51 protein-coding genes and 1 riboswitch (1 of these 52 running past the window's edge) are annotated in these 56,010 nt (G+C 71.8%); of the genes, 29 read left to right on the top strand and 22 right to left on the bottom strand.

What is annotated here, in order from left to right:
* Window positions 1-116 precede the first annotated feature (116 nt).
* From CP982_RS26140 to CP982_RS26115, 6 genes are all read left to right on the top strand, one after another.
* On the top strand, window positions 117-695 hold the full coding sequence (locus tag CP982_RS26140; RefSeq protein ID WP_150515708.1) for a 2-oxo-4-hydroxy-4-carboxy-5-ureidoimidazoline decarboxylase: 579 nt from the start codon (window positions 117-119) through the stop codon (window positions 693-695).
* Window positions 696-843: 148 nt separating this feature from the next.
* Window positions 844-1,224 carry a succinate dehydrogenase, cytochrome b556 subunit gene (sdhC, locus tag CP982_RS26135; RefSeq protein WP_138961444.1) on the top strand — a complete coding sequence of 127 codons (381 nt, stop codon included), beginning with the start codon at window positions 844-846 and terminating at the stop codon, window positions 1,222-1,224.
* Window positions 1,225-1,232: 8 nt separating this feature from the next.
* Complete coding sequence (locus CP982_RS26130) at window positions 1,233-1,715, top strand: succinate dehydrogenase hydrophobic membrane anchor subunit (protein ID WP_030668720.1); 483 nt, start codon at window positions 1,233-1,235, stop codon at window positions 1,713-1,715.
* A 16-nt stretch (window positions 1,716-1,731) separates the two neighbouring features.
* Window positions 1,732-3,486, top strand: coding sequence for a succinate dehydrogenase flavoprotein subunit (gene sdhA / locus CP982_RS26125; protein WP_150512718.1), 1,755 nt, complete (start codon window positions 1,732-1,734; stop codon window positions 3,484-3,486).
* Window positions 3,486-4,247, top strand: a complete 762-nt coding sequence (locus CP982_RS26120; protein ID WP_150512717.1) for a succinate dehydrogenase iron-sulfur subunit — start codon at window positions 3,486-3,488, stop codon at window positions 4,245-4,247. Before sdhA ends, CP982_RS26120 begins: the two co-directional genes overlap by 1 nt.
* A gap of 164 nt (window positions 4,248-4,411) precedes the next feature.
* Entirely contained in the window at window positions 4,412-4,975 is a 564-nt protein-coding gene (locus tag CP982_RS26115; RefSeq protein WP_229878535.1) for a Uma2 family endonuclease, read from the top strand.
* Window positions 4,976-4,980: 5 nt separating this feature from the next.
* Here CP982_RS26115 and narI read toward each other — a convergent pair whose 3' ends face one another.
* The 4 genes from narI to CP982_RS26095 are packed head-to-tail and all read right to left on the bottom strand — an operon-like array spanning window position 4,981 to window position 11,541.
* On the bottom strand, window positions 4,981-5,706 hold the full coding sequence (gene narI, locus CP982_RS26110; protein ID WP_150512715.1) for a respiratory nitrate reductase subunit gamma: 726 nt from the start codon (window positions 5,704-5,706) through the stop codon (window positions 4,981-4,983).
* Complete coding sequence (gene narJ / locus CP982_RS26105; RefSeq protein WP_150512714.1) at window positions 5,706-6,254, bottom strand: nitrate reductase molybdenum cofactor assembly chaperone; 549 nt, start codon at window positions 6,252-6,254, stop codon at window positions 5,706-5,708. Before narJ ends, narI begins: the two co-directional genes overlap by 1 nt.
* The gene (narH, locus tag CP982_RS26100) at window positions 6,251-7,858 is read right to left on the bottom strand and encodes a nitrate reductase subunit beta (protein ID WP_150512713.1); all 1,608 of its coding nucleotides are present in this window, start codon (window positions 7,856-7,858) and stop codon (window positions 6,251-6,253) included. Before narH ends, narJ begins: the two co-directional genes overlap by 4 nt.
* Window positions 7,855-11,541: a nitrate reductase subunit alpha gene (locus tag CP982_RS26095; protein ID WP_150512712.1), complete on the bottom strand. Its 3,687-nt coding sequence runs from the start codon at window positions 11,539-11,541 to the stop codon at window positions 7,855-7,857. The genes narH and CP982_RS26095 overlap by 4 nt, the downstream gene beginning before the upstream one ends.
* A 78-nt stretch (window positions 11,542-11,619) precedes the next feature.
* Between CP982_RS26095 and CP982_RS26090 the strand changes: the two genes are divergently transcribed.
* Entirely contained in the window at window positions 11,620-12,588 is a 969-nt protein-coding gene (locus CP982_RS26090; protein ID WP_150512711.1) for a tellurite resistance/C4-dicarboxylate transporter family protein, read from the top strand.
* 57 nt (window positions 12,589-12,645) lie between these two features.
* A complete protein-coding gene (locus tag CP982_RS26085; protein WP_150512710.1) occupies window positions 12,646-13,053 on the top strand; it encodes a VOC family protein in 408 nt (135 codons plus the stop codon).
* Between the two features lie 16 nt (window positions 13,054-13,069).
* On the opposite strand, the gene CP982_RS26080 is transcribed toward CP982_RS26085, so the two are convergent.
* Complete coding sequence (locus CP982_RS26080) at window positions 13,070-15,736, bottom strand: MMPL family transporter (protein WP_229878578.1); 2,667 nt, start codon at window positions 15,734-15,736, stop codon at window positions 13,070-13,072.
* A gap of 262 nt (window positions 15,737-15,998) precedes the next feature.
* Between CP982_RS26080 and CP982_RS26075 the strand changes: the two genes are divergently transcribed.
* Together CP982_RS26075 and CP982_RS26070 are read left to right on the top strand one after the other, a co-directional pair.
* The gene (locus tag CP982_RS26075; protein WP_229878580.1) at window positions 15,999-16,664 is read left to right on the top strand and encodes a response regulator transcription factor; all 666 of its coding nucleotides are present in this window, start codon (window positions 15,999-16,001) and stop codon (window positions 16,662-16,664) included.
* On the top strand, window positions 16,661-18,220 hold the full coding sequence (locus CP982_RS26070; RefSeq protein ID WP_150512708.1) for a sensor histidine kinase: 1,560 nt from the start codon (window positions 16,661-16,663) through the stop codon (window positions 18,218-18,220). The genes CP982_RS26075 and CP982_RS26070 overlap by 4 nt, the downstream gene beginning before the upstream one ends.
* Here the strand turns inward: CP982_RS26070 and CP982_RS26065 are convergent.
* Both CP982_RS26065 and CP982_RS42625 read right to left on the bottom strand, forming a co-directional pair.
* Window positions 18,186-19,418: a metallophosphoesterase gene (locus CP982_RS26065; RefSeq protein ID WP_150512707.1), complete on the bottom strand. Its 1,233-nt coding sequence runs from the start codon at window positions 19,416-19,418 to the stop codon at window positions 18,186-18,188. The genes CP982_RS26070 and CP982_RS26065 overlap by 35 nt on opposite strands.
* A 2-nt stretch (window positions 19,419-19,420) precedes the next feature.
* Window positions 19,421-19,660, bottom strand: a complete 240-nt coding sequence (locus CP982_RS42625) for an SCO4848 family membrane protein (protein ID WP_030668762.1) — start codon at window positions 19,658-19,660, stop codon at window positions 19,421-19,423.
* A 109-nt stretch (window positions 19,661-19,769) separates the two neighbouring features.
* Here CP982_RS42625 and CP982_RS26055 point away from each other — a divergent pair, with 109 nt between their 5' ends.
* Complete coding sequence (locus CP982_RS26055; RefSeq protein WP_342355632.1) at window positions 19,770-21,002, top strand: D-alanyl-D-alanine carboxypeptidase family protein; 1,233 nt, start codon at window positions 19,770-19,772, stop codon at window positions 21,000-21,002.
* Here the strand turns inward: CP982_RS26055 and CP982_RS26050 are convergent.
* From CP982_RS26050 to CP982_RS26035, 4 genes are read right to left on the bottom strand one after another with little or no spacing between them, the layout of a single operon-like run.
* A complete protein-coding gene (locus CP982_RS26050) occupies window positions 20,971-21,903 on the bottom strand; it encodes a YihY/virulence factor BrkB family protein (protein ID WP_150512705.1) in 933 nt (310 codons plus the stop codon). The two genes, CP982_RS26055 and CP982_RS26050, sit on opposite strands and share 32 nt — an antisense overlap.
* Window positions 21,891-22,406, bottom strand: a complete 516-nt coding sequence (locus tag CP982_RS26045) for a GtrA family protein (RefSeq protein ID WP_170316493.1) — start codon at window positions 22,404-22,406, stop codon at window positions 21,891-21,893. Before CP982_RS26045 ends, CP982_RS26050 begins: the two co-directional genes overlap by 13 nt.
* Window positions 22,403-23,350: a decaprenyl-phosphate phosphoribosyltransferase gene (locus CP982_RS26040; RefSeq protein WP_150512703.1), complete on the bottom strand. Its 948-nt coding sequence runs from the start codon at window positions 23,348-23,350 to the stop codon at window positions 22,403-22,405. Before CP982_RS26040 ends, CP982_RS26045 begins: the two co-directional genes overlap by 4 nt.
* Window positions 23,343-23,879 (bottom strand): phosphatase PAP2 family protein, encoded by a 537-nt coding sequence (locus tag CP982_RS26035; RefSeq protein ID WP_150512702.1) that lies wholly within the window; start codon window positions 23,877-23,879, stop codon window positions 23,343-23,345. Before CP982_RS26035 ends, CP982_RS26040 begins: the two co-directional genes overlap by 8 nt.
* Before the next feature lie 143 nt (window positions 23,880-24,022).
* Between CP982_RS26035 and dprE1 the strand changes: the two genes are divergently transcribed.
* A complete protein-coding gene (gene dprE1 / locus CP982_RS26030; protein WP_150512701.1) occupies window positions 24,023-25,393 on the top strand; it encodes a decaprenylphosphoryl-beta-D-ribose oxidase in 1,371 nt (456 codons plus the stop codon).
* Window positions 25,394-25,492: 99 nt separating this feature from the next.
* Window positions 25,493-26,248, top strand: a complete 756-nt coding sequence (dprE2, locus tag CP982_RS26025; RefSeq protein WP_150512700.1) for a decaprenylphospho-beta-D-erythro-pentofuranosid-2-ulose 2-reductase — start codon at window positions 25,493-25,495, stop codon at window positions 26,246-26,248.
* Between the two features lie 22 nt (window positions 26,249-26,270).
* Here the strand turns inward: dprE2 and CP982_RS26020 are convergent, their stop codons facing one another.
* Window positions 26,271-26,843, bottom strand: a complete 573-nt coding sequence (locus CP982_RS26020) for a 2'-5' RNA ligase family protein (protein WP_150512699.1) — start codon at window positions 26,841-26,843, stop codon at window positions 26,271-26,273.
* A 90-nt stretch (window positions 26,844-26,933) separates the two neighbouring features.
* Window positions 26,934-27,980 (bottom strand): tryptophan--tRNA ligase, encoded by a 1,047-nt coding sequence (gene trpS, locus CP982_RS26015; RefSeq protein WP_150512698.1) that lies wholly within the window; start codon window positions 27,978-27,980, stop codon window positions 26,934-26,936.
* 130 nt (window positions 27,981-28,110) lie between these two features.
* On the opposite strand from trpS, the gene CP982_RS26010 reads away from it, so the two are divergent.
* Genes CP982_RS26010 through CP982_RS26000 form a run of 3 tightly spaced genes read left to right on the top strand, consistent with a single transcriptional unit; the run spans window position 28,111 to window position 30,297 of the window.
* A complete protein-coding gene (locus CP982_RS26010) occupies window positions 28,111-28,767 on the top strand; it encodes an RNA polymerase sigma factor (RefSeq protein ID WP_229878537.1) in 657 nt (218 codons plus the stop codon).
* Entirely contained in the window at window positions 28,760-29,695 is a 936-nt protein-coding gene (locus CP982_RS26005) for a hypothetical protein (RefSeq protein WP_229878539.1), read from the top strand. Before CP982_RS26010 ends, CP982_RS26005 begins: the two co-directional genes overlap by 8 nt.
* The gene (locus CP982_RS26000) at window positions 29,662-30,297 is read left to right on the top strand and encodes a hypothetical protein (protein ID WP_150512696.1); all 636 of its coding nucleotides are present in this window, start codon (window positions 29,662-29,664) and stop codon (window positions 30,295-30,297) included. The genes CP982_RS26005 and CP982_RS26000 overlap by 34 nt, the downstream gene beginning before the upstream one ends.
* Window positions 30,298-30,423: 126 nt before the next feature.
* Here the strand turns inward: CP982_RS26000 and CP982_RS25995 are convergent, their stop codons facing one another.
* Window positions 30,424-31,719, bottom strand: coding sequence for a serine hydroxymethyltransferase (locus CP982_RS25995; protein ID WP_150515707.1), 1,296 nt, complete (start codon window positions 31,717-31,719; stop codon window positions 30,424-30,426).
* Between the two features lie 42 nt (window positions 31,720-31,761).
* Window positions 31,762-31,852: riboswitch (ZMP/ZTP riboswitch) on the bottom strand.
* Window positions 31,853-32,023: 171 nt separating this feature from the next.
* Here CP982_RS25995 and rocD point away from each other — a divergent pair.
* Complete coding sequence (gene rocD, locus CP982_RS25990) at window positions 32,024-33,226, top strand: ornithine--oxo-acid transaminase (RefSeq protein WP_150512695.1); 1,203 nt, start codon at window positions 32,024-32,026, stop codon at window positions 33,224-33,226.
* On the opposite strand, the gene CP982_RS25985 is transcribed toward rocD, so the two are convergent.
* Complete coding sequence (locus CP982_RS25985) at window positions 33,223-36,516, bottom strand: AfsR/SARP family transcriptional regulator (RefSeq protein WP_150512694.1); 3,294 nt, start codon at window positions 36,514-36,516, stop codon at window positions 33,223-33,225. The genes rocD and CP982_RS25985 overlap by 4 nt on opposite strands.
* 367 nt (window positions 36,517-36,883) lie before the next feature.
* Between CP982_RS25985 and CP982_RS25980 the strand changes: the two genes are divergently transcribed.
* Genes CP982_RS25980 through CP982_RS25970 form a run of 3 tightly spaced genes read left to right on the top strand, consistent with a single transcriptional unit; the run spans window position 36,884 to window position 39,532 of the window.
* The gene (locus CP982_RS25980; protein WP_150512693.1) at window positions 36,884-37,903 is read left to right on the top strand and encodes an NADP-dependent oxidoreductase; all 1,020 of its coding nucleotides are present in this window, start codon (window positions 36,884-36,886) and stop codon (window positions 37,901-37,903) included.
* On the top strand, window positions 37,903-38,574 hold the full coding sequence (locus tag CP982_RS25975; protein WP_150512692.1) for an NAD(P)H oxidoreductase: 672 nt from the start codon (window positions 37,903-37,905) through the stop codon (window positions 38,572-38,574). Before CP982_RS25980 ends, CP982_RS25975 begins: the two co-directional genes overlap by 1 nt.
* Window positions 38,575-38,584: 10 nt before the next feature.
* Window positions 38,585-39,532, top strand: coding sequence for a polysaccharide deacetylase family protein (locus CP982_RS25970; RefSeq protein ID WP_229878541.1), 948 nt, complete (start codon window positions 38,585-38,587; stop codon window positions 39,530-39,532).
* 82 nt (window positions 39,533-39,614) lie between these two features.
* Here the strand turns inward: CP982_RS25970 and CP982_RS25965 are convergent, their stop codons facing one another.
* Window positions 39,615-39,962, bottom strand: a complete 348-nt coding sequence (locus CP982_RS25965) for a hypothetical protein (protein ID WP_150512691.1) — start codon at window positions 39,960-39,962, stop codon at window positions 39,615-39,617.
* A 218-nt stretch (window positions 39,963-40,180) separates the two neighbouring features.
* On the opposite strand from CP982_RS25965, the gene CP982_RS25960 reads away from it, so the two are divergent.
* Window positions 40,181-40,528 carry a hypothetical protein gene (locus CP982_RS25960; RefSeq protein ID WP_150512690.1) on the top strand — a complete coding sequence of 116 codons (348 nt, stop codon included), beginning with the start codon at window positions 40,181-40,183 and terminating at the stop codon, window positions 40,526-40,528.
* Between the two features lie 197 nt (window positions 40,529-40,725).
* The gene (locus CP982_RS25955) at window positions 40,726-43,710 is read left to right on the top strand and encodes a tetratricopeptide repeat protein (protein WP_150512689.1); all 2,985 of its coding nucleotides are present in this window, start codon (window positions 40,726-40,728) and stop codon (window positions 43,708-43,710) included.
* Between the two features lie 11 nt (window positions 43,711-43,721).
* Here CP982_RS25955 and CP982_RS25950 read toward each other — a convergent pair whose 3' ends face one another.
* The 6 genes from CP982_RS25950 to tgmA form a co-directional block, all read right to left on the bottom strand.
* On the bottom strand, window positions 43,722-44,351 hold the full coding sequence (locus CP982_RS25950) for a hypothetical protein (protein ID WP_170316492.1): 630 nt from the start codon (window positions 44,349-44,351) through the stop codon (window positions 43,722-43,724).
* A 178-nt stretch (window positions 44,352-44,529) separates the two neighbouring features.
* Window positions 44,530-45,054 (bottom strand): DUF6879 family protein, encoded by a 525-nt coding sequence (locus CP982_RS25945; RefSeq protein ID WP_150512687.1) that lies wholly within the window; start codon window positions 45,052-45,054, stop codon window positions 44,530-44,532.
* A 415-nt stretch (window positions 45,055-45,469) separates the two neighbouring features.
* Window positions 45,470-46,591 (bottom strand): ATP-grasp peptide maturase system methyltransferase, encoded by a 1,122-nt coding sequence (gene tgmC / locus CP982_RS25935; protein ID WP_150512686.1) that lies wholly within the window; start codon window positions 46,589-46,591, stop codon window positions 45,470-45,472.
* Window positions 46,592-46,731: 140 nt separating this feature from the next.
* A complete protein-coding gene (gene ltrA, locus CP982_RS25930; RefSeq protein ID WP_150512685.1) occupies window positions 46,732-48,501 on the bottom strand; it encodes a group II intron reverse transcriptase/maturase in 1,770 nt (589 codons plus the stop codon).
* A gap of 610 nt (window positions 48,502-49,111) precedes the next feature.
* On the bottom strand, window positions 49,112-50,071 hold the full coding sequence (gene tgmB / locus CP982_RS25925; protein WP_150512684.1) for an ATP-grasp ribosomal peptide maturase: 960 nt from the start codon (window positions 50,069-50,071) through the stop codon (window positions 49,112-49,114).
* 11 nt (window positions 50,072-50,082) lie between these two features.
* Window positions 50,083-50,358, bottom strand: a complete 276-nt coding sequence (gene tgmA, locus CP982_RS25920) for a putative ATP-grasp-modified RiPP (protein ID WP_229879819.1) — start codon at window positions 50,356-50,358, stop codon at window positions 50,083-50,085.
* A gap of 174 nt (window positions 50,359-50,532) precedes the next feature.
* Here tgmA and CP982_RS25915 point away from each other — a divergent pair, with 174 nt between their 5' ends.
* From CP982_RS25915 to CP982_RS25885, 7 genes are all read left to right on the top strand, one after another.
* Window positions 50,533-51,369: a helix-turn-helix domain-containing protein gene (locus CP982_RS25915; protein ID WP_150515704.1), complete on the top strand. Its 837-nt coding sequence runs from the start codon at window positions 50,533-50,535 to the stop codon at window positions 51,367-51,369.
* Window positions 51,366-51,593, top strand: coding sequence for a DUF397 domain-containing protein (locus tag CP982_RS25910; RefSeq protein WP_150512683.1), 228 nt, complete (start codon window positions 51,366-51,368; stop codon window positions 51,591-51,593). Before CP982_RS25915 ends, CP982_RS25910 begins: the two co-directional genes overlap by 4 nt.
* Window positions 51,594-51,943: 350 nt before the next feature.
* Window positions 51,944-52,450 carry a hypothetical protein gene (locus CP982_RS25905; RefSeq protein ID WP_150512682.1) on the top strand — a complete coding sequence of 169 codons (507 nt, stop codon included), beginning with the start codon at window positions 51,944-51,946 and terminating at the stop codon, window positions 52,448-52,450.
* A gap of 250 nt (window positions 52,451-52,700) precedes the next feature.
* Window positions 52,701-53,048 (top strand): hypothetical protein, encoded by a 348-nt coding sequence (locus CP982_RS25900; RefSeq protein WP_150512681.1) that lies wholly within the window; start codon window positions 52,701-52,703, stop codon window positions 53,046-53,048.
* Between the two features lie 276 nt (window positions 53,049-53,324).
* Window positions 53,325-53,669, top strand: a complete 345-nt coding sequence (locus tag CP982_RS25895; protein ID WP_150512680.1) for a hypothetical protein — start codon at window positions 53,325-53,327, stop codon at window positions 53,667-53,669.
* A 213-nt stretch (window positions 53,670-53,882) separates the two neighbouring features.
* Complete coding sequence (locus CP982_RS25890; RefSeq protein WP_184926475.1) at window positions 53,883-54,776, top strand: hypothetical protein; 894 nt, start codon at window positions 53,883-53,885, stop codon at window positions 54,774-54,776.
* 69 nt (window positions 54,777-54,845) lie between these two features.
* A protein-coding gene (locus CP982_RS25885) for an alpha/beta hydrolase (protein WP_150512679.1) crosses the window boundary here: on the top strand, window positions 54,846-56,010 show its 5' portion. Its footprint extends 386 nt past the window's final position; only the first 1,165 of its 1,551 coding nucleotides appear in the window; it begins with the start codon at window positions 54,846-54,848; its stop codon lies off the right edge, out of view.

The raw sequence follows: 56,010 nt of genomic DNA, 5'->3' as shown, positions 1-56,010 counted from the left end.
CCGCGCCGATTCCGGAGAGCGGACGGACACCTCTCCCGTCACCCCGATAGCGTGGCGCCCCGTCACTCACCCGTCTGCACCTCCGCCGAGGAGCCCCCCTGCCGTCGCACCGCGCCATACCGGACCCCGCGGGACCTCCGGCATCTTCGGGACCGCTGGAGCCCCTGAACACCGCGCCCGCCGACGAGGCCCAGCGCACCCTTCTGACCTGCTGCGGAAGCAGCCACTGGGCCCGCAAGCTGACCGCCCACCGGCCCTACCCCGACCTCGACGCGCTGCTCGCCGCCGCCGACGAGGCCGCGTACGATCTGACGCCCGCCGACCTCACCGAGGCCCTGGCCGCCGAGCCGCTCGAACCGGCCCTGCCGCCTGGCAGCGCCTACACCGCCGCGGCCACCGCCCTGCGCGCCGCCCACGCCGCGTACGAGAGCCGCTTCGGTCACGCCTTCGTGATCTGCCTGGACGCCACCGCCCCCAGCGAGGCCCTCGACCACCTCCTCGCGTCCCTGCGCGACCGGCTGGGCAACGACCCGGAGGAGGAGCTGGCGGTCGCCGCGGACGAGCTGCGCCGTGCGGCCCGTGCCCGACTTACCCGACTCGTCCACAACTGGCCGGGAATCGCCGTTCCGTCACAGGGCCGGACGGCGGAACCGCCCCGCGCGGCGCGCAGCGATAGCCCGTACGTACCAGTTTGATTGCCTGTTTGATCACACCCGAGGCCCCCGGGCAAGCCCACCGACAACTCGTCGATACGATGACGAGCGGCCGGTGGACCGTACCCGGCCGGGCTCGTCCGACAGAGAAGCCGGCCGGCCCCAATCCCCGCTCCCGGAGGGTTCTTCCGTGCCGGCTGGAACGCTGTACCGCGGCCGGGAAGGAATGTGGTCCTGGGTGGCTCATCGAGTCACCGGCGTCCTCATCTTCTTCTTCCTGTTCGTACATGTCCTGGACACCGCTCTCGTCCGCGTATCGCCCGAGGCGTACGACGAGGTCGTGGCCACCTACAAGACGCCGATCGTCGCGCTCCTCGAGTACGGCCTGGTCGCCGCCATCCTCTTCCACGCTCTCAACGGCCTGCGCGTCATCGCCGTCGACTTCTGGTCGAAGGGCCCGCGCTACCAGAAGCAGATGCTCTGGACCGTCGTGGGCATCTGGGTCGTCCTGATGGTGGGCGCGCTGTACCCGGTCCTCGGCCACGCCGTCCGTGAACTGTTCGGGAGCTGAGGCCAGACATGTCCGACACCACGCTTGAGAAGTCCGGAGTGGGCCCCGTGGAGGGTGACTCCCTCTACGACGTCGACAACCCCGCCCCCGTCATCGAGGCCCCCCGCAAGCGCACGTCGAAGACGCCGCGCGCCACCCGCGGGAACTTCGAGATGGCCGCGTGGCTGTTCATGCGCCTGTCCGGCGTCGTCCTCGTCGTCCTCGTCATCACGCACCTGCTGATCCAGCTGGTGCTCGACGGCGGTGTCTCGAAGATCGGCTTCGCCTTCGTCGCGGGCCGCTGGGCGTCCCCGTTCTGGCAGGTCTGGGACCTGCTGATGCTGTGGCTCGCCATGCTGCACGGCGCGAACGGCCTGCGCACGGTCATCAACGACTACGCGGAGCGCCCGAACACGCGCCTGTGGCTCAAGGGCCTGCTGTACACCGCCACGGTGTTCACCATCCTCCTGGGCACGCTGGTGATCTTCACCTTCGACCCGAACATCCGCTAAAGCCGAGGCGACCCCAGTGAAGATTCACAAGTACGACACCGTCATCGTCGGCGCGGGCGGCGCCGGCATGCGCGCCGCCATCGAGGCGACGAAGCGCAGCCGCACCGCCGTGCTCACCAAGCTCTACCCCACCCGTTCCCACACCGGTGCGGCGCAGGGCGGCATGGCCGCGGCGCTCGCCAACGTGGAGGAGGACAACTGGGAGTGGCACACCTTCGACACGATCAAGGGCGGTGACTACCTGGTCGACCAGGACGCCGCCGAGATCCTCGCGAAGGAGGCCATCGACGCGGTCCTCGACCTGGAGAAGATGGGCCTGCCGTTCGGCCGCACGCCCGAGGGCCAGATCGACCAGCGCCGGTTCGGCGGTCACTCCCGCAACCACGGCGAGGCCCCGGTCCGCCGGTCCTGCTACTCGGGCGACCGCACCGGCCACATGATCCTCCAGACCCTCTACCAGAACTGCATCAAGGAGGGTGTGGAGTTCTTCAACGAGTTCTACGTCCTGGACCAGCTCCTGGTCGAGGAGGACGGCGTCAAGAAGTCCGCGGGTGTGGTCGCGTACGAGCTGGCCACCGGCGAGATCCACGTCTTCCAGGCGAAGGCCGTCATCTACGCCTCGGGCGGCACCGGCAAGTTCTTCAAGGTGACCTCGAACGCGCACACCCTGACCGGTGACGGCCAGGCGGCCTGCTACCGGCGCGGTCTGCCCCTGGAGGACATGGAGTTCTTCCAGTTCCACCCGACCGGCATCTGGCGCATGGGCATCCTCCTCACGGAGGGCGCCCGCGGTGAGGGCGGCATCCTCCGCAACAAGGACGGCGAGCGCTTCATGGAGAAGTACGCGCCGGTCATGAAGGACCTCGCGTCCCGTGACGTCGTCTCGCGCTCCATCTACACGGAGATCCGCGAGGGCCGCGGCTGCGGCCCCGAGGGCGACCACGTCTACCTGGACCTCACGCACCTCCCGCCGGAGCAGCTGGACGCCAAGCTCCCGGACATCACCGAGTTCGCGCGCACCTACCTCGGCATCGAGCCCTACACGGACCCGATCCCGATCCAGCCCACCGCGCACTACGCCATGGGCGGCATCCCGACGAACGTCGAGGGTGAGGTCCTGTCCGACAACACCACCGTCGTCCCGGGCCTGTACGCGGCCGGCGAGGTCGCCTGCGTCTCCGTCCACGGCGCCAACCGCCTGGGCACCAACTCGCTGCTCGACATCAACGTCTTCGGCCGCCGCGCGGGCATCGCCGCCGCGGAGTACGCCGCGAAGGCCGACTTCGTGGAGCTGCCGGAGAACCCGGCGGAGCTCGTGTCCGACCTGGTCGAGCAGCTCCGCGACTCCCAGGGCACCGAGCGGGTCGCGGAGATCCGCAAGGAGCTCCAGGAGACGATGGACGCCAACGTGATGGTGTTCCGCACGGAGCAGACCATCAAGACGGCCGTCGAGAAGATCGCCGAGCTGCGCGAGCGCTACAAGAACGTCTCGGTCCAGGACAAGGGCAAGCGCTTCAACACCGACCTCCTGGAGGCCGTCGAGCTGGGCAACCTGCTCGACCTCGCCGAGGTCATGGCGGTCTCCGCCCTCGCCCGCAAGGAGTCCCGCGGCGGTCACTACCGCGAGGACTACCCCAACCGCGACGACGTCAACTTCATGCGCCACACCATGGCGTACCGCGAGGTCGCCGACGACGGCAAGGACTCGATCCGCCTCGACTACAAGCCGGTCGTCCAGACCCGCTACCAGCCGATGGAGCGTAAGTACTGATGGCAACCCCGACGATGGACAAGGTCGAGGCGGAAGCCGCGGCCTCGGACCACCTCATCACCGTCACCTTCCGGATCCGCCGCTTCAACCCGGAGATCTCGGCCGAGGCGACCTGGGAAGACTTCCAGCTGGAGATCGACCCCAAGGAGCGCGTCCTCGACGGTCTCCACAAGATCAAGTGGGACCTGGACGGCACGCTGACATTCCGCCGTTCCTGCGCGCACGGCATCTGCGGCTCGGACGCCATGCGGATCAACGGCAAGAACCGCCTTGCCTGCAAGACCCTGATCAAGGACATCAACCCGGCCAAGCCGATCACGGTCGAGCCCATCAAGGGCCTGACGGTCCTCAAGGACCTCGTCGTGGACATGGAGCCGTTCTTCCAGGCCTACCGCGACGTGATGCCCTTCCTGGTCACCACGGGCAACGAGCCGACGCGCGAGCGCCTCCAGTCCCCCGAGGACCGCGAGCGCTTCGACGACACCACGAAGTGCATCCTGTGCGCCGCGTGCACGTCGTCCTGCCCGGTCTTCTGGAACGACGGCCAGTACTTCGGCCCGGCCGCGATCGTGAACGCGCACCGCTTCATCTTCGACAGCCGTGACGAGGCGGGCGAGCAGCGCCTGGAGATCCTGAACGACAAGGACGGCGTGTGGCGCTGCCGCACCACGTTCAACTGCACGGACGCCTGCCCGCGTGGCATCGAGGTCACCAAGGCGATCCAGGAAGTGAAGCGCGCCCTGATCACGCGCCGCTTCTAGCCTCCGGCCCGGCCCGCAGCGAGGGCCCCGCTCCCCGGTTCCGCACCGGGGGGCGGGGCCCTCACTCGTTCGCGTGAACGGATCCGGCGTGAGGCATTCGGGCGAAGCCGGACCTCCGAGGATGCTCTCGACACCAGTGCGTGGGAGGTCCAGGGATGTCACCGATGACGTTGCTCGACGAGGCCGAGTTCATCATGAATCGGTTACCCGGCTGCCGCGTCGAAGTCATCGGGGGCGTCATCACCGTGACCATGCTGCCGGACCTCGCCCATGCCTCGACGCTGACTCACCTCACGCGCACGTTCTTCGCGGCGGGACTGCACGAGGGGGAGACCGAGGTGCTCCAACGCGTCGGCCTGTGGCTGCCCGGCGGGCCGGAGGACTATGCCGTCCCCGACCTCTCCATCATCGACGCGGACAGCGACGACCGCGTGATCGAGTACAACTGCTACGACCCCGCTGTCTTCCGCATGGTGCTCGAAGTCACTTCGAACACCTACCAGAACGACCTGCGTGTCAAAGTCGCCGCCTACGCCATCGCCAAGATCCCTGTGTACGTCATCGTCGATCGCAAGCACCAGCGCCTGCATGTGCTCAGCGCCCCCGCAGGAGGCGAGTACGCGAACCACCAGGTCCACGCCCCCGGCCGGATGGTCGCCCTCCCCGACTCGATCGGTGCCAAGGTCTCGCTGGACGTGACGGCCATCCTCACAGCGGGCAAGCACTAGTCGCGCTACGAATCCACCTTCTCCCACCCCCGCCGTTCCTTCCGCGTGCCCACCGCGTCCGTGGCGCGGCTGCGGTAGACCACGTACGGCCGGAACAGGTACTGCACCGGTGCGCTGAACATATGGACCAGGCGGGTGAAGGGGACCAGGGCGATCAGGGTCATGCCGATCACCGCGTGGAGCTGGAAGGTCAGGGGGACGCCCGCCATCGCGTCGACGTCCGGGCGGAGGGTGAAGAGGCTGCGGGCCCAAGGGGCGATCGACTCGCGGTAGTCGTAGCCCGAGCTCACCGAGGAGTTCGTGAGCTTGGCCCACATGCCCATGACCAGGGCCGCGAGCAGCACCGCGTACATGAGCTTGTCGTTGCGGGTCGTCGCCCGGAAGACGGGCGCGTTCGTACGCCTGCGGTAGAGGAGCAGGGCGATCCCGGCCACCGCGAGGACCCCCGCCGCCGTGCCGCCGAACAGCGAGAGCAGATGGTACGCGTGCTCCTTCAGGCCGACCGCGTCCGTCCAGGACTCCGGGACGAACAGGCCCATGAGGTGGCCCACGAGGACGAAGAGGATGCCGTAGTGGAAGGCGGGGGACGCGACGTTGAGGAGCCGGGACTCGTGGATCTGGGACGAGCGGGTGGTCCAGCCGAACTTGTCGTAGCGGTAGCGCCAGACCGTGCCCGCGACAAGCAGGACGAAGGCCACGTACGGCAGGACCCCCCAGAGGAACGTGCGCATCAGGAGACTCCGACGGTTTCGTGGGGCGGGCCGGTGCGGGCCAGGGCGCGGGCCGCCGCCTCGTCCCGGGGGGTGGGTCCCGGCAGGGTCGCGCACACGGCGTCGAGGACGCCCGCGTACGGCGTGCCGTGCTCCGTCAGGGAAAGGCGCAGGAGCTCCAGGCCCGCGCGGTGGGCGAGGAGCAGGTCCCGCGTGCCCGTGCGGGCCGTGAACTCCAGGACCGTCGGCAGAAAGTCCGGCAGTTCCGTGCCGGTGAGCTCCAGGCCGTGGGCCCGGTAGGCCTGCTTGAAGGCCACCAGGGACGCGCCGCGGCGGCGCGTGTCGCCGTCGAGCCACCAGCTCAGGTACAGGCTGTGGCGGTTCTTGAAGTCGAAGACCTGGACGTAGTGTTCGGCGAGCGGACGCGGGCCCGACTTCTCCGCGTGGTCCAGGAAGTCGCTCAACTCCGGTGCGGCCACGCGTAGTTCGCGCGCGTGGCGCCAGAAGACGTCGTCCGGGTAGGTGAGGCAGTGGGCCGCCGCCTGGTACAGGAGCGCGTGGCCGGTCACGGGGTGGTCTCCTCGGGGTCGTCGGCGGTCTGGCGGCGGCGCGCCGCGTGGAAGTTCTCGATGGTGACCAGGGGCAGCCCCTGGTGCGTCCCGGAGTCGTCGCCGAAGGGGCCGGGCGCCGCGTGCATGCCGGGACCGCCGGGCCCGTCCAGGCCGCATCCGTCGGGCACCGCCGACTCCTCCAGGCGCCGGGCGTCGCCGACGGCCGCCGTCGGGATGACGTACCGCTCCTCGTACTTGGCGATCGCGAGGAGGCGGTACATGTCCTCGATCTCCGTGGCGCTCATGCCGACCCGCTCGGCGGGCGCCGCGTCCGGCGGGTCGCCGAGGTTGACGCCGCGCATGTACGACCGCATCGCCGCGAGGCGTTCGAGCGCCGCCCGCACGGGGGCGACGTCCCCGGCCGTGAACAGCTCCGCCAGGTACTCCAGGGGGATGCGCAGGCTGTCGATCGCGCCGAAGAGGTTGTCCGGGTCCTCGCCGTCGAAGCCCGTCTCCGCGAGGGCCTCCACGACCGGGGAGAGCGGCGGCACGTACCAGACCATGGGCAGCGTGCGGTACTCCGGATGCAGCGGAAGGGCCACCTTGTACGTGCTGATCAGCGCGTACGTGGGTGATCTGCGGGCGGCCTCGATCCATTCGCGCGGAACGCCGTCGCGCGCGGCGGCCCGGCACACCTCCGGGTCCTCGGGGTCGAGGAACACGTCCAGCTGGGCCTCGTACAGGGCCTGTTCGTCGGGCACCGACGCGGCCGCCGTCACCTTGTCGGCGTCGTACAGGAGCACGCCGAGGTAGCGCAGGCGGCCCACGCAGGTCTCGGAGCAGACCGTGGGCAGGCCGACCTCCGTGCGGGGGTAGCAGAGGGTGCACTTCTCGGCCTTGCCGGTGCGGTGGTTGAAGTAGACCTTCTTGTACGGGCAGCCGGTGACGCACATGCGCCAGCCCCGGCAGCGGTCCTGGTCGACGAGGACGATGCCGTCCTCGGTGCGCTTGTACATCGCACCGGAGGGGCAGGAGGCCACGCACGCCGGGTTGAGGCAGTGCTCGCAGATCCGCGGGAGGTAGAACATGAAGGCCTCCTCGAAGGCGAACTTCACCTTCTGCTCGGCCTGTTCGCGGACGCGCTCGACCATCGGGTCGGCCTCGGCGTGCGCGGGGCCGCCGCCGAGGTTGTCGTCCCAGTTCGAACTCCACTCGATCTTCATGGGCTTGCCGGTGAGCAGGGAGCGGGGCTCGGCCACCGGGTAGTCCTCGCCGAGCGGCGCGTCGGTGAGGTTCCGGTACTCGTAGGTCCAGGGCTCGTAGTAGTCCTTGAGCTGCGGCAGGACCGGGTTGGAGAAGATCGTCACGAGCTTCTTGAAGCGGCCGCCCGCCTTGAGCCGCAGCGCGCCCCGGCGGTTCAGCTCCCAGCCGCCGCGCCACTTCTCCTGGTCCTCGTAGCGGCGCGGGTAGCCCTGTCCCGGGCGGGTCTCGACGTTGTTGAACCACACGTACTCCATGCCACCGCGGTTCGTCCACGTCTGTTTGCAGGTGACCGAGCAGGTGTGGCAGCCGATGCACTTGTCGAGGTTCATCACCATCGCGAGCTGGGCGAGCACCTTCATGGCTGATACGTCACCTCCTGGTCGGTGCGGCGGCGGATCACCGTCACCTCGTCGCGCTGGTTGCCGGTCGGGCCCAGGTAGTTGAAGGCCCAGGTGAGCTGCGCGTAGCCGCCGATCAGATGCGTCGGCTTGAGCAGCAGGCGGGTCAGGGAGTTGTGGATGCCGCCCCGGCGCCCGGTGGTCTCGGTGCGCGGGACGCCCACGGTGCGCTCCTGGGCGTGGTGCATGTAGACGGTGCCCTCGGGCATGCGGTGCGAGACGACCGCGCGGGCCGCGACGACGCCGTTGCGGTTCACCGCCTCGATCCAGTCGTTGTCGGCGACGCCGATCGCCGCCGCGTCCGCCGGTGACATCCAGATGACCTGGCCGCCGCGCGAGAGGGACAGCATGAAGAGGTTGTCCTGGTACTCGGAGTGGATGGACCACTTGTTGTGCGGGGTGAGGTAGCGGACCGTCACCTCCCGGGTGCCGTCGGGGCCGAGCGCCGGTTCGCCGAACAGACGGTGCATGTCGAGCGGCGGGCGGTACACCGGCAGCGCCTCGCCCAGCTCGTGGATCCAGTCGTGGTCGAGGAAGAAGTGCTGGCGCCCGGTGAGGGTGTGCCAGGGCTTGAGGTGCTCGGTGTTGAGCGTGAACGCCGTGTAGCGGCGGCCCCCGGACTCGCTCCCCGACCACTCGGGCGAGGTGATCACGGGGACGGGCGCGGCCTGGGTGTCGGCGTAGCTGATCCGCTTGCCCTCGTGCTCGGCCGCCAGCTGGGCCATCTCCTGCCCGGTGCGCTCCTGGAGGGTGCGGAAGCCCTGGGTGGCGAGGCGGCCGTTGGTGGTGCCGGACAGGGCGAGGATCGTGTTGGCCGCCTTCACCGCGGTGTCCAGGCGCGGCCGGCCCGCGGCGGCTCCCTCACGGACGGCGCCGTTGAGCGCGCGCAGGGCCTCCACCTCGTCGTCGGGGCGCAGCACGATGCCCTTCGCGGGCAGGCCGAGCCGTTCGACGAGGGGGCCGAGCGCGGCGAACTTCGCGCCGATCGCGGTGTAGTCGCGCTCGACGACGGTGAGGTTCGGCAGGGTCTTGCCGGGCACGGGCGCGCACTCGCCGCGCCGCCAGTCCAGGGCGACGCCGCCCGGTTGGGCAATCTCGCCCGGCGTGTCGTGCTGGAGCGCGGTGGCGACCAGGTCACGGCGCGTGTCCAGGTGCCCGGCGGCCAGCTCGCTGAGCCGGTCGGCGAGCGCGCGGAACGTGTCGAAGTCGGTGCGGGCCTGCCACGGCGGGTCGACGGCCGGGCTGAAGGCGTGCACGAAGGGGTGCATGTCGGTGGTCGACAGGTCGTGCTTCTCGTACCAGGTGGCGGCCGGGAGCGTGACGTCGGACAGGAGCGTCGACGAGGTCATGCGGAAGTCGAGCGACACCAGGAGGTCGAGCTTGCCCTCGGGCGCCCGCTCGCGCCAGGTCACGTCGCGGGGGCGGACGTCGGGCCCGGCCTCTTCGGCGCTCAGGGACGAGTGGGTGCCCAGGAGGTGCTTGGTGAAGTACTCGGCGCCCTTCGCGGACGAGCCGAGGAGGTTGGCGCGCCACAGGGTGAGCACGCGCGGCCAGTTCTCCGGCGCGTCCGGGTCCTCGCAGGCGAACTTCAGCTCGCCGGAGCGCAGTCGCTCCACCGCGGCGCCCACGGGGTCGTCCCCCTCGCCCAGGTCCAGCGGATTGCGGTCGAAGGTGGGGTACGAGGGCATCCAGCCCGCGCGGGTGGCCTGCGCGAGGCAGTCCGCCGCCGCCATGCCCGCGAAGCGTCCCTCGCCGAGCGGCGACGCCAGCACGTCGGCGGTGAACCGGTCGTAGCGCCACTGGTCGGTGTGCAGGAACCAGTACGCGGCGCCGATCATCTGCCGGGGCGGGCGCGACCAGTCCCCCGCGCCCGCGAGCGTGGCCCAGCCGGTCGCGGGGCGGCACTTCTCCTGGCCGACGTAGTGCGCCCAGCCGCCGCCGTTGCGGCCCTGGCAGCCGGTGAGGGTGAGCAGGGCGAGGAAGGCGCGGTAGATGGTCTCCGAGTGGAACCAGTGGTTGGTGCCCGCGCCCATGAGGATCATGCAGCGGCCGCGCGACTTCTCGGCCGTGCGCGCGAACTCCCGGGCGATGCGCGTGCACTGGGCCGCGGGCACGGAGGTGTGCGCCTCCTGCCAGGCGGGCGTACCGGGCGCGGAGGCGTCGTCGTAGGAGGCGGGCCAGTCGCCCGCCAGGCCCTCGCGGCCGACCCCGTACTGGGCCAGGAGCAGATCGAACACGGTGGTGACCAGCGGGCCGCCGGGGCCGCCGAGCCGCGTCGCGGGCACCCCGCGGCGCAGCACATCGCCGCGGCCCTGCCCGTGCGCGCCGCCCTCGGTGTCGAAGCGCGGCAGGAGCACCTCCACGCCGTCCGCGTCCTCGCCGTACAGGGTGAGCCGGGGCTCGATGTCGCCCAGGTCCAGGTTCCACTCGCCCTTGCCCGACTCGGTCCAGCGGAAGCCGAGGGAGCCGCGCGGGACGGCGGGCCCGCCGGTGGCGCGGTCGAGGACGACGGTCTTCCACTCCGCGCCCTCGCCCGTGTCGCCGAGGTCGGCGGCGCGCAGGAACTTCCCCGGCACGTACGCGCCCTGCCGCTCGGTCAGCGTCACCAGGAACGGCAGGTCGGTGAAGCGGCGCACGTAGTCGTCGAAGAAGTCCACCGTGCGGTCGACGAAGCACTCGCGCAGGATCACATGGCCCATCGCCATGGCGAGCGCGCCGTCCGTGCCGGGGTGCGGGTGCAGCCACTCGTCGGCGAACTTGGCGTTGTCGGCGTAGTCGGGCGCGACGACCACGACCTTCTGGCCCCGGTAGCGGGCCTCGGCCATCCAGTGGGCGTCGGGCGTGCGCGTGACCGGCACGTTCGAACCCCACATGACCAGGTACGCGGCGTCCCACCAGTCGCCGGACTCGGGCACGTCCGTCTGGTCGCCGAAGACCTGCGGCGAGGCGACCGGCAGATCCGCGTACCAGTCGTAGAAGGACAGCATGGGCGCGCCGATCAGCGACATGAAGCGGGCGCCCGCCGCGTGCGACACCATCGACATGGCGGGGATCGGCGAGAAGCCCGCGACCCGGTCGGGGCCGTGGGTCCGGATCGTGTGGACGTGCGCGGCCGCGATGATCTCGATCGCCTCGTCCCAGTCCGCCCGCACCAGGCCGCCCTTGCCGCGCGCCCGCTGGTACGCGCGCCGCCGCTCGGGGTCGCCCTGGACGTCGGCCCAGGCGAGCACCGGGTCCTTCAGGCGCTGTTTGGCCTCGCGGTACAGATCGAGGAGCACGCCCCGCACGTACGGGTAGCGCACGCGGGTCGGCGAGTACGTGTACCAGGAGAACGCGGCGCCCCGCGGGCAGCCGCGCGGCTCGTACTCGGGGCGGTCGGGCCCCGCCGTCGGATAGTCGGTGGCCTGGGTCTCCCAGGTGATGATGCCGTCCTTGACGTACACCTTCCAGCGGCAGGAGCCGGTGCAGTTCACGCCGTGCGTGGAGTGCACGACCTTGTCGTGGCTCCAGCGGTCGCGGTAGAAGGCGTCGGCCTCGCGGCCGCCCCCGATCGTCACGCTGTGCAGATCGGCGGAGGCCTCCCCGCGGCGCAGGAACCTGCCGGTCCGCAGCAGCGGGGCGTCGGGTTCGGTCGGAGCGGTCACAGGCCCATCCCATGCCGGGGGCAAGGATTCCGCATGGTGGCCTAGGCCAGGTGGTGACGGCTGTGGCCGCGGGGTGTCATGAGGCTTGTGAGACACGTGTGGCGAGACGAGGTCACTCCGGCCGCCGGGGCCTGTGTGATGGCGACCGGCATCATCTCCGTGGGCCTGCACCTGACGGGCCACGAGGTCCTCTCGAAGCTCCTGCTCGCCCTCGCGGCCCTCATCTGGCTGCTGCTCGCGGCGGACTTCGCCGATCTGCTGGTGCGCGACCGGCCCCGCTGGACGGCGGCGGCGATCACCCCGCCCGCGCTCACGGCCGTCGCGGCGACGACCGTGCTCGGCACCCGGCTCTCGCTGCTCGACCGGCAGGGCGCGGCGATCGCGCTCCTCGTCGTCGCGGCCCTGGTGTGGCCGGTGCTGCTGCTCGCGGTGGTGCGGCACTGGCGGCGGCGCGGCATGCCCGGCGGGGTGTTCCTGGTGTGCGTGGCCACGCAGGGGCTCGCGGTCCTCGCGGCCACGCTGTGCCTGGCGGGCGAGGGCGACTGGCTCGGCGACGCGGCGCTCGCCTGCTTCGGGCTCGGCCTTCTCCTGTACGGGGAGGCGCTGGCGCGCTTCGACGTGCGGCAGCTGTGGACGGGCGCGGGCGACCAGTGGGTGGCGGGCGGGGCGCTGGCGATCTCGGCGCTCGCCGGGTCCCGGCTGATGGCCGTGGACCGCTGGGCCGGCACCGGCCACGACGTCCTGCGGACCGTCACCTACGTCCTGCTCGGCCTCGCCCTCGCCTGGTACGCGGTCCTGCTCGTGGCCGAGGCGAGGGCGCCGCGCCCGGGCTACGACGTGCGGCGCTGGGCCACGGTGTTCCCCCTCGGCATGACAGCGGTGGCCGCGCTGTCCACCGGGGCGGTGGCGGACGTCCCGGAGCTGCGCACCCTCGGCCGGGTCCTGCTGTGGGTGGCGGTGGCGGTGTGGGGCCTGGTGTGGGTGGGCGTGGTGTGGCCGCGGGGCAGCGCCCCGGGCGACGGCAGGGCCGGCCCGTCCGGCGTTTGAGGACGAGCCGCGGAGCGGCGACGAAGCGGAGCTCCCTCGCGTCCGTACGCTGACGCCATGTCAGACACTGCTGCCCCGGCTCTCCTCGGCTTCGACAACACGCTGTTGCCCGTCGGCGACCTCGACGAGGCCGTCGGGTTCTACGAGCGGGCCGGGTTCCCGGTCGCGTACCGGCTCGACGAGGCCGGGCTCGCCATCCTGAAGGTCGGGGCCGAGACGCCCGGCCTGCTGCTGCGCGTCGAGGACGGCGCCGGGCACCGTCCGCCGCCCTGGCCCGCGCCGCGCGTCTGGCTGGAGGTGCGGGACGCGCGGGCGACGGCGGCGGCCCTCGCCGCGGCCGGGGTCCCGGTGCTCGCGGAGCCGTTCGGCGTGGCCACGGGCTGGACCGTGGAGATCGCGGACCCGTGGGGCAACGTGCTCGGCTTCACCGACTACTCCAAGCGGCCGGAGCTGGCACGCGCCTGACGCCGGTCGCCCGCCCTCACTGCGCGGGGCCCGTGCCCACGGCCTCCACCAGCTCCAGGTCGTACGTCAGCGGGCCGCTGCCGAGCATGATGTGCCGGGCCCGCGAGGCGTAGCCGGGGGCCGTGGCCGCGAGCAGGTACACGCCGGGCTCGGGCGCCGCGAGGACGTAGGAGCCGTCGGCCAGGGTCGAGACGCGGTCGAGCTGGCGGCCGCCCTTGGACAGCAGGGTCATGGTCACGGTGTGGATGGGCTCGCCGTCGGGCGTGATGATGAAGCCGTGCACGACGTGGGCGCCGGGCTCGCGCCCGCCGGGGACGTGGTCCTCGTCCTCGTCGGCCGCGTACGACACGCCGTACGGGTCGTAGGCGTCGTACACGTCGTACGGCTGGTACGGCTCGTACGGTGTGAGGTCGCCGTGGACCGTGAGCGGGTCCGCCGCCTCGCACGCGCCCTTGACCGCGCACTCCTCGGGCGACGCGCACGCGCCGCCCTGCGGCGCCGCGGCCGCCGGGCCGAGCGCGGCCGCGACCAGCGCCTCCAGGTCCTCGGGCGCCGGGGGCGCGGCGTCCTTGGGCTCGACGGCCAGCTGCGGCAGACGCCGGTCGAGCCAGGCGGGGAGCCACCAGTTGGCGCGGCCGAGCAGCTGCATGACGGCGGGTACGAGCGCGGTGCGCAGCACGAACGCGTCGAGCGCGACGGCCGCGGCGAGGCCGATGCCCGCCGTCGCGCCCTCCATGTCGCCGCTGAGGACGAACGCGGAGAACACGCAGATCATGATGAGGGCCGCGCAGTTGATGACCCGGCTGGTCTCCGCGAGGCCGACGCGCACCGCGCGGGCGTTGTCCCGGGTGTGCAGCCACTCCTCGTGCATGCGGCTGACCAGGAACACCTGGTAGTCCATCGACAGGCCGAACAGCAGCGACAGCATGACGACCGGCAGGAACGCCGTGATCGGGCCCTCCTTGGCGATGCCGAGCGTCTCCGCGCCCCAGCCCCACTGGAACACCGCCACGAGCACGCCGAAGGAGGCCGCCGCCGCGCACAGGTTCATCACGGCCGCCGTCAGCGGGACGACGAGGGAGCGGAAGGCGACGAGGAGCAGCAGGAAGCCGAGCGCGACGATGGTGCCCACGAAGTACGGCAGGCGGTCCGCCGTGGCCGTGGCGAAGTCCTTGAAGACCGCGGTCACGCCGCCGACGTGCGCGTCCGCACCCGCCCGCGGCAGCACGTCGTCGCGGAGCCGGTCGATGAGCCGGTCCGTCTCCTCGGACTGCGGCGAGGTGGTGGGCACGACCTGGATGACGGCGGTGCCGCCGTCGGCCGGGGGCGGCGCGGGGGCGACGTGCGCCACGCCCTTCGTCGCCCGGATGCGCTCCGCGAGGGCCTCGGTGGCGGCCGGGTCCGCCTTCTCCACGACCACTTGGAGGGGTCCGTTGAAGCCAGGGCCGAAGCCCTCGGCGAGCAGGTCGTAGGCCCCCCGGGTGGTGGTGGACTCCTGGTGGTTGCCCTGGTCGGTGGCGCCCAGGCGCAGCGAGAGGAGCGGCAGCGACAGGGCCGCCATGACGGCGACGGCAAGCAGCGCGACGCTGCGCGGGCGCCGCTGCACCGCCCCGGCCCAGCGGGCCGCGAGCCCGGTCGGCTCCTCGGGCTCCGGGCCCGTGTCCGCGAGCCGGCGCCGCTGGCGGCGGCTGAGCACGCGCGGGCCGAGCACGCCGAGCAGCGCGGGCAGCAGCGTGACGGCGGCGAGCACGCTCAGGACGACGGTGAGGGACGCGGCGATGACCACGCCGTCCAGGAAGCGCATGTTCATCACGAGCATCCCGGCGAGCGCGACGCACACGGTGCCGCCCGCGAACAGCACGGCCCGGCCGGAGGTGTCGAGCGCCCGCGCGGCCGACTCCTCGGGGCCGAGGCCGCGCAGGATGCCCCTGCGGTGCCGGGTGACGATGAACAGCGCGTAGTCGATCCCGACGCCGAGCCCGATCAACGTGCCGAGCAGCGGCGCCACTTCGGGCACCGCCGTGACATGGCTGAGCAGCATCGTGGCGAGCAGCCCGGTGCCGACGGCGAACAGGGCGGTGAGGATCGGCAGGAGCATCGCGAACAGCGAGCCGAAGGCGAGGAAGAGCACCACGGCGGCGGCCGCGACGCCGACGGCCTCCGCGGTGCCCGCGGGCGGCTCCTGGACGCGGGCGATCGCCTGGCCGCCGAGTTCGACCCGGAGCCCGGCGCGCTCGGCGCCGCGCGCGGTGTCCACGACGTCCTGGACGAGGCTCTTGGAGACATCGTTGGCCTGCTCGGTGAAGGTGATCCGCGCGTACGCGATGTGCCCGTCGCGGCTGACCCGCGCGGCGGCCTCGGGGCCCGGAGCGTAGGGGGACGCCACCTCGCCGATGCCCTTCATCCCGGCGATCTCGGCGAGCACGGGCTCGATCCGCGCGCGCACGGCGGCGTCCCGCGCCGACCCCCGCGCGGTCTTCCACACCACGGTGTCCGTGTCGCCGCTGCGCTGCGGGAACGCCTTCTCCATCAGCTCGCCGGCGCGCTTGGAGTCCGTGTCGGGGGCGGAGAAGACGTTCACGTAGTCGGTGCCCGCGGAGCCGCCGGCGGCCCCCAGGCCGACCAGCGCCGTCAGCCACAGCACCAGGACCACCACCCGGTGCCGGTAGCACCAGCGCGCCAATGCCGCCACGATGTACGCCCCTTCGTCTTCGCCCGGGATGGTTCCGTCCGGGATGGTTCGTCCGGTCCTCCGCGCGGAGGACCCCCAGCATCGGCGGCCCGGAGGACCGGGCGCGCGGCAAAGGTCGTGATTCTCAACCAACTCCAAACCACGGGCCCGCCCCCGGTACAACGAGCGCCCCGATACTGGGGACATGAGCCACGCCGAGGGACCCCGGGGAACACCTGTCGCAGAGGCCGCTCCCGAAGCGGGCGGCGCCACCGTGCTCGTGGTGGAGGACGAGCCGAGCATCGCCGACGTCCTCAGCCTCACCCTGCGCTTCCACCGCTTCGACGTGATGACGGCGGGCACCGTCCGCGAGGCCCTCGCCCTCGCCGAGCGCACCCGCCCGGACTGCGCGCTCCTCGACGTGATGCTGCCGGACGGCGACGGCCGGGCGCTCGGGCGCGAACTGCGGGCGTGCAGGCCCGATCTGGCGCTCGTGTTCCTCACCGCCCGGGACGCGCCCGCCGAGGTCGTCGGCGCCCTCGGCTTCGCCGACGACTACATCACCAAGCCGTTCCACATCGACGAGGTCGTCGCCCGCATCGGCGCGGTGCTCCGCCGCACCCGGCCCGGTGACGTGCTGCCGCAGCGGCCGCCGCTGCGCTACGGCGACCTGGAGCTGGACGAGACGACGTATCTGGTGCGCAGGGGCGGCCGCGAGGTCCAGCTCACGCCCACCGAGTACGCCCTGCTGCGGTTCCTCGTCCGCAACGCGGGCCGGGTGGTGCCCAAGGAGCAACTCCTGCGCCACGTCTGGCACATCGAGCACGCGGCGGAGTCGACGGTCGTCGAGACGTACATCAGCTATCTGCGGCGCAAGCTCGACCAGGTGGGGCCACCGCTGATCACCACCCGGCGCGGCGTGGGGTACGGACTGGCATGAGGAAGCGGGCCCGCACCGGCCCGCGGCGGCTCTTCGGGAACTCGCTGCGCGCCAAGCTCACGCTGGTGAACGTCGTCCTGCTCGCCCTCGGCATCACGGCCGCGACCGCCGTGAGCATCATGGGCATGAAGCACTATTTGCTCAACAGCATCGACTCCGAACTGAGGAGCTCGCGCACCGCGTTCCGCAGCATGCCCATCACCCTCGACCACCTGAAGAAGATCAGCAGCTTCCGGAAGTCGCTCATCGAGGTGCCGCCGCAGGACCGGGAGGCAGGCCGGCTGCCCCCGTCGTCGTCGCTGTTCGTCGCGGTCGACCGCTACGGCTCGCCCGTCAGCTTCGGGTACGTCGGCGCGACGCGGCTGCAGCTCCAGCTCGCCGAGGCCGCCGGTGACGCCCACCGGTTCGCGACCCGCTCCGCGCCGAGCGACGTGCGGCTCGCGGGCGACTCGTACCGCGCCATCGGCGTGCGCATCGCCGACGGCACGGTCCTCGTCATCGCCACCTCCACGGAGGACGTGCACGCGAGCGTGCGCAAGGCGCTCCGGCTCGACCTGGCCTTCGGCGTGCTGCTGCTAGCGCTGCTCGCCGTCCTGACGATGATCTCCGCGTCCCGGCGGCTTCGGCCCCTGGAGGACATGGTCGAGACGGCGTCCGCGATCGCCGAGGGCGACCTGAAGCGGCGGGTGCCGTGCAGCAGGACCGAGGTGATGGAGACCGAGCAGCTGCGGCTCGCGCTCAACTCCATGCTCCAGCAGGTCGAGGCGGCCTTCGCGACCCGCGAGCGGACCGCGGCCCAGCTGCGGCAGTTCGTCGCGGACGCCTCGCACGAGCTGCGCACCCCGCTGTCCGCGATCCGCGGCTACCTCCAGCTGTACGACAACGGCATGCTGACCACGCCGGAGGACCGCTCCCGCGCCTGGTGCCGCGTCAACTCCGAGACCGACCGCATGAACCACCTCGTGGAGGAGCTGCTCACCCTGGCCCGTCTGGACCAGCAGCCCGAACTCCGCCTCCGTCCCGTCGACCTGAGCCGTCTGGTGCGGGACGCGGCCGACGACCTGCGCGCCCAGGACCCGGGCCGTCCGCTCACGGTGCGCGCGGACGGCGCGATCCTCGTCCGCGCGGACGAGCAGGGCCTGCGCAAGGTCCTCGCCAACCTGCTCGCCAACGTCCGCGCCCACACCCCCGCCGGGACCCCGGTGCGGCTCGGCCTGGAGCGGCGGGGCGGCGTGGTGTGCCTGACCGTGGCCGACGAGGGCCCCGGGCTCGGCGAGGAGGACGCGGCCCGGGTCTTCGACCGCTTCTTCCGGGCGGGCCGCAGCGCGGGCAGCGGGCTCGGCATGGCGATCGTGCACGGCGTGGTGGCGGCCCACGCCGGTCGCGTCCAGGTCCGCACGGCGCCCGGTAAGGGCCTGACGGTGGTGGTCAGTCTCCCGCGCGTGCCGTCGGCGCCGGCCGCGCCCCCGGATCCGCAGGCACCGCCCCGGCAACCGCCGCCCCTGGAGCCGGCCGGCCGGCTCACGCCTGGCGCGAAGCCAGCTCCACCACCGTGATGTCGGACGGCGCCCCCACGCGCACGGGCGGGCCCCACGCCCCGGCGCCGCGCGTCACGTACAGCTGTGTGTCGCCGTAGCGCTCCAGGCCCGCGAGCGTGGGGTTGGCGAGGTCGGCGACGAAGTTGTTGGGCCAGAGCTGGCCGCCGTGGGTGTGGCCGGAGAGCTGGAGGTCGACGCCGTGCTCGACGGCGTCGTGGATGACCACCGGCTGGTGGGCGAGCAGCACGGAGGCGCGCGTGCGGTCCCGGTCCCCGAGCGCCTTCACGAAGTCGGGACCCTGGCCCTCGTCCTCGCCCTGTACGTCGTTGACTCCGGCGAGGTCGAAGTACGGCAGCTCGGTGCGGGCGTTCTCCAGGGGGCGCAGGCCGAGCGAGCGGACGTGGTCCACCCACTGCTCGGCGCCGGAGAAGTACTCGTGATTGCCTGTGACGAAGAAGCTCCCATGGCGGGCGCGCAGGTCCGCGAGGGGGCGGGCGGCGCCCGCGAGGTCCTCGACGTCGCCGTCCACCAGGTCCCCGACGATCGCGATGAGATCGGCCTGGGTGGAGTTGACGGTGTCCACGACGCGCCGGGCGAAGCCCTCGCCGAGCACCGGGCCCAGGTGGATGTCGCTCACCACGGCGATGCGGAAGCCGTGCGCCGCGCGCGGCAGCTTGGCCAGGGGGACGGTGATCCTCTTCACGCGGGGGCCGCGGAGCACGCCGTAGGTGCCGTATCCGACGGTCGCCGCCGCCACGGTGGCTGCGCCCGCGGCTACTGTTCTGGCCACGAAGAGGCGGCGGGGCAGGTCCCCGCTGCCCTCGGTCGGCTGGGGCTGCGCCCTTTTCCCCGCCTCGTCGGCGCTTCGCGCCTCGTCCTCAAGCGCCGGACGGGCTCGATCCGCCCAACGTCTCAGGAGCGGGCGTACCAGCTCTCCCGCCAGCAGGGCCAAGAGCAAGTACAGCGCGAACGCCATCCACAGGAAGCCCGGCCACGCCAGGATCTGCTGGAGCAGGAACGGGGCCCCCGCCCGCTCCGCCGCGAGCGCTCCGAACATCAGGGAGGGGCCCGCGAGGTACGCCACCGTGCCCAGGCGTCTGCCCCAGGAACCCTTGATCGTGGTGTCGCGCACCGTGCGCCGCCACACGTACCAGAGCAGGCCGCCGAAGACGGCGGCCGCGCCGAGGGCGACGAGGACGACTCCGAGGACGCCCACGGCTATGAGGTTCGGCGCAGTGCGCGCACCCCACGCAACCCGATGGTCCCGACCACCGTCCCCAAGACAAAGGAGACAACGGCGAGCGTCAGGTGCACCCAGAAGTACGCCGTGGGACGGCCGTCGTCGAAGGCGAGTCCGCTGCCGTCCTTCCACAGGTTCTTGACGAAAGTGATCCAGATGACCCAGCTCCACGCGCCGAAGGCGAGCAGGAACCAGGAGACGGGGCGGCTGAGCTTCATACGCTCAGTATCGCCAGGCGCCCTGACCGACCGCCTTCGGGGTGGGGGCCGCCGGACGGGGCGGACCTCGGCGGAAAGGGGTGCCGCCACGCCCTGTACGTTCTCGTCCGTGCCTGCCGTGAAGAAGACCGCCCTGCTCATCGCCACCGCGACCCTGCTGTCCCTGACGACGGCCGCGCCCGCGCTCGCCGACGGCAAGCCGGGCGGCGACAAGGACAAACAGCCGAAGCCGCCCGCGCAGATGTCCACGGTCGGCGGCGCCCGCCTCGGCAAGCCGGGCACCCAGGCGGATCTCCAGGCGGGCGCGCCGGTGCTGCCCAAGGACCTGTCGGCCCGCTCCTGGATCGTCTCGGACGCGGAGTCCGGCGAGGTGCTCGCCGCGCACAACCCGCACTGGCGCCTGGCCCCGGCGAGCACCCTGAAGATGCTGTTCGCGGACACGGTCCTGCCGAAGTTCCCGAAGACCCAGAAGCACAAGGTCGCGCTGACCGACATGCAGGGCATCGGCGCGGGCAGCAGCCTGGTCGGCATCAAGGAGAACGAGACGTACTCGGTCCACGACCTGTGGCTGGGCGTCTTCCTGCGCTCCGGCAACGACGCGGTGCACGTCCTGTCCGCGATGAACGGCGGCGTGCCGCAGACCGTGAAGGACATGCAGAAGCACGCCGAGGACCTCCAGGCCCTCGACACCAACGTCGTCACGCCCGACGGCTACGACGAGAAGGGCCAGGTGTCGTCCGCGTACGACCTGAGCCTGTTCGCCCGCTCCGGGCTGCAGAAGAAGGACTTCCGCGAGTACTGCGCGACGGCCACCGCGGAGTTCCCCGGGGCGACGGTCAAGGTCAAGAAGGGCAAGGACAAGGGCAAGACGAAGCGCGAGCCCTTCGGGATCCAGAACACCAACCGCCTGCTCACCGGGGCCGACGGCGTCGAGGCGTACAAGGGCATCGCGGGCGTCAAGAACGGCTCGACGACCAACGCGGGCAACACCTTCACGGGTGTCGCCGAGCGCGACGGCAAGGTGCTGCTCGTCACCGTCATGAACCCCTCGTCGGGCGAGCCGCACGCCGTCTACAAGGAGACGGCCCGGCTGCTCGACTGGGGTTTCGCGGCACACGACAAGGTGAAGCCGGTCGGTGAGCTGGTCGCGCCGAAGGGTGCCCACACGGGCGCGGGCAAGGGCGCCCCCGACGGCGGCTCGGGCTCGAAGAACGTGGCGCACGCCTCGGGCGAGAAGTCCAGCGGCATGGGCATCGCGCTCGGCATCGCGGCCGGAGTGCTCGCCCTGGTCGCGGGCGGCCTCTTCCTGCTCAACCGTCGCTGGCCGCTGCGCCGGGGCTGACGGCCTCCTCGTCCCGCCGGACCGTACGTTCCTCCGCCTGCTCCCCCGTGCGTTCCTTCCTCGGCGTCGCCGTCCAGGCGGCGCAGAAGAGGAGCAGCTTCGCGGTGAAGTTGATCCACAGCAGCAGCGCGACGGGCACGCCGAAGGCGCCGTACATGCTCTTCGCGGCGACGCCCTTCATATAGCCGCCCAGCAGCACCTTCAGGAGCTCGAACCCGGCCGCGCCGATCAGCGCGGCGACGATCAGCGCGCGCCGGGGCGGCTGGACGCCGGGCAGCAGCGTGAGGACGTACAGCAGGAGCAGGAAGTCGGCGAGGACGGCGATCGCGAACGCGACGAGCTGGAGCAGCACGCCGCCGGGGCCGTCCTTGTCGACGCCGAGCTGGTCGGCGGTCCAGCCGACGGCGGTGGAGGCGACGGCCGAGGCGATCAGCGATGCGAGCCCGGCGCAGCCGAGCCCGGCGAGCACACCCAGGTCCTTGAGCTTGCGCAGGAACGGGTTCTCGTCGGTGTCGTCGAGCAGCCAGACCGCCCGCAGGCACTCCCTTATCGAGCCGACCCAGCCGACGCCGGTGAAGAGCAGCAGGGCGCCCGCGACGAGTCCGACGGTGCCCGCGTTGGCGACCAGGGCGTCCAGGTCGAGCTGGTCGGAGATGCCCGGGACCTGCTCGGAGATCTTGTCCTCGATCTTCTGCGTCTGCTTGGCGGAGAGGGTGGCCGCCGCGATCGCCGCCGCGACCGTGATCAGCGGGAAGAGCGCGACGAAGCTGATGAAGGTCATGGCGGCGGCGAGCCGGGCCCAGTGGACCTCGTCGAGGCGTTCGTAGGAGCGCCACGCGTGCGTGCGCGTCAGCCGTTCGACGTACGGTCCGATGCCCGGCAGCTTCTTCAGCCAGTCCATGTCGCCTGCCCCGTTCCTGGTGCGGTCTGTGCGGCCTGCGGGGTCCTCGGGTCCGGTGTGGTGCCCGTGTCCTGCGTGTCCCGTGCGGCCTGTGAGCGGAATACCAACGTCCGGGTACCCCAAAACCGCAGGACAGTGGCCAGTGCCATGCCGATTCCCGCACCGGATACGGTGTCCGCCCGCCGCGAGGTGAACCCCAGCGCGTAGTGGGAGACGGCGATGCACAGGAGCTGGACGAGGGCGCCCGCGACGTTGACGGCGCAGAAGACGGCGTACTGGCGAAGCCGAGAGGCCCCGGCGTCGGCCCGGCGGTAGGTGCCGAGCGCGTTGCCCGCGTACGCGACCGTGCACCCGGCGACGAACGACAGGGCCTTCGCGGTCAGCGGGTCGAGCCCGGCGGGCCCGCGCAGCCACAGGAACAGGCCGAGGTCGGCGGCGTACGCGCAGACCCCGGCGGCGGCGAAGCCGAGCAGCTCGCGCGCCGCGGGTCGCACGCGCCTCACCAGTCCGCGACCGCGAGCCCGTACATGGCGAGCCAGCCGAGCCCGATCAGGGCGAGCGCGCGGTCGCGCAGGACGACGTCCTCGGGCTCGCCCGCCGTGCCGCGGTCGGCGAAGACGGCGTACCGCAGGATCGCCAGGATGAAGGCGACCATCGACAGCTGCCGCCACGGCAGCACGCCGGTGCCCGTGGTGCCGCCGCTCTCCAGGGCCCACAGGCAGTACGCGAGCACGGCGACGCCCGCCGCGAGCTGCCAGACGAACCGCAGGTAGCCGGTGGTGTACTCGGTGAGGAGCGCCCGGGTGGCGCCCGCCCTGTCCGCCATCTGCACGGCCTCGGAGTACCGCTTGGCGGAGACCATGAAGAGCGCGCCGAAGCCCGTCGTGATCAGGAACCAGCGCGACAGCGGAATGCCGAGGGCGACCCCGCCGATCATCGCCCGCATCAGGAATCCGGTGGTGACGACGGCGAGGTCGACGACGAGCACGTGCTTGAGGCTGACGCAGTACGCGAGTTGCATCACCACGTACGCGGCGAGCAGACAGGCCGTGAGCGGGGTGCACAGCGCGGCGGCCGCGAGCGGCGCGGCCACGGCCAGCAGTCCGCCCGTGGCGTAGGCGACGGGGACGGGCACGAGCCCGGCCGCGACGGGGCGGCGGCACTTGGTGGGGTGGGCGCGGTCGGCGTCGGCGTCGCGGGCGTCGTTGATCAGGTAGACGGCTGCCGCGGCGGCCGTGAACAGGACGAAGACCAGCGCGAGTTGGCTCAGCGCGTGCCGTGAGAACAGCTCGCCCGCGGCCGCCGGGGCGGCGATGACCAGGACGTTCTTGATCCACTGCCGGGGTCTCGCGGTCTTCAGGAGCCCGAGCGGCAGGCTTCCCGGGCCCGGCCTCGGGGGCTGCGGGGAGCGGGGCGGGACGAGCAGGGCGGTGCTGCGGTCAGCCATCGTGACGGACTCCGTTCGGGCGCGGTGCGCGGGTCCCGCGCAGCCAGGGGCCGCCCGCGTACGCGGTGGCCGCGCCGAGGGCCGCGCCCACCGCCACGTCGGAGGGGTAGTGCACGCCGACGACCAGGCGCGAGACGCACATCGCGGCGGCGAGCGGCGCGAGCAGGCGGGTCCCGGCGGGCCGCAGCGCGCCGTACGCCACGGCGGCCGCGGCCGCCGACGTGGCGTGCGAGCTGGGGAAGGAGTGCCGCCCCGCGGTCCGTACGAGCGGGGTGACGTGCGTCGGCCGCGGGCGGCGGACGAGCCGCTTCACGCCCATGCTGGCCAGGTGCGCGGCGGCGGTCAGCGCGGTGCCGCGCAGCCACGCGGCGCGCCGCTCGCGGTCGAGCGCGGCGCCGGTGAGCCCCACGGCGAGCCACAGCGCGCCGTGCTCACCGCTGTGGGACAGGGCGCGGGCGGCGGCCGCCACGCGCGGATCGCTCCCGCGGGCACGCAGGGCCGAGAGCAGCCGGTGGTCCATGTCGTCCATACGGACAGGCAACACCCCACGAATTGCGGGATTGTTGGGTGACACTCTTTTAATCGCCCATTCCGGTGAGACTAAGGACGATTTAGAGAGATCAGTACCTCATAGGGAGCAAGCGGTGGATATCAGGGCGATACGGTCACGCCATGTCTGCCGTTCCTCCTGCGCCGACTCCGCCCGCCGTGCCCCTGTCCGGCTGGGGCCGTACCGCGCCCACGGCCGCCCGCCTGGTGCGCCCCCGATCCCGCGAGGAGGCCGTGGACGCGCTGCGCGCCTGCGCGGGGCGCGGCGGCATCGCGCGCGGGCTCGGTCGCGCCTACGGGGACGCCGCGCAGAACGCGGGCGGCGCCGTGCTCGACATGACGGGCCTGGACCGGGTGCACACCATCGACGCCGACACCGGCACCGTCGTGTGCGACGCGGGCGTGTCGCTGCACCATCTGATGGAAGTCCTGCTGCCGCTCGGCTGGTTCGTGCCGGTGACGCCCGGCACCCGCTACGTGACGGTCGGCGGCGCGATCGGCGCCGACATCCACGGCAAGAACCACCACGTCTCGGGCTCGTTCTCCCGCCACGTACGCTCCTTCGACCTGCTCACGGCCGACGGCTCGGTCCGCACGGTGAAGTCCGGCGGCAAGCTCTTCAACGCCACGGCGGGCGGCATGGGCCTGACCGGCGTCATCCTCAAGGCGAAGCTGCGCTGCCTGCCGGTGGGCACGTCCTTCATGTCGGTGGACACCGAACGGGCTTCGGACCTGGACGACTTGATGGCCCGCCTCACCGCCACCGACCACCGCTACCGCTACTCCGTGGCGTGGATCGACCTCCTCGCGCGCGGCGCCGCGACGGGCCGCGCCGTCCTCACCCGCGGCGACCACGCCCCCCTGGACGCCCTGCCCGACCGCGCCCGCAGGGCCCCGCTCGACTTCCGCCCGCGCCGGCTCCCGGCCGCCCCCGCCTTCCTGCCCGAGGGCCTCCTCCACCGCACGACCGTCGGCCTCTTCAACGAGCTCTGGTACCGCAGGGCGCCGCGCTCGCGCACGGGCGAGCTCCAGCGCGTCTCGTCCTTCTTCCACCCGCTGGACGGCGTCCCCCACTGGAACCGCGTGTACGGCAGGGGCGGCTTCGTCCAGTACCAGTTCGTCGTCGGGTACGGCCAGGAGGAGGCGCTGCGGCGGATCGTGCGGCGCATCACCGAGCACCGCTGCCCGTCCTTCCTCGCCGTCCTCAAGCGCTTCGGCGACGCCGACCCGGGCTGGCTCTCCTTCCCCCTGCCGGGCTGGACCCTGGCCCTGGACATTCCCGCGCACCTGCCCGGCCTCGCGCGGCTCCTGGACGGCCTGGACGAGGAGGTCGCCGCCGCCGGGGGCCGCGTCTACCTGGCCAAGGACTCCCGGATGCGCCCCGAGGTGCTGAGCGCGATGTATCCCCAGCTGCCCGCCTTCCGCGCCCTGCGCGCGGAACTGGACCCGGACGCGGTCTTCCGCTCGGACCTCTCGCGCCGCCTGGGTCTCTAGCTCTACGGGGCTCGGCGTTTGAGGACGAGGCGCGAAGCGCCGATAAAGCGGGGCACGGGGGCGGAGCCCCCTGCCCCCGCACCGCACCCCTGGAGAGCCATGAAAGACGCCTTCGGCACCCCCCAGTCCCTCCTTGTCCTCGGCGGCACCTCGGAGATCGCCCAGGCCACGGCCCACCGCCTGGTGACCCGCCGCACCCGCGACATCTGGCTTGCGGGCCGCCCGTCGCCCACCCTGGAGCGCTCCGCGCAGGCCCTGCGCGACCGGGGCGCCGACACCAGGACCGTCCCCTTCGACGCCCTGGACCCCGAATCCCACGAGACCGCCCTCGGCAAGGTCTTCGCCGAGGGCGACGTCGACATGGTCCTCATGGCCTTCGGCACGCTCGGCGACCAGGCCCGCGACGAGGCCGACCCCGTGGCCGCGACCCGCGTGGCCCAGACGAACTACACCGGCGCGGTCTCCGCGGGCCTGGTCTGCGCCCGCGCCCTCCAGGCCCAGGGCCACGGCTCGCTCGTCGTGCTCTCCTCCGTCGCGGCCGAACGCGCCCGCCGCTCGAACTTCATCTACGGCTCCAGCAAGGCGGGTCTCGACGCCTTCGCCCAGGGCCTGGGTGACGCGTTGCACGGCACCGGCGTGCACGTGATGGTCGTGCGCCCCGGCTTCGTACGGTCGAGGATGACGGCGGGCCTGGAGGAGGCACCGCTGGCCACGACGCCGCAGGCCGTGGCCGTGGCCATCGAGGCGGGCCTGCGCCGCCGCGCGGAGACGGTGTGGGTCCCCGGAAGGCTGCGCCTGGTGATGTCGGCCCTGCGGCACGTGCCGCGGCCGCTGTTCCGCCGCCTCCCGGTGTGAGCGCGGCGCGCCCGCGGGCTCCTCAGCGCGCGGGCAGGGTGTCCCGGGCCGCCGCCTGCGGCGGCACCGTGGACCCGCCGAAGGCGAACTCGCGCAGCTTGCGCCACACCCCGTCCGCCCCCTGCTCGTAGAGCGCGAAGCCGGTGCAGGGCCACTCGGCCTCGTAGTCGGCGAGCTCCTCGTACGCCCGGTCCATGGCCTCGTCGGCGATGCCGTGGGCGACGGTGACGTGCGGGTGGTACGGGAACTGCAGTTCGCGCGCGAGCGGCCCCGACGTGGCGCGGACCCGCTCCTGGAGCCAGGAGCAGGCGGAGCCGCCCTCGACGACCTGGACGAAGACGACGGGCGAGAGCGGCCGGAACGTGCCGGTGCCGGAGAGCCGCATCGGGAACGGCCTGCCCGCCGCGGCCACCGACACGAGGTGGTTCTCGACGGCGGGCACCGCGGCGGCGGCCACCTCGGTCGGCGGCAACAGCGTGACGTGCGTGGGGATGCCGTGCGCGGCGGGGTCACCGAAGCCCGCACGCAGCTCCTGGAGCAGGCTGCCGTGTGGCTCCGGGACCGCGATCGACACACCGATCGTTACGGTCCCCACGTCGTACTCCTGTCGTCGTGTGATGGGCAGGGGGGTGCCGCCGTGCCGTGGTACGGCGGCTGTGCTGCTCGGCCTGTGCTCGGGTGGAGCTCAGTGCTTGGCGGGCAGGAAGCCCACCTTGTCGTACGCCTGGGCGAGGGTCTCCGCCGCGACGGCGCGCGCCTTCTCCGCGCCCTTGGCCAGGATCGAGTCGAGCGTCTCCGGGTCGTCCAGGAACTCCTGGGTGCGGTCCCGGAAGGGGGTCACGAACTCGACCATGGCCTCCGCGAGGTCGGTCTTCAGCGCACCGTAGCCCTTGCCGACGTACTTCTGCTCAAGTTCCGCGATACCGGTGCCGGTGAGCGTGGAGTAAATGGTGAGCAGGTTGCTGACGCCCGGCTTCTTCTCCGCGTCGTACCTGATCTCGGAGTCGGTGTCGGTGACCGCGCTCTTGACCTTCTTCGCGGTGGCCTTCGGCTCGTCGAGGAGGTTGATCAGACCCTTCGGGGTGGACGCCGACTTACTCATCTTGATCGCCGGGTCCTGGAGGTCGTAGATCTTCGCCGTCTCCTTCAGGATGTACGGCTTGGGGACCGTGAAGGTCGCGCCGAAGCGGCCGTTGAAGCGGTCGGCCAGGTCGCGGGTCAGCTCGATGTGCTGGCGCTGGTCCTCGCCGACCGGGACCTCGTGGGCCTGGTAGAGCAGGATGTCCGCGACCTGGAGGACCGGGTACGTGAAGAGGCCGACGGAGGCCCGGTCCGCGCCCTGCTTGGCCGACTTGTCCTTGAACTGCGTCATCCGGGAGGCCTCGCCGAAGCCCGTCAGGCAGTTCATGACCCAGGCGAGCTGGGCGTGCTCGGGCACGTGGCTCTGCACGAACAGGGTGCAGCGCTCCGGGTCGAGACCGGCGGCGAGCAGCTGGGCGGCGGCGAGCCGGGTGTTCGCGCGGAGCTGGGCCGGGTCCTGCGGGACCGTGATCGCGTGCAGGTCCACGACCATGTAGAACGCGTCGTGGGACTCCTGGAGGGCCACCCACTGGCGCACCGCGCCCAGGTAGTTGCCGAGGTGGAACGAGCCTGCGGTGGGCTGGATCCCGGAGAGCACACGGGGTCGGTCACCGGCGGCGGGGCGGGGACTTTCAGAGGCCATGTTCAGCATTCTCTCAGGTGCCGCCCGTTGGTCGGGAACTGGCCGGGAACAGCCGGGAGCAGTCGGGAACGGGCCGCGACGGGTGGGAACGGGCCGCGACGGGTGGGAACCGATGCGGGCCGGGCGGTGTACCAAAGATGTGAGTGCACGGGGGAAGGCTCCGGGGCGGGCGCCGGAGAGGGCTCCGGGGCGGGCGCTGGAGGGGGACGGCATCGGCGTCGACGAGGCGGCGGTCATCGCGCGCGTGCGCGCCGGAGAGGCGGAGGCGTACGCCGAGCTGGTGCGCGCCTTCACCGGCATGGCGCTCCGGGCCGCGGCCGCGCTCGGCGCGGGCGCCGACGCCGAGGACGTGGTGCAGCAGTCCTTCTTCAAGGCGTACTGCGCCCTGGGGCGGTTCCGGGACGGCTCGGCGTTCAAGCCGTGGCTGCTCTCGATCGTGGCCAATGAGACGAGGAACACAGTGCGTTCGGCGGCGCGGCGCCGCTCGGTGACGGTCCGCGAGGCCGCGCTCACCGAGCCGGAGCCGCTGATACCGGAATCGGCGAACCCGGCGGTCGCGGCCCTGGACCGCGAGCGCCGGGCCGCGCTCCTCTCCGCCCTCGACCGCCTCGGCGAGCACCACCGCCTGGTCGTCACCTACCGCTATCTCCTCGACATGGACGAGGAGGAGACGGCCCAGGCCCTGGGCTGGCCGCGCGGCACGGTCAAGTCCCGGCTGAGCAGAGCGCTGCGCAAGCTGGAGCGGCTGTTGCCGGAGGGATCGGCCGAGCGGGAGGGGGGTGAGGGGCGTGGCTGAGCCGGAGCGGGAGCGCCCCGGCGGGGAGCTGCCCGACGAGCTGCGGGCGCTGGGGCGGGCGCTCGACCGGCCGGAGAGCGGCGAGACGATGGTCGAGCGGGTCCTGGCGCAGATCGCCGCCGAGGGCGCCCTCGTGCGGCGCCCCGGCCCCCGGGACCGGCTCCGCGAGTCCGCGCGGCGCCTGCGCCGGGCCCTGCGGGCACGTCGGCGGGCCCTCGCCGCGTCGGTGTGCGGCCTGCTCGCGGTCCTCGCGCTGACGCCTCCGGTGCGGGCCGCCGTCGTCGACTGGTTCGACTTCGGCGGCGTCGAGGTGCGGTACGACCCGTCGCCGCCGCCGCGCTCCGGCGGCCCGCCCGGCTGCTCGGGGCCTTCGGTGTCCTTGGCGCGGGCCGCCCGCGACGCGGGGCTGCGGCCCGTGGTGCCGCGGGCGCTCGGCGCGCCGGACGGGGTGACGGTGACGCGCGCCCCGCGCGACCGCTCGCTGATCACCCTGTGCTGGCGCGCGGAGGGCGGGGGCACGGTCCGCCTGGACGAGTTCCCCGCCCCCCTCGACCCGGGCTTCAGCAAGCTGATCAAGGGCGACCCCGAGTGGGTCGACCTGGGCGGCGGTGCCCCCGCCCTGTGGTTCGCGCGCCCGCACCGCCTGGAGTTCTGGCTGCGGGAGGCATCCGGCGAGCGGTGGTTCCGCACGGTGCGGGCGGCCGGTCCGACGCTCCTGTGGACCGACGGCCGGCTGACGCTGCGCCTTGAGGGGGTGCCGTCGAAGCGGCGGGCGATGGAGGTGGCGAAATCGGCCGGGCCGGATGGGAACGCGCCGCGGTCGGCCGGTGTACCAGAAGTGAAGTGCGACGGCGGCGCGGAGGGTCCGCGCCCACCAGTCACAGGGGGCCGGACATGCGCATCCGAAGGAGCACGGCGAGGCGACTGACGACGACGGGGGCGCTGCTGGTCATGGCGCTGTTCCTGGGCACACCCAGCGCGTCGGCGGGCGGCCCGACCAGCGTGATCGTCACCTCCCCGGAAAGCACGGAGACGGCATCGCTGTATTACGCCGACGAGGAGTACGACCGCCTGGAGAGCCTCCTGGGCCACCTGGGCAAGGACACCGAGGGCACCCGTGAGCGCCCGCCGGGCCTGGGCGTGGGGGCGGGCCGCCAGATCAATGTCACCTGGCTGGTCCACGACGTGCGCCCCTGGCGGGTGGACCGGGTGTATCCGGGCGGGAAGGGCCCGGTCTGGATCCACACCTCCACGGACGTGGAGTCCATGACCGGCACGTGGCACAAGGCGGCCCGCCCCGGCGCCCTGCGCGCCCTCCTCAAGTCCCTTCACGTCCTGGGCAAGCAGTCGGACGACGGCTCTGCGGGCATCTCCCCGTCCACGCCCTACCGAGCCGGGACCACCCCCACGGCGAAGCCCGCCCCGGACACGGGCTGGGGCTGGCCCTGGGTGATACCCGGCGCGGGGGCGGGAGCCCTCGCGGGAGCGGCGGCGACGCTCTACTACCAACGCCGCGCGTCACTCGCCTGAGGCAGACCTGACTTGCTGTGGGCAATCGTCCCGCAGGGCGGGACGGGTGGGCACAGCCCCGGGCGCCGAGCAACTATTAACGAGGGCGTGCCCCCAGCACAGCGCCCCGCACCGGGGGAACGGGGGTCACCCCGTGGCCAGCCCGGGCGCGGGGTAAGCGGACAGCAGGTCCGCGACCTCACTGCGGACCTTACGCAGGGCGTGCTCGTCCTCGTCGTGCGCCGCCCGCACACCCCGGTCGATCCAGTCGGCCACCGTCTCCATATGGGCGGTGCCGAGCCCCCGGGACGTGAGGGAGGGCGTCCCGATCCGCACCCCGGAGGGGTCGAAGGGCTTCCGGGTGTCGAACGGCACGGTGTTGTAGTTGACGACGATCCCGGCCCGGTCGAGGGCCTTCGCCGCGACCTTGCCCGGCACGTCCTTGGGCGTGAGGTCCATCAGGATCAGATGGTTGTCCGTACCGCCGGAGACGAGGTCGAAGCCACGGGCGAGCAGCGCATCGGCGAGGGCCTTGGCGTTGGCGACGACGGCGTGGGCGTAGTCGCGGAAGGAGGGCTGTGCGGCTTCGTGCAGGGCGACGGCGATCGCGGCGGTGGTCTGGTTGTGGGGCCCGCCCTGGAGCCCGGGGAAGACGGCCTTGTCGATGGCCTTGGCGTGCTCCTCGCGGGCGAGCAGCATCGCCCCGCGCGGCCCGCGCAGGGTCTTGTGGGTGGTCGTGGAGACCACGTCGGCGTACGGGACGGGCGAGGGGTGGGCGCCGCCCGCGACGAGCCCGGCGATGTGCGCGATGTCGGCGACGAGCACGGCCCCGGCCTCGCGGGCGATCTCGGCGAAGGCGGCGAAGTCGATGGTGCGGGGCAGCGCGGTGCCGCCGCAGAAGATCAGCTTGGGCCGTTCCTTGAGGGCGAGTTCGCGGACGGCGTCGAGGTCGATCAGGCCGGTGTCCTCACGGACGCCGTACTGCACGCCGCGGAACCAGCGGCCGGTGGCGGAGACGCCCCAGCCGTGGGTGAGGTGGCCGCCCATCGGCAGGGCCATGCCCATGACGGTGTCGCCGGGCTCGGCGAAGGCGAGGTAGACGGCGAGGTTGGCTGGGGAGCCGGAGTAGGGCTGGACGTTGGCGTGGTCGGTGCCGAAGACGGCCTTGGCGCGGGCGACGGCGAGGCGCTCGACCTGGTCGATGTTCTGCTGGCCCTCGTAGTAGCGGCGGCCGGGGTAGCCCTCGCTGTACTTGTTCTGCAGGACGGTGCCGGAGGCTTCGAGGACGGCGGCGGAGACGTAGTTCTCGCTGGGGATGAGGCGGAGGGTGTCGGCCTGGAGCTGCTCCTCGGCGGTGACGAGGGCGGCCAGCTCGGGGTCGGCGGCGCTGAGCGCCGGGTGCTGCGGCGCGGGCGAGGAAGGGGAAGGAGAAGAGTGGCTCATGGCGTCCTCCGGGGCGAGCGGTGATGGTGTCCGGTCGTTGTCCCGGGGTGCCCAGGCGTTCGGCACCTCGAAGGTTCTGCCTCGCACGGCTTCCTCAGGGTCGATTCCCTGTGCGCCAGTCGCCGCGCTGTGGAAACCAGAGTAACGGTCAGGCCACCGTGTCAGGGTTCGCTCCCGGAGCGAGCGACGATAGGTATTGGGCCACGAACCCGCCCCGTCCCCTACGACACGCGAGAACCTCCTTGCGCCGTTAGTAGCCGTAGGAATCGCACAACGACGTGCGAACGTGAGAAACGGAGACCCCGTGACCGCTACGGAAGACCTCATCGCCTCGGCCGAAGCGCACAGCGCGCACAATTACCACCCCCTGCCCGTCGTCGTCGCGTCGGCGGAGGGCGCGTGGATGACGGACGTCGAGGGCCGCCGGTACCTCGACATGCTCGCCGGCTACTCCGCGCTCAACTTCGGCCACGGCAACGAACGCCTCATCGAGGCCGCCAAGGAACAGCTGGGGCGGGTGACGCTGACGTCACGCGCGTTCCACCACGACCGTTTCGCGGAGTTCTGCGCACGGCTCGCCCGGCTGTGCGGCAAGGAGATGGTGCTGCCGATGAACACGGGCGCGGAGGCCGTGGAGACGGCGGTGAAGACCGCCCGGAAGTGGGGCTACCGCGTCAAGGGCGTGCCCGAGGGCCGGGCCCGCATCGTGGTGGCGGCGAACAACTTCCACGGCCGTACGACGACCATCGTCAGCTTCTCCACGGACCCCGAGGCCCGGGCGGACTACGGCCCGTACACGCCGGGCTTCGACATCGTGCCGTTCGGTGATCTGGGGGCGCTCCGGGACGCCGTCACGGAGGACACGGTGGCGGTGCTCATCGAGCCGGTCCAGGGTGAGGCCGGGGTGCTGGTGCCGCCGCCCGGCTATCTGCCGGGGGTGCGGGAGTTGACGCGCGAGCGCGGGGTCCTTTTCGTCGCGGACGAGATCCAGTCGGGGCTCGGCCGGACGGGGCGGACGTTCGCGTGCGAGCACGAGGACGTGGTGCCGGACGTGTATCTGCTGGGCAAGGCGCTGGGCGGCGGCGTGGTGCCGGTGTCGGCGGTGGTGGCGGACGCGGACGTGCTCGGGGTGTTCCGGCCGGGTGAGCACGGCTCGACGTTCGGCGGCAATCCGCTGGCGTGCGCGGTGGCCCTGGAGGTCGTCGCGATGCTGGAGACGGGCGAGTTCCAGCAGCGGGCGACGGAGCTGGGCGAGCATCTGCACGCGGAGCTGGGCCTGCTCGCGGGCTCCGGGAAGGTCGTGGAGGTGCGCGGGCGCGGCCTGTGGGCGGGCGTCGACATCGACCCGTCGCACGGCACGGGCCGGGAGATCTCCGAGAAGCTGATGGAGCGCGGTGTCCTGGTGAAGGACACCCACGGCTCGACGATCCGGATCGCTCCCCCGCTGGTGATCAGCAAGGAGGACCTGGACTGGGGCCTCGACCAGCTCCGGGCGGTGCTCGGCTAGCCGCCCGCGGTGCCGGGGGGCGCGGCTGCCGCCCCCCGTGCGCGGGCCGCGTCGAAAGCGGTCGTGAAGGCGGTGTCGAAGGCCTCGGCGCCGAGGCCGGTGCGGCCGCGGGCCGTGGCGCGGTCGACGTCGGCGCGCTCGGCCCCTGGCAGCGGGGCGCCCTCGGCGGCGCGGAGCGCGGCGGCCCGGCCGAGGAGGGCGGCGGCTTCCGCGTGGGTGCCCGCGAGGGCGTGGGCGCCCGCGAGGCCTTCGAGGGCGAGGGCGACGGCGCGGTTGTCACCGGTGTCGCGGGCGGCGTCGAGGCCTTCGCGGTGGAGGTGGGCGGCGCGGGCGGCGTCGCCCCGCTGTTCGGCGACGTAGCCGAGTTGGGCGAGGATCAGCGCGGCGCCGGAGGAGATGCCGAAGCGGCGGTTGAAGTCGAGCCAGGGCAGCAGGAGGCGTTCGGCGGTGTCCAGGTCGCCGCGGCGGCGGGCGCCGAGGGCGAGGCCGGTCTCGGCGAACTGCTGGGCGGGCCGGTGGGACTGCCGGGCGGCGAGCCGGGCGGCGCGTTCGTGGTGGTCGGTGGCGCGGGTGTCGTCGCCGGTGAGCAGGGCGAGGCGGCCGAGCCGGGAGAGGCGGAAGGAGACCTCGGTCCAGAGTTCGAGTTCCTCGGCGCCCCGGACGCCGTCGTGCTGGAGGCGGGCGGCCCCGGCGTAGTCGGCGGTGATCTCGGCGAGCACGCCGAGCTGTTCGGAGGACTGCAACTGTCCCCAGCGGTCGCCCAATTGGCCGAAGAGGCCGGCGGCGAGGGTGGCGTCGCGGCGCAGGACCGCGAGGTCGCCGGCGTACAGGGCGCGGGTGGCACGGGTGCTGAGCGTGGCGGCCTCGCCCCAGCGGTCGCCCGCCGCGCGGAACTCGGCGAGGAGCGCGTCGACGCGCCGCCCCTCCTCGGGGGTGCGGTCGAAGCCGCAGCGGGCGAAGGCGAGCAGCCAGCCGGAGCGGGCGTCGGCGCCGTCGGTGCCGGTGCCGGTGCCGGTGCCGGTGTCGTCAGTGTCGTGGACGCACGCGGAGCCGTGGGCGCACGTGCTCTCCCCGGCGAGGAGCGAGAAGGCGCCGCGGGCCGCGGCGGCGGAGGCCCGCGCGGGCCCGTGCGCGGCGGGCAGGCTCAGGGCGACGGCGAGGGAGCGGATGGCTTCGGTGAGGCGGCCGCGCAGATACCAGTACCAGGTCAGGGCGTTGACGAGGCGGAGCGCCAGCGGGGTGTCGGCCTCGGCGGCGGCCCAGTCGAGGGCGGCGCGCAGGTTCACGGTCTCGGCGTCGAGGCGGCGCAGCCAGTGCCGCTGGTCGGGGCCGTGCAGGGCGGGCGCGGCGCGTTCGGCGAGGTCGGTGTAGTGGTGGGCGTGGTGCCGTGCCACATCCTTCGACTCGCCTGCCTCCGCGAGGCGTTCGAGGCTGTACGCGGCGACGGATTCGAGGAGGCGGTGACGGACGGGGCCGCCGCCGTCGGGGCCGGTCCCTGCGGTCGCCAGGAGGGAGCGGTCGAGGAGCCGGGCGACGAGGTCGAGCACGGGGTCACCCCCGGCCTCGTCCTCCCCCAGGACGGCCTCCGCGCTCTCCAGGGTGAAGCCCCCGCGGAAGACGGCCAGTTGGCGCAGGGCGCGGCGCTCCGGCGCGGACAGCAGCTCCCAGCTCCAGTCGATCATCGCGCGCAGGGTGCGCTGCCGGGCCGGGGCGTCGCGGCGCACCTGGTTGAGGAGGCGGAAGCGGTCGTGCAGCCGGTCGGCGAGGGCGTGCACACCGAGGGCGCGGACGCGGGTCGCGGCGAGTTCGACGGCGAGGGGGATGCCGTCGAGACGGCGGCAGATGAGGGCGGCGGCCTCGCGGTTGTCGTCGCTCAGGACGAAGCCGGGCGCGGTGGCCGCGGCCCGCTCGGCGAACAGCCGCACCGCCTCGTCCTCGCCGAGCGGTACGACGGCCTCCAGGGTCTCGCCGCTGAGGGCGAGGGGTTCCTGGCTGGTGGTGAGGACGTGCAGGTGTGGGGCGCGGCGGAGGAGGTGGGCGACGAGGTCGGCGGCGGTGTCGAGGACGTGTTCGCAGTTATCGAGAAGCAGCAGCGCGCGACGGGCGGCGAGGGCCCGGGTGAGATGCGCCTGCCGGGGATTCCCCGGGCCCGCGCCGTCCTGAGGGCCCGGCGCCGGGCCGCCCGCCGGTGCCGGGCCGCCCGCCGGTGCCGCCGCGGGCTCGTCCTCGAATGCCTGGCGGGCGGCCTCGTCCTCGCGGACCCCCACTGCCGACGCCACGGCCTCCAGGACCCCGTCCGCCGTCGTTCCGGCCAGTTCGACAAGCCAGATGCCGTCGGGGAAGTCGTCCATGAGGTCGGCTGCGGCCTCCAGGGCGAGGCGGGTCTTGCCGACGCCGCCGGGCCCGGTGAGGGTCACCAGGCGTTCGCGGCGCACCAGTTCGCGGACGCGCGTCACGGCGTCGGCTCGACCGACGAGCCGGGTGGTGGCGGCGGGGAGGTTGGTGCGCGGGGGTGCCGCGGCGGGAGCTGCCGCCGCGGCGGTGGGCGGGGGCGCGAGGCCGGGGTCCTGGCGCAGGATCGCCTCGTGCAGGGCGGCGAGTTCAGGGCCGGGGTCGGTGCCGAGTTCGTCGGCGAGGCGGGTGCGCAGGTCCTGGTAGGCGGCCAGGGCCTCGCTGGGGCGGCCCGCGCGGTAGAGGGCGCGCATGTGGGCCGCGCGCAACCGCTCGCGCAACGGTTCGCGGGCCACCAGGTCCGTGAGGTCGTCGGCCAGCAGGGCGTGTTCGCCGAGGGCCAGGCGGGCTTCCGCCAGGGTCTCCTGGGCGGTGAGGCGCTGCTCCTCCAGGCGCGCGGCGACGGCACGGGCGAAGTCCGCGTCGGGGAAGTCGGCGTAGGCGGGGCCGCGCCAGAGGGCCAGGGCGCCGGTCAGGAGTGACGCCTGCTCGGCGGGGCCGGTGTCCGTGCGGTACGCCCGCGCCGTCAGGGTCTCGAAGCGGGCCGCGTCCGTGGCGCCCTCGGCCAGGGCGAGGCGGTAGCCCGCGGGGCCGTACGCCACGGTGTCGCGGCCGATGGCCCGGCGGAGCTGGGAGACCTTGGTCTGGAGGGAGTTGGCGGGGTTGGCCGGGAGCTTCCCGGCGCCCCACAGGTCCTCCACGAGGGTGTCCGCCGGGACGGGGTGCCCTGTGCGGGCGAGCAGGGCGGCGAGGAGGGTCCGCACCTTCGGTTCCGGCACCGGTATGAGGGCGCCGTCGTCGGTACGCACCGCCAGGGGGCCAAGCACCTCGAATCGCATGCGGTCACGTTACGTGGCCCTTGCCGGGCTGGTCAGCGGGGTGATCGGCGCTCCGCGCCTCGTCCTCAAACGCCGGACGGGCTGATTGGTGCCCGCACAGGCCGGATCTCGTCTGCGGGCCCGCACCGGAGGTCCTTCAGCCCGTCCGGCGTTTGAGGACAAGCGCGTTAGCGCGGTTCTGGAGCCGGGCCGAAGGTCGAGGTGAGGACGCAGCGCGACGGGGGCGGGTGGGTGGGGGTGAGCCCGGCGTGGGGAGGGGCCCGTGCGTGGGGCGTCAGTGGTTCGTGCGCGGCCGCAGGCATGGTGAGTCCCGTGAACAGGGCAGCCGCCCAGGCCACACCCCACCACCACCCCAGGAGCAACCGCCATGCCCAAGTCCCAGGAGATCCGCCTCGCCGCCCGCCCCCAGGGCACCCCCCGCCCCACCGACTTCGCCCTCGCCACCACCGCCCTCCCCGACACCGCCCCGCAGGGCCAGGTGCTCGTCCGGAACCTGTGGATGTCCGTGGACCCGTACATGCGCGGCCGCATGGACGACGCGCCCTCCTACATCCCGCCGTTCGAGCTCGGCGCCCCGCTGGAGGGGAGCGCGGTCGGCGAGGTCGTGGCCTCCGGCTCGCCGGACATACCGGTCGGCGCGACGGTCACGCACTTCGCCGGCTGGCGGGAGTACGCCCTCGTCGACGCGGCCACCGCGACGGTGGTCGACACCTCGCTCGTCCCGCCGTCCGCGTACCTGGGCCCGCTGGGGACGACCGGCCTGACGGCGTACGCGGCCCTGACGCGCACCGCCCCGGTCCGCGAGGGCGACGTCGTGTTCGTGTCGGCCGCCGCGGGAGCGGTGGGCAGCGTCGCGGGGCAGGTGGCGCGGGCGCTCGGCGCGTCCCGGGTGATCGGTTCGGCGGGCGGGCCGGAGAAGACGAAGAAGCTGCTCGACACGTTCGGGTACGACGCCGCGATCGACTACCGGCAGGGCGGCCTGCCCGAACAGCTCGCCGAGGCCGCGCCCGACGGCATCGACGTGTACATCGACAACGTGGGCGGCGACCACCTCCAGGCCGCCATCGGTGCCATCCGCCGGGAGGGCCGCATCGCGATGGTCGGCGCGATCAGCGAGTACAACAGCACCACGCCCGTCCCCGGTCCGAACAACCTCTTCCAGGCCGCCAAGCAGGAGGCGTCCCTCCGCGGCATGCTCGTGACCAGCCACTTCGACCTGTTCCCCGAGTGGGTGGGGAAGGCGGCCGCGATGCTCGCGGACGGCTCGCTGCGGACGGAGCAGACCGTCGTGGACGGGATCGGGCGGGCACCCGAGGCGTTCCTCGGCGTCCTGCGCGGCGCCAACACCGGCAAGATGCTGGTCCGCCTCGCCGACGGGGCCGAGTGATGGCCAGGGTGCTCGTCGTCACCGGGCATCCGCGCACCGACTCGCTCACCGCGGGCCTCGCCCGGCACGCCCGGGACCGCCTCACCGCCGAGGGCCACGCCGTGGACTTCCTCGACCTGGAGGCGGAGGGTTTCGACCCCCGGATGACGCCCGATGACGAGCCCGACTGGGCCGATCCGCAGAAGGCGTACTCTCCCGAAGTACGTGCCCACATGCGGCGGGTGGCGGACGCCGACGCGATCGTGGTCGTCTTCCCGGTGTGGTGGTTCGGCCTTCCGGCACTGCTCAAGGGCTGGATCGACCGGGTGTGGAACCACGGATTCGCGTACGGCCGCCGTCGGGGCGGCGGCCCGCTCGCCCGGACCCGGATGCTGTGGCTCGGACTGACGGCGTACGACCGGGCGAAGTTCGTGGACGCGGGCTGGCAGGAGACGGTGACGCGGGTGCTCCGCAAGGGGATCTCGGAGTACTGCGGGATCGCGCCGGAGCGGACGTCGGTGCGGTACGTGTACGACTCGCTGACGGCGGGCGCGGAGGCGGAGGCGGGGGCGGGCGCGTTCGAGATCCTGGACGCGGCGCTCGACGAGCTGCTCCCGGCCCAGGAACCCGCCCCCCCACCCCGCGTGACGGGCGTCACAGCCGAGGCCGCCTTGACCTTCACATCAGTGTGAGGGTTTGACGATGGAGGCACGCAAGCGGGAGGGAAACACCGCGGGCGGCGGCCACCGCAGGCCGCTCGAACCACTCCAGAGGGTGATCGTGATGGACAACAAGCTCTACGACTACAGCCCCATCGTCGAGCGCGAGCCGCTCCACTGGCCGGAAGGCAAGCGCGTCGCCTTCTACATCGGCCTGAACGTCGAGCACTTCGAGATCGGCAAGCCCTCCACGAGCATCTACCCGGGCACCATGGAGCTGACCCCCGACCCGCTCAACCACGGCTGGCGCGACTACGGGGCGCGGGTGGGCTTCTGGCGCACCATGGAGACCCTGGACCGGCACGGGGTGCGCGCCAGCGTCCTGCTCAACTCCGACGTCGGCGACCGCTACCCGCAGATCATCGAGGCGGGCCGGGAGCGGAACTGGGCGTGGCTCGCGCACGGCAAGACCAACTCGGACCTGCACACCGGCCTCACGGAGGACGAGGAGCGCGCGGCCCTCAAGGACATCGTCGAGACGATCGAGCGGACGACGGGGACGCGGCCGCGCGGCTGGATGGGTCCGGGCCTGACCCAGACGTTCAACACCCCGCGCCTGGCGAAGGAGTTGGGCATCGACTACGTACTGGACTGGACGGCCGACGACCAGCCCTTCGCCCTGAACGAGCCGGGCGTCCTGAGCGTGCCGTACACGGTGGAGCTGAACGACATCGGCCTGTTCGTCAGCAAGCACACGTCGGGCCCGGACTTCGTGCAGATGCTCAAGGACCAGGTCGACCAGCTGTACGCCGAGGCGGAGGCCACGGACAGCGGGCGCGTCATGCCGCTGGCCCTGCACCCCTTCGTCATCGGCCAGGCGTTCCGCGCCAAGTACCTGGACCAGGCCCTGGAGTACATCGTGAACCACCCCGGCGTGTGGACGACGACGTCGGACGAGATAGCGGAGCACTTCCGGACCCAGCGGAACTGAACGCCCCCACCGGTACGCACCCAACGCGCCGCCCACGCTCACGAAGAGCGCGGGCGGCGCGGGCCGTTCCGGCTGGCGCGCGTCAGAAGAACAGGACCGAGCGGAGCTTCAGGCGCTCGGAGCCGTAGCCGGTGTGGGGCCGCAGCGTGAAGGAGTCACCGTCGCAGTCCGGCCCCGTGAAGACCGTGGCGTACTCGTCCGTCCTGTTGCGCGGCGAGTGCGCGGGCGAGCTGGCTCCCGGGTCAGCCACCTCGGGCAGGGTGTGGCACTCCCAGCTCTCCGGGTCGTCAATGACAGCGATACGGGGAGAGCCGTCGAGGCCGGTGTACGTGTACTGGAACTGGCCCTCGGCCGCGGCGGCCGACGTAGGCAGGGTGACGATCAGGGCCAGGGCACCCGCGGCGGCGGCCAGGGCGGTACGGAAGCGCATGTGCGCGGTCCTTTCGGGGGGTTGACGACAACGGACCGTGCAGTCGCTTCCCACCCACATCCGCGCATATGCCCCGACCTCACCGGACTCACCTGTACGAGGGGCGCACACGAGGGGCGTACGCAGGGCGACGCACCCACGCCTCCCGCCCCGCTTTCCCGACCGCCCAGGGGCGTACTCCCTGGCCGCACCCGCCTCTCGCGCGCAACCGTTGCCCCATGACCACCACACGCAAGGAAGCGCCGCGCCGCCGCCTGGGCCGTCTGGCCCTGGTCTCGGGCGCCGCGCTCACGCTGTTCGCCGCGCTGCCCATGAGCAGCGCCTACGCCGACGCCAGCGGCACGTTCTACTACGAGTCGGCCACGGCGGGCAGCCAGCAGATCGTCGACCCGCCCCTCCACCAGTGCACCCTCCTCTACCACGCGACTGGCGCGTCCAACCAGACCAACGCCACCGCCAGGGTCTACTTCGACGCCAACTGCGAGAGGGAGTGGGGCACCCTCCAACCCGGCCAGTACTCCAACAACTTCGGCTCCAAGCTCTACAGCGTGAAGTTCGGCAGCTAGCGCCCTCCCGCACCCGGCACCCTCACACGACGGCGGGGCCTCCCCTTCCGGGCCCCGCCGTTCGCCACTGCGGCTTTCCTCTGCCACCCCTCCTCGCGGCGCATACCGCCCGCGCCACGGCGCGGTGAGTGGCAGCATGGCGCGCGTAGGGCTCGCGCAGACCGGGGTGGGGCATCGCTCCGGGTGGAGGTAGGGGCATGGCTGGGGCGGGGAGCCGGGGGCGGTCGCGGGGCGAGCTGATCCGGGAGCGCACGCGGGCGCGGTTCGTGGGCCGGCAGGCGCAGGTGTCGCTGTTCTCGGAGAACCTGGCCAAGGACCCGGCGTCGTCCCAGGATCCCGCGGACTTCCTGTTCCACGTGCGGGGCGTCGGCGGCGTCGGCAAGTCCACGCTGCTGCGGCAGTGGCAGGAGGCGGCACGGCGGGCGGGCGCGCTGACGGCCGTGGTGGACGAGGGCGACGCGCACGGGGTGCCGCAGGCCCTGGTGGAGCTGGCCCGGCAGCTGGCCGAACAGGCGGGCCCGCTCAAGGAGTTCGACAAGGCGGCGGAGCAGTACCGCAAGGACCAGGAGGCCGCCGCCGCGGAGCTGCTCCTGGCGGAGGGCGCGGACGCGGTCCAGGCCGACGCCTCGATGTCGAGCCGGGTCGCGGCGCAGGCGGTGCTCGGCGCGGCGTCGTTCCTGCCCGGGGTGGGCGCGGCCACGTCGATGGCGAGCCCGGACGCGGCCGCGCAGGGCCTCGACCGGCTGCGCGCCGGGGCGCGGGGCCGGGGCCGCCGGGGCCGGGGCGTGGACGCGTCGGGCATGAACCGGGCGTTCGTCGCGGAGCTCGGCCGGTTGTGCGGAAGGCACCCGTGGGTGGTGCTGTTCTTCGACACGTGGGAACAGACCGGCGGCCTCCTGGACGAGTGGCTGCGCGACCTCCTCGAAGATCCCTCCGGCACCCTCCCCATGAACGTGCTGGTGGTGATGGCCGGGCGCGGCGTGCTGGCCGAGCGCCCGTGGGCACCACTGCGGCCGCACGTGGTGGACGTACCGCTCGCGGAGTTCACCGAGACGGAGACGCGGACGCTGCTCGCGGCGCGCGGGGTGACGGAGCCGTGCGTGGTGGACGCCGTCCTGCGTCTATCCCTCGGCCTGCCGCTGCTCGTCGAACTCCTCGCGCTTGCCGAGCCCGAGAGCGCCGAGGACGTGGGCGCGGACGCGGATGTCGTGGACGTGGCCGTGGACCGGTTCGTGCAATGGGTCAACGATCCCCACGACCGCGACGCGATCCTCGCGTGCGCGCTTGCTCCCCGCCTGAACGAGGACGTCTTCGCGGCGGCGGTGCCGCAGGAGGCGCGGGGCCGGTGGGGCTGGCTGTGCGGCCAGCCCTTCGTCAGCGGGCACGGGGATTTCAAGCACTACCACGCGGTGGTACGGGCCAGCATGGTGCGCCAGCAGCAGGCGCACTCCCCGCAGCGGTGGACCGAGACCCACTTGCGCCTGGCCGACGCGCACGCCGCGTGGCGTGCCGCCGCCGAGCGGGACCTGCCCCGGCCGAAGCTCTGGAGCGACGCGCGCTGGCTGCGGCACCGCCTGGACGAGACGTACCACCGCCTGTGCGCCCAGCCGACGTGCCAACTGGCGGCGGCCCTTGAGGAGGCCGTCCACGCCGCCGGGCAGGACGTGGCGGTGCTGAGGCAGTGGGTGGACGTGCTGCAGCTGGCGGCGTACGACACGGTGGACGCCGGGTTGTTGGCGTGGGCCCGGAGGCTGGACGCGGCGGTCACCGGGGACGAGCCCAAGCTGGCCGCCCTTGCCGCGCTCCTTGAGCACGGCTCGCTGAGTGTGGAGGGGCGGGGGCGGGCGCATCGTCAGCGCGGCCGCTGCTTCGGCAGCGCCGACCGCCACGAGGAGGCCCTCGCCGAGCTGAACCGTGCCGTCGCCCTGAATCCCCGTGATGCCACGGCTTGGGGACATCGCGGCGGCGCCCATCAGGCGCTCGGCCAACTCGACGACGCCATCGCCGACTTCACCACCGTGATCGACCTGCGCCCCAACGACCATCTGGCCAGGGTCGTGCGGGGTGCCCTGCGTCTCAGGGGCGACCACCATGAAGAGGCGATCACCGACCTGACGGCCGCCCTTGACGCCGATCCGGCCCACGCGAAGGCTCTGATGCTGCGCGGCCGCGCGCGCGTCAAGACGGAGCGGTACGAGGACGCGGTCAAGGACCTCACCGCCGCCCTGGAGCTTGACCCTCACTCCGCGTTCGCCTTCGTACAGCGCGGCACGGCCCTGCGGAAGCTCGGCCGGGGCGAGGAGGCGATCGCGGACTACACCTGCGCGCTCCGGCTCGACGCCAGGTACACCTTCGCGCTCACGCAGCGGGCGGTGCTCCACCGGGAGGCCGGTCGGTACGAGGCGGCCATCGCCGACTTCACCACGGCGGTGGAGCACGACCCCACGGACACGGTTCCGCGCGCGCTGCGCGGAGCCACGTACTTCATTGTCGGGCAGCACGATCCGGCGCTCGAGGACTTCGCCGCCGTACTCGAACTCAACCCGGTGAACACGCTGGCGCTCTTGTGCCGCAGTGCCCTCCACCAGGAGGCTGGCCGGTTCGACGACGCCGTCGCGGACCTCACCACCGTGGTGGACGCGGAGCCTGACGACCTCAGCGTCCTCACGCGGCGCGGCAACGCTCACCGCCTTGCCGGGCGCTGCGAGGACGCCATCGAAGACCTCACCGCCGTCCTCGACGCCGCCCCCGATCAGGCCCGCCCCCTGCGCCTGCGCGGCGTCGCCCACCGGCAGTCCAGGGACTTCCCCCGAGCGCGGGCCGACCTCGCCAGGGCTGTAGCGCTCCAGGGCGAAACCGTCGCTCTTCTCTTCGAGACGGCGATGCTGAACACGGTCGAGTCGGGCCCCGAGGCGGGCGCGGAGCAGTGGTCAGAGCTCTTCACACGTGACCTGCCCCCGTCCGCCAGGAGGCACGTTTTCCGCCTGCTCCAGCGCGTGGTCCTCGAACCGTCGCACGACGTAACCGAGGCGGCCGACGACTTCCTGTCCTCCCGTCCGGACCGGAAGAACACCACGGAAGCGCTCCTGTACCTGAGCGAACTCTTCCCCCTCGACGGCCCCCTGGCCGCCCGAGCCCGCCGGTGCCACCGTCTCCTCGCCGAACACGGTGGCACCGGCTGACGCTGGGTGTCTCAGCAGGGCTCGCCGGTGCGGCCGCCCTTGGTGGACCAGACGGCCCGCCACTTGTCGGCGCCCTCGCCCGCCGCGTGGCCCTTGTACAGGACGAAGTTGCCGTCCTGCTGCATGCGGGCCCACACGTACCGGTCGCGGCAGGCGTGCGTGCCGCTGTTCCACACGGGGCGGCCGTCGTCGTCGTACACGACGAAGTTGCCGTCGCCCTGCATGACCGCCGCCCCGGCGCTCCGGCCGCTCGTGCCGGAGCTCCACAGCACGTCGACGACCGTGTCGCCCTCGCCGCAGTCGCCGCCCACCGCGCACTGCATGATCAGCTTGGCGAGCTTCGTGAAGTTGGGCGGCCCGCCGACCTCCGGCGGGATCCAGGTCTTCCAGTGCGAGATGACGAAGTTGCCGTCCGGCTGGTAATCGGCGCGGTACCCCTCCTGCGTGGCCACCATGCCGCCGGGGCCGGAGCTGCCGAAGATGATGGGCGTCGAGATGTGGTCCCCCGCGCGCAGACACATCCCGGACCTGAGGTGGTCCCACGACCCGTTCCCCCGGGCGCAGTTGCGGTCGAACCCGCTGCCGCGCCAGGTGTCGGCCGAACTGGTCCCGGCCGCGACGACGTTGGCACCGAGCGCCACGGTGGCCACTACGCCGGCTAACAGTGCTCTGAGCGAGCGCTTCATCTCTGTGTCCCCTCCGTTTACCGGCAGCCGTGGTCTGCGGCCGCCGTCACGGAACGCTGCCAGCGGGGGTTCAACGCGTACTCAACGGGGCCTCAACGGGGGCCGGTTCGCGCACCCGGCCGGTGCGCCAGGCTCACACGTCGAGGCCCTTCACGTACTCCTCGAAAGGCACAGCGCGTTCCAGGGCGGTCCGTTTCCAATGCTGGTAGGGGGCGGGGTCGCCCTCATAGGCCTCGCGGTTGATCTGTGTGCCGTCCGGGCGGAAGTTCAGGTGGGCCACCCGGGTCTCGTCGAACATCCACCAGTCCCGGCCGGAGAGCGGCAAGCCGTGGTCCTCCCGCGTCACGTCCAGTACGCGGATGTCCTCACCGGCCGCGATGTTGCCGGGGATTCCCCACGCGAACTGGTACCGCTGGTAGTCCGTGAGTGGTTGGCGTACGACGCGGACACGGCCTACGTACCTGCCGGAAACCACGTATCCGCGCACCCGTTCGTGCCAGCGGACGTTGTGGTCGGCGGGCTTGGCCTCGCCGCGCAGGAAACGGGCCACATTGGCCTGCTCCTTGGGCACGGTGTAGGTGGGCTGTGCCTCGAATCGCCACGCTTCCCGCTCGAAAGCGTCGAAGTACCGGCGCCAGCCGTCACCATCCAAGAGCACGGAGAGCCTCCCTCAGAACCCGCAGCCGAGTGCCCGGCTCACGCTACCCTTCCCGTTCCGCCCGGAGGACGAGGGGAAAACGTGGACACCCAACTGGCCGGTGAAGCATTCGGCCGTCTCTTCGACACCTTCGAGCAAACCGCGTTCCGCCTTGAGACCCGGGCCGAGTACGACTGAGTCCGGTCCATGACCGACAAGGGCAAGCAGGTGTCCCGCGTCCACGTCCTCCCGTCCCCGTGGACCGACTATCGAGCAGCCTGTGGAGGGGCTGCCGGATCACGACTTCTGGCCCGCGGACCAGCTGAGCGAGTACCGGGGGTACCGGGACCGGGCCCTTGCCGTCGCTGTGCCATTCGCCACCTACTGGGAGCGGCACAAGCAGTCTTGACCGTCGGTTCGGGGTGTCAGGGTGCGGCTACGCCCATGTGAGGTGTTGCCCGTCGGGGCCGACGTGCAGTCGCATTCGGTCGGTGGGCGGGCGCCCGTCCGCCTGCCAGCCGGTGACGCGTTCGCTGATCTGGTCCCACAGGCGCGCCGGGCCGCCCTGGCGGACCATCCATCGTCCGCCGTCCTCGAAGACAGCGGCCCAGGATCCGGCCTCCACGTCGATGATCACGTGTTCCGGTCGGCCGTGCCGTTCCAGGGTGAGCCGCTGTACGCGTGGCGCGGCGAACTGTGCGACGAACCGGGCTGTCCAGTGGTCGAGTACATCGGCGCCCAGCTCGGCGGGGATCGCGTCGCCCTCGCCCAAGTTCGGCAGGATTTCGAGAGGGGGCGCAAGGTGTGGGCGGGCCAGCATGAACGAGACCTGTCCGCCGAGAACCGGGCCGCTGGCCGTGCCGTCGTCGGCGACCGTGAGCCGTACGAGTTCGGATGCGTGCATCCACCCGCCGACCGTGACCAGGACCTCACCGCCGGGACGGGTCTGAGCGAGCCATTCACTTGGCACCGTGTGCACGCCGCAGGTGGCGATGACGCGATCGTACGGGCCCCGGTCCTCGCATCCCACAAGGCCGTCACCGACCACCCGCGTGGGCCAGAATCCGGCGCCCGCGAGCGCGATTCCGGCGCGGGCGGACACCTCCGCGTCGACTTCCACCGTGATCACGTTGTCCTCGCCCACGACATGGCACAGCAGCGCCGTTGAGTAGCCCGTGCCCGTGCCGATCTCCAGTACGCGCGTTGCCTCGGTCGCCCGCAGGTCTTCGAGCATCCGCACGACCAGACTCGGCAGGGTGGACGAGGACGAGGGGGCCGCCGCGATACGCCCCTCGACCTGGTCGGGAAAGACCGCCCCGGCGACCTGCGTGACGAGGGTGTCGTCTTCGTAGATCCGGGCGAGATCCGCAGCGGTGTCCCCGGCAGTGGGCCGGTACCAGCCGCCCTCTTCGTACTCGAACCAGCCACGCGCGAGGAACGCCTCGCGGGGGACGGACAGAACGGCCGCTTCCCACTGGGGGCCACGTAGCGCACCGCTCTTGGACAGGTTCCGCGCCAGCTCGGCCCGTAGGTGTTCCGCGGGCAAGGGGTCAGTCATGATGGCTCACTCCGTTCTCCAACAGGTCGGCGATCGCGGTACTGATCGGCAGCCCGACCGCGTCTTGTCGGGTAGCGGGGACGCATTGCTGCGTCCCCGCCCCCTCAGAACCGTGCGTGCGCCCTTTCGACGCACACGGCTCAAGCAAGCCGCAAGGGCGTTGCGGGAGATGATTCGAGCTTCGGCTTTCTGCGTTGACGGGCTTGAAGCCCGCGATGGCAGGAGGCGTGTACAAGGCGTGTTTGTGTTCCGCCCGGCGTGCCGCGTCCGTGATGAGTGAGATAGCTGGCTGCTATTGCTCTACGGACGGTGCTCAGCCACCAGCGTTCCCATTCGTGCGGGGATTGCGGCGGCTGTTCGGCGATGAGGATGTGGTCCCCGCAGAGCGGACAGCGACCGTCCTGCCTGGCTAGCAGGCGCAGGTTGTAACTGTCCAGCGGAGGCTTGACCCTCTTTCGCCTCTTGGCCCAGTAGTCGGTCAGGCCGGGGTCGTCGGGTGACGCTCCGCCTGCGACCAACTGGTGCCGGACAATGTTCGTCCAGGCGAACTTGACCATGTGGAATGTCGTCCCGCTCTCACTGACGTTGTCGCGGTCTCCAAACACCCAGCGGTCGTTCCGGAACACGTTGAACTTGCCGTAGTAGCGGCGCACGATCCACTTCTTCGACTTGTTTGGGTGCGTATATCTGGCCCACTTGTAAGTGAGCCGCCACACATAGGTGTCCAGCGATGTGAAGATTCGACTGGACACGACACCCCGGTAATAGGCAGCCCAGCCCTTGATGATCGGGTTGAGCTTGGCGATGACCACCTTCGCGTTCGTTCCACGCAGAGAGCGCATCTCGTCCGCGAGCCGTTTCCTCAGCCTTTTGACCGCCTTGTTGCTCGGAGTGATGATCAGCTTGCTGTCGCGGAACCGGCGGATAGTGAGACCCAAGAAGTCAAACCCATCGGCGAGGTGCACAATGCGCGTCTTATCCTCATTGAAGGTCAGTCCCCTGGGCGCCAACCACGTCGCAATCTGTGCCTTGACCTGATCAGCCTGCTGCTGCGAGTGACAGCAGGCAACCATGTCGTCGGCGTACCTCACCAGAACAGGAGCCCCCCTCTCCATCTGTCCGGCGTTGACGCCGGACGTCAGATAGCGGACCCCGGCGGCCTCTTCCAGCCCGTGGAGTGCCACGTTCATCAGCAACGGGCTGATCACGCCACCTTGAGGAGACCCCTCTTCGGTCGGCTTGACCATACCGTCCTCGACCACTCCTGCTTTCAGCCACCCACGGATCATTTTCCTGGCAGGAAACGATCCGAGTGCTTCGAGCAATGGTTTATGACCGATTCTGTCGAACGCGGCGGACAGGTCGGCGTCCAGAATCCACAGCCTCTTGGCGTGAACGCCCTTCAGCGTGGTGTAGAGGGCGCCGATTGCATCCGCGCAGCTACGACCGGGACGAAACCCATACGATCTCGGCTCGAATCGCGCTTCCCATTCAGGCTCAAGTGCATTGCGGACCCGAGCCTGATGGCACCGGTCCACGATCACAGGAATTCCGAGCGGGCGCTGCTTCCCGTTGGCCTTCGGAATGTACACACGCCGGACCGGCAGCGGATCCCAGGACGACCGTGTGCGGTGCACGCGCATGGCCACTGCCATCCTGGTCTCGGGCGTCAGGGCAGTTTCCCCATCAATCCCAGCCGTTCGGCGTCCAGCATTGCGCTGGGTCACCTGCCGCACGCTGAGTAGCGTGTTCGACCATGACCTCAGCATCATCTTCTGCAAGGACCGGACCGTGGCCCAGTCCTCGTCCCGCGTCGCCTTGAAGATCCTCCGCCGCAGTCTCACTACGTTCTCCTCATGGTGACGCCAGGTGATGGCGTCCCATTCGGGAACGTCCTTGGGTCCGTTCACCGTATTGGCCTCCAACTTGTCCCTTGGTTCGTGAGGCGTCGGCCTCGAAGTTCAAAGGCTCACCAGCCCACGTCAGCTCCCTTTCGGGACCGGTCGCCAGGACCGGCATCCGGCCAGTTCCCCAGGGCGGCTACCTGGAGGGGTGGCAAATTGCCCTGAATCCTGTTGCCTTTCGGCAGCCGGCATCCGCTTCTTGGGCTTCCTTTCCCGCCGAGGGGTTCCGCCCCTCTTACGATCGGCCTACCGGGCCAGAAGGCCCGGACCCCGACGGGGTTTCCACGTTCCGCGTACACGAGATACGGCCGGGGTGGGCGCCCCCTATGCCCCGGAGCCAGCGGTGTTCCCACGACCGACGGCTTCTGTCCGGTCGCCGCTTGCCGCCTCTTCCAACGGCTAGGCTCTATCACCCTGGTTGATTCTCCGTCACCCAGAGTTTGGGCTAACGAGACATCATCAGAGGTTCACTTACGTTCGCCCGCTCGGCCTTCTCCTTGCCTGGTTGCTCCCCCGGACGGAACGGGGGCCCTTAGGCGTTTACCCTGAGCTTCGCACCCTCTACAGGCAGGACCTGTGAACGCACGTCAGGGCGGAGACTGATCTCGAACACTGATCAGGAACTACGCATCCGGCATAACCGGTCTCCAATCTGCGAGTTCACTCGCCGTACGCGACTTCGTGTCGCACCGAGCCACGCCCACTGTCCGTTGGGATTGCACTCCAAGAACCACCATCCGTCGTCACCGGTCACGGCGAAGTCGAAGGCGCCGAAGCTCAGTCCGAAAGCGGAGAGGAACCGCACGAGTGCCCCGCGCATCTCCTCCGGGCAGGCGACCGGCTCATAGGTGAGGCTCTGGTACTCGGCCCGCCAGTCCACGACACCGGGCGGCGCGGTGATGCGCGCGGTGAACACCTGATCGCCGACGACGACCACGCGCACGTCCGCCACCTTGGGCACCTGCGCCTGGAACAGGTGCGCGCTGTGGCTCACTGCGCCGTCGACCTCCCCCGCCGCGACCGGGGCGGCCCAGATTCCGGCGGGCTCGCCCCCGACGTCGTACGTCCCCGCGTACAAGGGCTTGTAGATCGTCGGCTGCGCGGCGCAGAATTCCTTGGCTTCCATCGGATCGTTCGTGATCAAGCTGGCCGGGACCTTGAGCCCCACCCGGGCCGCCGCTGCCAACTGCGCGGGCTTGTACTCCGCCCGCGCGATGGCCTGCGGATGACTGAGGTACAGGCACCCCGGCAGCGCGCCGAGCACTCCGCCCAGTCCACGCCGGTTCTCCTGAGCGGCGAACCGCGCGGCCTGCTCGCCGCTGTCCGTCACGTAGGCACTCGGCCGACGGTGATACAGGGCGCGTACGCCGGACAGGTCCACCGTACGGTCCCCGACCGCGAGGTGCCCGGCCCAGCCGTCCGCACTCGTACGGGCGGCGATCACCGCGCGAGCGGGGAAGTCCCGCCCGGGGTCGAACCGGAGGACGGGCACACGGCGCCGGTTCAACTCTGCGATGACCACATCCGCGGTTGCGTCCTCTGCCCGCGTGGAGACCAACACCGGACGTCCGTCCATGGCGCTGCCTCCTATTCGTCCTGCTCCGCGTCCTGGCCCGTGTCCGGGTCGACCTTGCCGTCTTTGCCGACCTGAGTAGGCGGGTAGGTGTTCACGCTCGTACCGTGCTTCCCGAGTTCAGCCGGGACCATCGCTCCGTCCTCCCCGATCCACCGGCCGGTTTGCGTCACCGGATCAACGCCCGCGTACCGCCAGGGTGAGGGGGAACCGTTGCGCAGCGGAGCCATACGACCGAACCCCCACGGGGTCTGAGAGATCGCCTCCGCCGTCGAGGTGCTCGTGTTCACGTCTCCTCCTTGGTCCCGTTACCGTGCCTCCATCGTGGCGGGCCGCCCCGGCCCGCGCACCGGTTCGGGTGACTTCTCGCTGGGTGTGACCGCGCGGCGCCGCCCGGTCCTAGGCTCGGCGGCGACTACGCCCGTACGGCCCCCGGGAGGTGCGCCTTGGACGGCAACGAGGACATGGACGAGGTCGGTTGGGAGGTCGACGCCGACGGCGAGTCCATCGCGATCGCCGAACTCATCGGCCGCCAGCTCAAGTTGTGGCGCGAAGCCGCGGAGCTGCGGGCCGTCGAGTTCGCCAGCCTCATGGGCTACGGAGAGGACCTGATCCACAAGGTCGAACGCGGGGTTCGCATCCCCCGGCCGGAGTTCCTGGAGCGCGCCGACGACGTCCTTCACGCCAGCGGCCACCTCAAGGCGCTCAAGAAGGACGCGGAGAAGGCTCGTTACCCGAAGAAGGTTCGGGATCTGGCGAAGCTGGAGGCGCAGGCCGTTGAGCTGTGCGCGTACAACAACTCTTTGATCCATGGGTTGTTGCAGACGGAGGAGTACGCACTGGCCGAGGTGCGCAATCGACAGCCCCCGTTCCCCGAGCGCGAGGTGGAGCGCCGGGTCGCCGGCCGCATGGCTCGGCAGGAGATCGTGGACCACGCGTCGGGGCGGCCTGTTTTCAGCTTCGTGCAGTGCGAATCGACTTTGCGTCGGGCCAACGGGGGAAGGATGGTGATGCGTGGGCAGCTCGAACGTTTGTTGGAGGTCGGGCAGTTGAGGAACGTGACCATTCAGGTTCTGCCGTTGGATCGGGAGGAGAACGCCGGGATGGGCGGTTCCCTCACCGTGTTCAAGCTCAAGGGCGGCGACAACGTCGGCCACCTCGCCGTTCAACTCGTTAGCCGACTGGTTACCGATCCGCGCGACATCCAGACCCTCGAAATGCGCTATGGCATGATCCGGGCGCAGGCTCTCACGCCTCGGGAGTCACTGGCCTTCATCGAGAAAGTGCGGGGAGAGACATGACACTGAAGTGGGTCAAGAGCAGCTACAGCACCGCCGACGGGCCGGACTGCGTCGAAGTGGCCTGGCGCAAGAGCAGCTACAGCAGTGCAGACGAGCCCGAGTGCGTCGAGATGGCCGCCACCCCCGACGCCGTCCTCGTCCGCGACTCCAAGAACCCCGACGGCCCCCGCCTCACCGTCAACCCCGCCGCCTGGGTCGGCTTCATACGCGGCACCACCGAATAGCCGTACGCGCGCCGCGACCGTTCCAACCCCCGCCAGGGCCCTGTTCCCTAGGGCCCTGGCCCTTTGCAGGGCCCCCTGCGGCACCCCGCCCCACCTGGTGAAAGGCGGGGCGGCAGCGCTCGTGTGGCGGACCGTGATCACCGGTGTAACGATCCGCTTGTGCGATCGAGCGGATCTCGATGGCACACACGGCTGTTGAAGTCGGATCACCTATTCCTGGGGACTTGGTCCAGGGGGGCTTTCCGGAGTCACGTTCGCCGAACCACGAATACGGTCCATCGGTGAGTACACGACGTGACGGCCAAGGCCGGGTCGACGAGTCGCTGGACCCTGCGGAAAAGAGTGTCCCCATGTCCCACCGCACCCGCACGAGCGCCCTCGTCGTCGCCGCGTCCCTGGCGATGACCACCCTCTGCGCCGCGAGCCCCGCCACCGCCAAAGCCGCCACGCCGAACAAGTGCGGCGGCGTCATCTCCGACTTCTCGGGCACCGTCGCCCCGGCCGTCCCGTTCACCGGGACCCTGACCGTGGTCATCGACAACAACACGTTCAAGTACCCGATCACCATCACCTCGCAGGCACCCAACAGCAACATCCTCCAGGTCAACGCCAAACTGCAGTCCGACCAGGAGGTGTCCACCACCAGTAGCTTCAGCCTGGAGGTCGACAACCTGGGCCGGGGCAAGATCTTCTTCCAGTCCCCGACCGGCTACGGCAGGACCACCAGCATCCACTGCGACACCACGCCGTTGAATCCGCAGTCCACCCGCGTCACCCAGATGACCGGGAAGATGACCGATCCGACCATCACCAACAAGGCCCAGGGCGACTTCACCGTCACCCGCCCGGCGCTGTAGCCACACGGCGGACAGCCGCAGGGCTGCGAGGTCGCGTTGAGTCGAGCCGCAAGCGAAGCCAACGCGACCGCGCAGCCCGTATGGCGGAGCGCGCAAGCACCCACAGTGAGCAGCGGCGTTGCTTCCGTGCGCCCCTTGATCACCTCAGAGCGCCTTCGAACCGGGAGTCATGGAAACGATTTACCGGAGATGCTCATTCCGGATGGCTGACAGCTGGTCGGCTGCCGCTGAACAGAAGGAAATCCCCGTCATGCGTCTTCGCCACACAGTCGGTGCCACCCTCGGCGCCCTCGCCCTCGTCCTGACCATCCCCACCTCGGCCAACGCGGTTCAGGGCGATCTCTTCTACAAGTACGGCGACCCGGCCAGCCCGAAGACGGGCTCCTTCGAGGATCCGGCCATGTCCGAGTGCCTCAACGTCATCGAGGTCGAGGGCAAGAACGACACCGCCTTCGCGCCCGAGAGCACCATGCAGGAGCACGACACCTTCGTCTTCACCGAAGAGGACTGCCAAGGCACGAAGACGAAGGTCCCCCCGGCGACGAAGCTCGGGCCCGAGGTCAAGTTCAAGTCGATCCTCGTCGAGACGGCCACCTGAGCCACCCGCTCCGCCCCGGTACGAGCCACCACGGCCCGCACCAGGGCGGTGCCGCGTAGCAACACCCCACGCCCCACCACAGCGGCGCGGCACGGGAGTTCACCGGCGGCCGCTCGATCCGGCCTCACGCGGCGCCACACACACCCACGTGAACCAAGCAGCATCGTCGCCGCGCACGCCGTACGGATGGTCCGCACCAGCCGTCACGAACTCCGGTGCACAAGGCACGACACGCTCCACAAGCCCCAGACCACGGCAGCCCAAACAGGAGAACCCATGCGTCCTTGTCACGCAATCGGCGCCGCCCTCGGCGCCCTCGCCCTCATCGTGACCATCCCCACCTCGGCCAACGCCACCGTCGGCTTCTTCCACTACCAGTACGGCGACTCGGCCAACCCAACTGCTGGGAAGCTGGAGGAACCGGAGGCGAGGGCGTGCATCAATATCCCCGAGGTCGAGGGCAAGCCCGGCAGCGCGTTCTCGCCGAGCAACGACGTGGGCGATTCCGAAGCCATGCTCTACAGCGAAGAGGGCTGCGAGGGCACGACCACGAAGATCGTCCAAGGCCAGGAGTTCGGCGCCGATGTGAAGTTCAAGTCCGTGATCTTCGAGATTGTGTGAGCCACCCCACTCCGCCCCGGTACGAGCCACCACGGCCCGCACCGGGGCGGAGCCGTGTCATGGCCCGGGGCTGCCGAACGGATCTCGTATCGCGAAGTGACCGTACGTACACGCGAGTTGATGTACGGTGACCGCAGACAAAACGGCCCCCGCGCTGGCGGCAACCAGCAGCGAGGGCCTTCACTCCGAGTGCTTGCGTAAGGAGCACCCGAAATGCTTCGTCATGTTATCGCCCCCACCCGCTTCTTCTCCCAGACGCCGAACGAGATCATCCGACATCCCCGGCTCGGCTCGGACGCGGTACGGATTCTCACCTGGCAGCTCTCCCTCCCCGAGGGAGAGGACGAAGCGCTCTCCGCCACCGCCGCGAAGGCACGCGTCCGCCGCGCCGGATTCAACCGCGCCAAGCGGGAGTTAAAGGACGAGGGCTACCTCCACGAGTGGCGCGTACAGGGCCCGCGAGGCCGCTGGTGCACCCACCAGCTCCTCTCGAACGTCCCCCTGTCGCCGGAGCAGGCTTCCGCCGTGTGGAGCGGGGACGTCCGGCGCGACAGCGACGACGACTCGGGCGCGCCTCCGAGTGACAAGGCCCCGGCCGTCGGCGGACCAGCGGGCCGGGACGTCGGCGGTCCTCCTAACCGAACACCCCCGGTGAACACCCCCCAACCTTCCGCGCCCGCCCCGGAATTGCCCGAAGCGCACCGCCTCATCCAGGAACTCCCCAGCCTCGACCCGCGCCTGCGCGTACCTCGCGGCATGCTGCCCCAGCTCACCGAGCTTGCCGGGAAGTGGCTGACGCTCGGTCACACCCCGGACGGCGTACGGGACGAGATCCGCCGGAACCTGCCCCCGGTCATCCACAAGCCGGGCGGCCTCGTGCGCCACCTGCTCAGCGACCCCCCACCGCCCCGCCCGCAGCCCGCGCCCGTCGCCGCGCTGCGGGAGTGCGCGGGCCCGCATCCACAGCCGCTGGTGTTCCGGCCGGTGGCCGGTGAGGACCGGTGCGGAAGCTGCCGCCAGGACCGCGCGGTGCACCGGGCCGCCGTCCAGGCCACCGCACGCGGCGCCCTCGCCGTCCGAACGGCCCTGCGCGGGGCGCGGGTATAGCTTTCTCTACCCCCGCCTCGGGTGCCCGCCGGAGTGAGTTCGGGCGGCTGCGCTTCTAGCGTCGGACGCATGGACGACTCCGCGCGGCGACGGCCGCACACACGACGTACCGCGGCGTTCGGCGCGGTGGTGGCCGCCCTCGCCCTCGCCGCCCCGACGGCCCACGCGGGCACCACGACGAGCGGCGGCCTCGACCGCTACCACCAGCAGCGGCTCGACTGGGGCAGCTGCGCCTCAGGGCCCGACGACTCGACGGGGCGCGACCTCGACAAGGCCGGGGTGCGCTGCGCCGACGTCACCGTGCCGCTCGACTACGCCGCGCCCGAGGGACGGACCCTCACCGTCGCGATCTCGCGCCTGAAGGCCACCGACCGGCGGCATCGCGTAGGCGCGCTGCTCATCAACCCCGGCGGCCCCGGCGGCACCGCCCTCGACATGCCGCCCGACATCCGCGAGGCGATGAAGGAGACCGGAGCGCGGTACGACCTCATCGGCATGGACCCCCGCTTCGTCGGCCGCAGCACGCCGCTGGACTGCGGCTGGCCCGTCAGCACCGCCGTCCTCTCCGCCGGAGCCGGCCGCGCGGGCTTCGAGCGCCAAGTCGCGCTCCAGAAGCGGCTCGCCGACAAGTGCCGGGCCACGCACTCCGACGTGCTGCCGCACGTCAGCACGCGCAACACCGCCCGCGACATGGACGTCATCAGGGGCGCCCTCGGCGAGCGCAAGCTGTCGTACCTCGGATACTCGTACGGCACGTATCTGGGCACCGTCTACACGCAGATGTTCCCCGGCCGCTACGACCGCGTGGTCCTCGACGGCGCCCTCGACACTCCGCGCTACCAGCCCCGCCTCCTGCGCGGCGCCGAGCCCGAGAACCAGCGGGCCCTCGCGGACTGGGCCGCCTGGGCCGCGCGGCGGCACGCGACGTACGGGCTCGGCCGCAGCCGCGACCAGGTGCTCGCCACCGTCGACCGGATCGTCGCGAAGTCCGCGCGCGGCCTTACGCTCCGCAGCGGGTCCGACGTCTTCCGCGTCGACGACTCCCACGTGCCGTTCCTGCTCGTGGAAGGCATCGCGGACGACACGGACGCGGCCCGCGCCGCGCTCGGCGAGACCGTGTCCGTGCTCGCCGACGCCGCCGGGAAGCCGGCCCGGCCGTCGAAGCACCTCGCCGAACTGCTGCGGTACGCGACCACCGGCGTGGACTCCGCCTCCGGCAGCGCGCAGACCGCCA

Source organism: Streptomyces spectabilis (assembly GCF_008704795.1).
In the GTDB taxonomy this organism is placed as follows: domain Bacteria; phylum Actinomycetota; class Actinomycetes; order Streptomycetales; family Streptomycetaceae; genus Streptomyces; species Streptomyces spectabilis.
Note: the sequence above shows the minus strand (reverse complement) of the source record. Positions and strands in the feature narration are given on the sequence as shown.

What these genes read in the sequence shown, in the direction of transcription:
- CP982_RS42625 (WP_030668762.1), bottom strand. Translation starts at nt 19,660, where the DNA reads ATGAAGCTCAGCCGCCCCGTCTCCTGGTTCCTGCTCGCCTTCGGCGCG.
- CP982_RS25895 (WP_150512680.1), top strand. Translation starts at nt 53,325, where the DNA reads ATGCGTCCTTGTCACGCAATCGGCGCCGCCCTCGGCGCCCTCGCCCTC.
- CP982_RS25955 (WP_150512689.1), top strand. Translation starts at nt 40,726, where the DNA reads ATGGCTGGGGCGGGGAGCCGGGGGCGGTCGCGGGGCGAGCTGATCCGG.
- CP982_RS25965 (WP_150512691.1), bottom strand. Translation starts at nt 39,962, where the DNA reads ATGCGCTTCCGTACCGCCCTGGCCGCCGCCGCGGGTGCCCTGGCCCTG.
- CP982_RS25985 (WP_150512694.1), bottom strand. Translation starts at nt 36,516, where the DNA reads ATGCGATTCGAGGTGCTTGGCCCCCTGGCGGTGCGTACCGACGACGGC.
- CP982_RS25960 (WP_150512690.1), top strand. Translation starts at nt 40,181, where the DNA reads ATGACCACCACACGCAAGGAAGCGCCGCGCCGCCGCCTGGGCCGTCTG.
- CP982_RS25975 (WP_150512692.1), top strand. Translation starts at nt 37,903, where the DNA reads ATGGCCAGGGTGCTCGTCGTCACCGGGCATCCGCGCACCGACTCGCTC.
- CP982_RS26050 (WP_150512705.1), bottom strand. Translation starts at nt 21,903, where the DNA reads ATGGACTGGCTGAAGAAGCTGCCGGGCATCGGACCGTACGTCGAACGG.
- CP982_RS26070 (WP_150512708.1), top strand. Translation starts at nt 16,661, where the DNA reads ATGAGGAAGCGGGCCCGCACCGGCCCGCGGCGGCTCTTCGGGAACTCG.
- CP982_RS25905 (WP_150512682.1), top strand. Translation starts at nt 51,944, where the DNA reads ATGTCCCACCGCACCCGCACGAGCGCCCTCGTCGTCGCCGCGTCCCTG.
- CP982_RS25910 (WP_150512683.1), top strand. Translation starts at nt 51,366, where the DNA reads ATGACACTGAAGTGGGTCAAGAGCAGCTACAGCACCGCCGACGGGCCG.
- narH (WP_150512713.1), bottom strand. Translation starts at nt 7,858, where the DNA reads ATGAAGGTGCTCGCCCAGCTCGCGATGGTGATGAACCTCGACAAGTGC.
- CP982_RS26130 (WP_030668720.1), top strand. Translation starts at nt 1,233, where the DNA reads ATGTCCGACACCACGCTTGAGAAGTCCGGAGTGGGCCCCGTGGAGGGT.
- tgmC (WP_150512686.1), bottom strand. Translation starts at nt 46,591, where the DNA reads ATGACTGACCCCTTGCCCGCGGAACACCTACGGGCCGAGCTGGCGCGG.
- CP982_RS26000 (WP_150512696.1), top strand. Translation starts at nt 29,662, where the DNA reads ATGCGCATCCGAAGGAGCACGGCGAGGCGACTGACGACGACGGGGGCG.
- CP982_RS26035 (WP_150512702.1), bottom strand. Translation starts at nt 23,879, where the DNA reads ATGGACGACATGGACCACCGGCTGCTCTCGGCCCTGCGTGCCCGCGGG.
- dprE2 (WP_150512700.1), top strand. Translation starts at nt 25,493, where the DNA reads ATGAAAGACGCCTTCGGCACCCCCCAGTCCCTCCTTGTCCTCGGCGGC.
- CP982_RS25915 (WP_150515704.1), top strand. Translation starts at nt 50,533, where the DNA reads ATGGACGAGGTCGGTTGGGAGGTCGACGCCGACGGCGAGTCCATCGCG.
- CP982_RS26085 (WP_150512710.1), top strand. Translation starts at nt 12,646, where the DNA reads ATGTCAGACACTGCTGCCCCGGCTCTCCTCGGCTTCGACAACACGCTG.
- trpS (WP_150512698.1), bottom strand. Translation starts at nt 27,980, where the DNA reads ATGCTGAACATGGCCTCTGAAAGTCCCCGCCCCGCCGCCGGTGACCGA.
- CP982_RS25900 (WP_150512681.1), top strand. Translation starts at nt 52,701, where the DNA reads ATGCGTCTTCGCCACACAGTCGGTGCCACCCTCGGCGCCCTCGCCCTC.
- CP982_RS25980 (WP_150512693.1), top strand. Translation starts at nt 36,884, where the DNA reads ATGCCCAAGTCCCAGGAGATCCGCCTCGCCGCCCGCCCCCAGGGCACC.
- CP982_RS25970 (WP_229878541.1), top strand. Translation starts at nt 38,585, where the DNA reads ATGGAGGCACGCAAGCGGGAGGGAAACACCGCGGGCGGCGGCCACCGC.
- dprE1 (WP_150512701.1), top strand. Translation starts at nt 24,023, where the DNA reads ATGTCTGCCGTTCCTCCTGCGCCGACTCCGCCCGCCGTGCCCCTGTCC.
- CP982_RS25890 (WP_184926475.1), top strand. Translation starts at nt 53,883, where the DNA reads ATGCTTCGTCATGTTATCGCCCCCACCCGCTTCTTCTCCCAGACGCCG.
- CP982_RS25995 (WP_150515707.1), bottom strand. Translation starts at nt 31,719, where the DNA reads ATGAGCCACTCTTCTCCTTCCCCTTCCTCGCCCGCGCCGCAGCACCCG.
- narI (WP_150512715.1), bottom strand. Translation starts at nt 5,706, where the DNA reads ATGCGCACGTTCCTCTGGGGGGTCCTGCCGTACGTGGCCTTCGTCCTG.
- CP982_RS26115 (WP_229878535.1), top strand. Translation starts at nt 4,412, where the DNA reads ATGACGTTGCTCGACGAGGCCGAGTTCATCATGAATCGGTTACCCGGC.
- CP982_RS26040 (WP_150512703.1), bottom strand. Translation starts at nt 23,350, where the DNA reads ATGGCTGACCGCAGCACCGCCCTGCTCGTCCCGCCCCGCTCCCCGCAG.
- CP982_RS26090 (WP_150512711.1), top strand. Translation starts at nt 11,620, where the DNA reads ATGAGGCTTGTGAGACACGTGTGGCGAGACGAGGTCACTCCGGCCGCC.
- tgmB (WP_150512684.1), bottom strand. Translation starts at nt 50,071, where the DNA reads ATGGACGGACGTCCGGTGTTGGTCTCCACGCGGGCAGAGGACGCAACC.
- CP982_RS26120 (WP_150512717.1), top strand. Translation starts at nt 3,486, where the DNA reads ATGGCAACCCCGACGATGGACAAGGTCGAGGCGGAAGCCGCGGCCTCG.